Consider the following 57671-nt stretch of genomic DNA (forward strand, 5'->3'; position numbering starts at 1 on the left):
AAAGGGCGGCCGAGGCCGCCCTTTTTCGGCACCTGAGCGCGCGACTTACTTCTTCGCGAACAGGTGCTCGACGCCGGCGCGCTCTTCGCGCAGTTCCTTGTTGGTGGCGTCCATGCGGGCGCGCGAGAAATCATTGATTTCCAGGCCCTGCACAATGGCGTACTTGCCATCCTTCACCGTCACCGGGTAACCGTAGATCACGCCCGGCTCGATACCGTACGAACCATCGGACGGAATACCCATCGAGGCCCAGTCGCCTTCCGCGGTGCCCATCGCCCAGGTGCGCATGTGATCGACGGCAGCCGACGCAGCCGAAGCGGCCGAGGAAGCGCCACGCGCCTTGATGATGGCGGCGCCGCGCTGCTGCACGGTCGGGATGAAATCGCTCTCATACCAGGCCTGGTCGACCAGCGACAGCGCCGGCTTGCCGCCCACGGTGGCGTGGTGCAGGTCCGGGTACTGCGTGGAGCTGTGGTTGCCCCAGATGGTCATCTTCTTGATGTCGGTGCTGTGCTTGCCGGTCTTCTCGGCGAGCTGCGACAGCGCGCGGTTGTGGTCCAGGCGCACCATGGCGGTGAAGCACTTCGGATCGAGATCCGGTGCGTTCTGCTGCGCAATCAGCGCATTCGTGTTGGCCGGGTTGCCGACCACCAGCACGCGCACGTCGCGCTTCGCGTGATCGTTCAGCGCCTTGCCCTGCGGGCCGAAGATGGCGCCGTTGGCTTCCAGCAGATCCTTGCGCTCCATGCCCGGGCCGCGCGGACGCGCGCCGACGAGCAGCGCGTAATCGACGTCCTTGAAGGCGACGTTGAGGTCGTCGGTGGCAACCACGCCGGCCAGCGTCGGGAACGCGCAATCGTTGAGTTCCATCACCACGCCCTGCAGCGCGGGCAGTGCCGGGGTGATTTCCAGCAGGTGCAGGATCACCGGCTGGTCCGGACCCAGCATGTCGCCCGCGGCAATGCGGAACAGCAGGGCGTAACCGATCTGGCCGGCAGCGCCGGTAACGGCAACACGAACGGGTGCTTTCATCGGAGAAACTCCTTCAACTCAGGTGACGTACAAAAAGACAAAGGCCCACGCCAGTGGACGCGGGCCCAAGTTGATCAGGTCAATGCTGCAAAGAACGCCTGGATGCGTTCCAGCCCGGGCTGCAATTGTGCCGTTGGGCAGGTATAGGAAATGCGCATGGCGCGCGGTTCGCCGAAGGCCGAGCCCGGCACGCAGGCCACGCCCACGGCTTCGAGCAGCACGGCGCACAGCTCGACGTCGTCGTTGATCTTCACGCCCTGGTAGCTCTTGCCGAAGGCGACGGAGATATCGGGAAATGCGTAGAACGCGCCTTGCGGATACGGGCACACCACACCGGGAATCGCACGCAGCGCGTTGACCACGATGTCACGCTTGGCGGCGAATTCCTTGCACTTGGCCTCTGGAATGTCCTGCGGGCCGGAGAATGCCGCCACCGCTGCTGCCGTGATCACTTCCGGCAGGCTGGTAATGTGATTGGAGTTGAGCGTGGTGATGGCCTTGGCCACGTTCTCTGGCGCCGCAATGACGCCCACGCGCCAACCCGGCATGCCGTAGGTCTTGGACACCGAGTCGACGAAGATCAGGCGATCCTTCAGCTCCGGCTTCACGTGCACGAAGTTGTGGTAGCCGATGCCGTCGAACACCATCGAGTTGTAGATGTCGTCGGTGATGATCCACGTCTCGGGATACTTCACCAGCACCTCGGCCAGCGCAGCGATTTCATCGCGCGTATAGACCATGCCCGTGGGGTTGGACGGGTTGTTGAACAGGAACACCTTGGGCTTGCGCGCGAGCGCGCCATCCAACTGCGCCGGCGTGAGCTTGTAGTTCTGCTCGGGACCACAATGCAGGATGTTGGCCTTGGCGCCGAGGATGTCTGCGATGTCGCGGTACGTGGTCCAGAACGGTGCGGCGAAGCAGATTTCCTCGCCCTCGTTCAACAACGCCTCGCCCAGGTTGTACAGCAACTGCTTGGCGCCGATGCCAATGGAAAGATTGGCGCGGCCATAGCCCTTGAAGCCCAGCTTTTCGATGTGGACCAGGAATGCATCGAGCAGCACGTCCGCGCCGCGGTTGCTGCCGTACTGGCCCGAGTCGTGCTGGAGCGCCTCGCGTGCGGCGGCGTACACATGCTCGCCGGGAAGAAAATTGGGAACGCCGATGGAGAAGCTGATGATGTCGCGACCGGCAGCCTTGAGCTGCTTGGCCTTTTCGGCAATGACCATGATCGCGCTGGGCTTGGCGCGACCGACACGCTGGGCGAGCTGGGGCATGACTTCCTCGTAATAGGGGACGAAGACAGCAAACTTGGGAATTTTAGCATGTGGCGGCGGGCCATCCGTCGGCCCGGCATTAACGGATGGTCTAAAGCCGCCGGGCTCGCTCCGGTGACGTTCGTCACTTGCAAAACGTGCCGTCAACTGGCTGATCCGCCTATGGATTGGGCCGCAAGGCCGGCCTACATTCCACGCACGAATGACAACCAAGGAACGTCCATGCATTGGCTTTGGGTATTCATCGTGGGTCTTGTCGTTGGCGTGATTGCCAAGATGCTGATGCCGGGCAAGGACCCGGGCGGTTTCATCATCACGGCCATCCTCGGCATCCTCGGCTCGGTCATTTCCACCTGGCTTGGCGAAAAGCTGGGGCTGTGGGGCGAAACCGGCCTGGTGCATTTTCTCGGGTCGATCGGCGGCGCCATCGTGCTGCTGCTCATCTACCACTTGCTGTTCAAGCGCAAGACCACCGCCTGACGCAAGCAAGCGAAACCGGCGACGCCTTGCGCGTCGCCGGTACGTTTATATGCCGCGCGGCATCAGACCCTGTTGGCCCCGCCAAACAGCTTGCCCGCCAGCGAGGCGAGCGACCCCAGATCGAAACCACCCTGCCCTTGCGCCGGCACCTGGCCGTCGGGCGTGAGGTGATCGACCGCATGCGGTAACACCTGGGAGAGCTGGCCGAGCAGCTGATTCTGATCAACCCCGAGCTTGCCGGCAGCATCCTGCAGCACCGAGCCAAGGCCTCCGTTCTGCAACGCCTGGCCAAGCTGGTCGCCTGACACCTGCTGGTTGCCGCCGGTACCCACCCACGACTGCACCGCGTCGCCCAGGCCATGCTGCTGCAACATGGCGACCAGACCCTGTACGCCGCCAGCCTTGTCGATCAACTGGCCCGCGATCGCTACGAGGGACGAACCGCCGGCCGCGTTACCCTGACCACCGCCGAGCAGATCATTGAGAAAAGACATGGCTGCATCTCCTAGGGAATGGGAATGACACACATCGTCTGACACGTGGAGCCTTTCGATTCTAGGCTTCTCCCATGTGCATCGCCATGACAGCGAACCCTGAAAAAAAGCCGCCGTCATCGCTGACGGCGGCTTCTTCACGCGATCACCACAAACCGGCTCAGCCGCGCTCGTCAAGCACCGCGTTCCATTCCTTCACGCGGTCGGCCTGTGCGGCCAGCAGCGCGTCGACGTCGCCTTCCACGGTGACCTTCTCGATCACGTCGCCCTGGCGGATGGCGTCGACCACGGCCTGGTCTTCCGGGCCCGCGATTTCGCCGAACACGCTGTGCTTGCCGTCGAGCCACGGCGTGGCGCCATGCGTGATGAAGAACTGGCTGCCATTGGTGCGCGGACCGGCGTTGGCCATCGACAGCACGCCCGGCTTGTCATGACGCAGCGAGGCGTCGAACTCGTCTTCGAAACGGTAACCCGGACCGCCGCGGCCGCTGCCTTCCGGGCAGCCGCCCTGGATCATGAAATCGGCAATCACGCGGTGGAAAGCCAGGCCATCGTAGTAGCCGCGACGCGCGAGGTTGACGAAGCTGGCCACGGTCACCGGGGTCTTGTCCTCATGCAGACGCAGGTGGATGGGGCCGCGGTTGGTGCTCATGGTGACGTTGATGGTCATCGGAAATCCTTGGTTTTAAAGGCAGCGCGCAACCACAGGCGCCCTGCAAGCGCGCAAGGATACCGCAGCCGGCGTGACGGACGCTCCCTGCAACATCACCGCCTTTCAGCGTGGCGCCTGGGTCCAGGCGGGGGGCAGGTCCAGCGCCTCGCGAGCCAGCGCCGACGAACCGCGCGGACGAGGTGATGGCGTGGGCACCAGTGCCGGCCATGACGCCCCTTCATAAATGTGCGACCACAGACGATCCAGCGCCGCGTAGCCATACGGCAGCAAGGGTACGTGCTGGTCGCCGAAGCCGGGAATGGTCAGGAAGGCGTCGAAGTGCTGCGCGTACGGCACCTTCCAGTACAGCGGATGACCACCCTTGCTGCGCAACCAGGTGACATACGGCTCGGACGTGAACGACGTGGGCAACAGGCCGTCGGATGCACCATGCACCACCCACAGCGGCAGGCTGGGACGCGGCGGCTTCACCGCGGTGGCGGCGACGCTGTCGCGCAACGGCTGCGTGCTCGCTTCCGTGTCCTCCCATAGCGAGCGAAGACATAGCACCCCGGGCAGCGTGGGATCGGCGGAATGACGATCCGCGCCACCGAACAAACCTACGCCGCTCCCGGGCGGAATGCCCGATGCGTCGGCCCACCAGCTGGCGCGCGCCGCGCCGTCGACGGGGATCGATATGCCGGCGTCGCTCACCCCGCCGTAGCGAAAACCGCAGGGCATATCGTCAGGCCCGCGACGCATGTACGCAGAGGCATAAGCCACCGTGATCGCACGCCACAGATCCAGCGACGTGGTGGAGGCTGCCGTGGCCATCGCCTCATCCGTCCAACCACTGGCGCGCAGATGCTCGTGCGCCTCTGCAGCCTGCGCCGCGACGCGTGTGCCGCTGACCAGGTTGCGCTCCTGCAGTTGGTGGCATCGCTGCGCCCATCGCGGCGGCACGTCGCCTTGCGGCGTGCGCGCCATCGGCGTCGCATGAAAGCGCGCGTCGGCCAGCGCGCAAGGCAACCAGATCGACGCATCGGTGGCGTAATCGAACAAAGCGCGCCCCTGGTCCGGCACGCGCACATTGGGTTCCAGCGCCACCACGCCGGCCAGCAGGTGACCGTCGTCGAGCCCAGCCGCCTGCAACACCGCGCCACCGCCATTGGAAAGACCCGTGGCGATGATGCGTGTGTTCTGCGCCGTGAAAGGCGCCTGATCGGGGAAGGCACGATCGAGCATGGCCAGGCCGAACTGTGCGGCCTGCAGCACGTGACGGCCCCAGTCGGCTTCGGGGTTGTCGCCCGAGTGCGCATGCTTGACCGCGACGTTGGTGCCGCCCGTATCAGCGGCCGGCTCGAACTCCAGGGTGGTCGAGCCGCGCTTTGCGCGCGTGCCATCGAGCGCCACACCGCTGTCGTCGGACAGATCGAAATAACCGCTGCCGGCTCCCTTGTCCGTATAGGCCACCGCGCAGCCACGCGGCAGCCCCCAGGCACCGGCCAGCGCGATGGCGCCGTAAATGCCACGGGAGCCCGATGACGCCGTCACCACCAGGCAGCGGCGCGCGCGGTCGAAATTGTCCGGCACCTGCAACAACACGCGATGCGGTGCATGCGCCTCGGGAATCCAGGCAAACGCCTGATATTCGCGTCCCGGCACATCGGGCACGCCGCCATACACGCGCCCATAACCGCCCAGCGGACCCAGATCGGCGATGCCTTTCCAACTCGCCTGGATGGCGCGGCGGCGCAACTCCGCCGGCGTGGGGTGCAAGGCGTGAGCGATCGGTGAGGGCGCACCGGCCAGGCCATCGAGCCCCAGCCCCGCGCTCAGCAGATCGTCGCCCTGGCGGTGTTCGGTCTCGCGCACCTCGCCGCGCACGAAATCGGGGGCATGCATGCCGGTTTCCTTGGTCACAGTGGGTGCCGCGCACGACGCCAGCAGCGGTGCGACCAAGCATATCCAGCGAACAAGGCGATGGCCCATGCCCTCCATCCCTCTCGGGCGGCAGCCGCCCTGCCCACCAGTCCAGCACAGCGTTGGTCGCTCCCGGGTGATGAAACCCGCTGGAAAAGCCGCCCGGGAGCCCAAAAATCGCAGTGCCGCCCGTGCCTGAACGAATTTACTAAGACTTTTCAAGCAAGCTGTCACATAACCCCGTATAATTCTCGGGTTATCCCTCCAGAAACCTCACGCGACGGCCACGTGCCGCCCGAGCCGACCTCATGTCCATCGAAAATCTGCGCAATATCGCCATCGTCGCCCACGTCGACCATGGCAAGACCACGCTCGTCGACCAGCTGCTCAAGCAGTCCGGCACGCTCAATGAGCGCACCGTGCTGGCCGAGCGCGTGATGGACAGCAACGACCAGGAAAAGGAGCGTGGCATCACGATCCTGGCCAAGAACACGGCCATCACCTGGGAAAACAAGAAGACCGGCGCCAAGAACCGCATCAACATCGTCGACACCCCAGGCCATGCCGACTTCGGCGGCGAGGTGGAGCGCGTGCTGTCGATGGTGGACACGGTGCTGATCCTGGTTGACGCGATGGACGGCCCGATGCCGCAGACGCGCTTCGTGACCCAGAAGGCGTTCGCCATGGGCTTCAAGCCGATCGTCGTGGTCAACAAGGTTGACCGTCCGGGCGCCCGTCCGGAGTGGGTGGTCGAGCAGGTGTGGGATCTGTTCGAAAAGCTCGGCGCCACCGATGAGCAGATGGAATTCCCGATCGTCTACGCCTCGGCGCTGAACGGTTACGCCTCGCTGGACGAGAACGCCCGCGAAGGCGACATGACCCCGCTGTACGAAGCGATCATGCAGCACGCGCCCAAGCCGGACGTGGATCCGGAAGGCGCCTTCCAGATGCGCATCAGCCAGCTCGACTACAACAACTTCGTCGGCGTCATCGGCATCGGCCGCATCCAGCGCGGCACCCTGAAGAAGGGCATGCCGGTTGCCGTGATCGACCGTGAAGGCAAGAAGCGCCAGGGCAAGATCGGCCAGGTGCTGGGCTTCCTTGGCCTCGAGCGCATCGAGCAAGACTCGGCCGAAGCCGGCGACATCGTCGCCATCTCGGGTCTGCCCGACCTGACCATTTCCGATACGGTGACCTCGATCGACACGCCCGAAGCGCTGCCGGCGCTGAGCGTGGACGAGCCGATGATCAGCATGACCTTCCAGGTCAACAACTCGCCGTTCGTCGGCAACAAGGATCTCTCCGGCGGCAAGTTCCTTACCAGCCGCCAGCTGCGTGAGCGCCTGGACCGCGAAAAGGTGCACAACGTGGCACTGCGCGTGGAAGACGGTTCCGACGCCGACAAGTTCCTGGTCTCGGGCCGCGGCGAGCTGCACCTGTCGGTGCTGATCGAAAACATGCGTCGCGAAGGCTACGAGCTGGCCGTGTCGCGCCCGGAAGTGATCATCAAGGAAATCGACGGCCAGAAGATGGAGCCGATCGAGCAGCTGGTGGTCGACATCGAAGAACAGCACCAGGGCGGCGTGATGGAGCGCCTGGGCATCCGCAAGGGTGACCTGAAGAACATGGTGTCGGACGGCAAGGGCCGCGTGCGCCTTGAGTACCTGATCCCGGCCCGTGGCCTGATCGGCTTCCAGAACCAGTTCAAGACCCTCACCCAGGGTTCGGGCCTGCTGTTCCACGTGTTCGACCATTACGGTCCGTACACGCCGGTGGCCATCGCCAAGCGCCTCAACGGCGTGATGATCGCCAACGCCGGCGGCACCACTCCGGCCTACTCGCTTGGGCCGCTGCAGGAGCGCGGCAAGCTGTTCGCGGCCGAAGGCGACTCGGTGTACGAAGGCCAGCTGATCGGCATCCACGCCAAGGACAACGACCTCACCGTCAACGCCATCAAGCCCAAGCCGCTGACCAACATGCGCGCCTCCGGCAAGGACGATGCGATCCAGCTCACCCCGGCGACCAAGTTCTCGCTGGAACAGGCGCTGGACTTCATCGACGACGACGAGCTGGTCGAAGTCACGCCGAAGGAAATCCGCATGCGCAAGAAGCACCTGACGGAAAACGACCGCAAGAAGGCTTCGCGCGGCGTGGCCTGATCTGCCGGTTGATTGAAAGCACGAAAAAGGCCGCCGAAAGGCGGCCTTTTTTTGTGCTGGAAAGTCGTGGGAAGTCCCGATGCCCGCGCCAAGGCCAAAACCGCGCGCCACACGCAAACCTCAAACCAGCTGCGCACGCTCCAGCGCCGCCACCCGTCGCTCCAATCGCGGGCCGAGATAGCAATGCGAACCGCACGGCATCAGGCCGGCGTCGTTGAAGGCTTTCAGGTACCAGGACGGCGCGCGCGAGTGGAAGCCGTCCATGTCGCCATCCACGCCGTCCTTGCTGGTGAACACTTCAAGGAAGGCGACACCTTCGAGCATGTCGCTGATACCGCTGAGGCCGGCACGGATTTCCGCGGGCTTGAGGTAATGCAGCACGTCGGTGCAGACGATGACGTCGAAGCGCTGGTCGAACCGCAGGTATTCCAGTTGCCCGAAGCGCGCGAGGCCGATGTTCCGGGCGCGACCGTAGCGCGCCACCGCGTACTCGCTGGCATCAAGGCCCTGGTAAAGCAGGCCCGGCCGAAGCTTGAGCAACGGCGCGCGCCACACGCCTTCGCCGCAACCCACGTCGAGCACCGAGCGCACCTGGCGGCCGAGGTAGTACTCGGCCTGGGCCACGACCATTGCCACCTTGCGGCGCAACTCCGCCGGTGATGCCACCGTGTGATCCGGGTGGCGATACCACTTGTCGAAATAGGCGCGGTCGTAAATCTTGGGCACAGGCAGTCTCCGGCGTAGACACGAATAGTAGCGTAGCGATGGCGATCACCTGGTCTCAACATCGCTTGCAGCAGCATAGGTATGCAGGAACCTGGGAGCCGCCCCTTATGCCCACGATCCGCATTCGCATGACCGGCAGCCGCGAAGATGCCGATACGTTGCTTACGATCCTTCATGGCATCGATGGCATCGAACACGTCGAGGAAATCGACGACGAAACCGCTTACGCGCGTGACGACTCCAGCTCCAATGAACTGACCGATGACAACGGCAGCGAGCTTTTCATGATCGAAGTGCTCGCCGCCGATCGATTGCACGGCGACGCCGTGCGCGCGGTTACCGAAGTGGAAGCCTCCCTGCTCGGCGCCGTCGTCGAGTTCGTGGACGAGTTCTAGAAACTGCATTCGCCCCCCGCTCCGCCAAGGACTTGCGGGGCGAAATCCGCAGCCCATCACAGCAGCAAGGCTGGCCGTGCGCCGACCATGAGGTCGTCAAGCACCGTCAACGCAGGGCTTTCGCCAGAATGACGAAAATCCAAGGAGTAACCGCCATAGGTTCGCGCGGAGGTGCGCCGCATGAATCCGCGCCGAACAAAATCGCGTTGGCGGAGCCTTGTCCGGTAATCCGTCGAGCCTCGACCGCGTTCCCATGCCTGACCGTCGCTTACCTTCGTCACCAGGAATCCCGACGCATGCATGACACCTCGTACCGCCCGGCCTTCGGCATTCGTGCCTGGATCGCTGCATGGAGCATGTTGCTGGTGCTTGCCTCTGGAACGGCAGCGGCGCGCGACGCCAGCACACTCTCGCAAGACGACGTGGACTGGCTGCGCCGCGACAGCTTCGAACTCGACAGCGCCACCGTTGCCATGTATCGCGACCTGGGTCGCTCGCATCTGCTCGATCGGCAACTCGATGGGCGCATCGGCGATGACCTGCCCGCCCCCATCACCGCGCTTATCCATTCCTACGAGGCGGGCAGCACACCCACCGAGCAATTGCTGACCAACCTGCGCGACGAGCAGGAGAAGATCAAGAACATGCCCGATGGCGACGACAAGAACGCCGCCAAGAAAGCCCAGCAGCAACACGCCAACGACTTGCTGCAACAGGCGCAGCAGATCGAGATGCTGCACGCCATCTATGGGCCCAACCAGCTCAAGGAACAGATGGTGTGGTTCTGGCTCAACCACTTCAGCGTGTACGGCGCCAAGGGCCGCGTGCGCTGGGTCGCCGCCGACTACGTCCAGAACACCATTCGTCCGCATGCATTGGGCAAGTTCCGCGACCTGGTGATGGCCACGCTGGAAAGCCCGGCCATGATGGAGTTTCTGGACAATGCGCAGAACGCCAAGGGCCACGTCAACGAAAACTACGCCCGCGAACTGATGGAGCTGCACACGCTCGGCGTGGGTTCCGGCTACACGCAGCAGGATGTTCAACAGCTCGCGTTGATTCTTACCGGCGCGGGCGTGGCCCCGCTGCGCGAACCCGGCGCCATGCGTCCGCGCGTGGCCGAGATGGTCGTGCGCAACGGCATGTTCGAATTCAATCCGCGGCGCCACGACTTCAGCGACAAAGTGCTGCTGGGGCGCACCATCAAGGGCAGCGGCTTCGATGAAATCAGCGAGGCGGTAGCGCTGATCACCAGGCAGCCGGCATGCGCGCAGTTCGTGTCGAAGAAGATCGCCGAATACTTCGTCTCCGATAACCCGTCGCCCGAACTGGTGGCGAAGATGGCGCACACGTTCCAGCGCACCGACGGGGACATCGCCGAGGTGCTGCGCACGATGTTCGAGTCGAAGGAACTGGCCGCCAGCTACGGCAAGAAATTCAAGGACCCCATGCAATTCGTGGTGTCCTCGGTGCGCATGGCATACGACGGCAAGCCCATCGCCAACGCCAAGCCGCTGCTCAATTGGCTCAACCAGCTGGGTGAGCCCGTGTTTGGCCGGCTGACGCCGGACGGCTGGCCGCTGGACAGCGCTGGCTGGTCCAGCTCCGGACAGATGGCCAAACGGTTTGAGATCGCGGGTGCCATCGGCACAGGGAACAATCGCCTGCTGACACCCGAAGGCCAGCCCAAGATGGGCGGCGATTTCCCCATGCTCACCACGCGCCTCTACTACGACACGTTCGACGCGAAGCTCAGCGCGCCCACGCGCGATGCGCTTGCAAAGGCCACGACGCAGCAGGAGTGGAACACCTTCCTGCTCTCTTCGCCCGACTTCAACTACCGCTGAGGCACTGCCATGAATCGCCGCGAGTTCCTGCTTGCTGCCGCCACCGCTGCCGTTGCCGCACCAGCCCTCTCCTTCTCCGGCAAGCTGTTTGCCGCGCCAGCCAACAGCCCGCGCTTCCTGCTGGTGTTCCTGCGCGGAGGCTACGACTGCAACAACCTGCTGGTGCCGTACAGCAGCGATTTCTATTACGAGTCGCGTCCCACGCTGGCCATCGCCCGTCCCGATCCGTACAACACCAACGCCGCCATTGGCCTGGACAGCAACTGGGGACTCAACCCGGTGTTGCGCGATTCCATCTATCCGCTATGGCAAAAGCGACAGGTCGCCTTCATCCCGTTTGCCGGCACGGACGACATGTCGCGCAGCCATTTCGAAACGCAGGACAACATCGAGTCGGGCGAGCCCTCGGAAAAGCGCAGCAACTATCGTTCGGGTTTCATGGCGCGGCTGTCAGGCCAAATGAGTACGGTGCCATCCATCGCCTTCACCGATGCCTTGCCGCTTTCGTTCCAGGGCAGTGGCCGTGACGTTCCCAATATTTCGCTGCGCGGCAACCCCAAGCCGGTGTACGACGAACGGCAGGCAGTCATTCTCGCCGGCATGTATCGCGACACCTCGCTGGCCTCCGCCGCCGCGGATGGATTGGAGCTGCGCCAGACCGTGTCCAAGGAATTGCAGGACGAGATGATGAAGGCCAATCGCGGCGCGCCCAATGCCAAGAACTTTGCCGACGAAACACAACGCATCGCCACCATGATGCGCGATCAATACCGCCTTGGTTTCGTGGATGTCGGCGGCTGGGATACGCACGTCAACCAAGGCAGCACCACCGGCCAGCTCGCCAACAACCTCGCCAATCTCGGCAAGGGCATCGCGGCGTATGCCGATGCCCTGGGCGAGGAATGGAACAACACCGTCGTCGTCGTCGTGTCCGAATTCGGACGTACCTTCCGCGAGAACGGCAACAAGGGAACCGACCACGGCCACGGCACGGTGTATTGGGTGCTCGGCGGCAAGGTGAACGGCGGACGCATCGCCGGCCAGCAAGTGGCGGTGAATGCGCAGAGCCTGCTGCAGAACCGCGACTATCCCGTGCTCAACAACTACCGCGATGTGCTTGGCGGCCTGATGGGACGCATGTGGGGCTTATCCAACACCCAATTGCAGTCAGTATTTCCTGGCGCGCGCGCAAAGGACCTGCAACTCGTCTAATGGTTGCGCCACACGCAGGACGCCCAGTGTGCGCATCCAAGTGCTGATGTTCAATGCTTGCGGGCGTAGCGGCCCGTCATCACAAGCTCCCAGCTCACGCCGCCATCGAACGAACTCTCAAGGCGCAACGTCAACACGTCATCCCCATCGAACGCGTACACGTGACGCGTCTGCCCACGCGGCGAACTGCGTACGAAGGTGAGGCGTTCGCCATTCCACAAACCCGGCGCCGGCACACCCGGCACGAAGCCGTAGCTGTCGAACCAGTACAGGCTGTATTGGTCATGGTCGGGTTCCGCCACGAACACGGCGTGTACCTGCAAGGACAGCTTGCCATCGCGCTCCTGGCGATAGTCCTGCACGAGCACGCGACCATTGAGTTCCATGTGTGCGATGAACTCAGCGGTCGCGGGGCCACCCTGTCCCCATCGCGTAGTGGCGATGGTTTCCTCGCCACGCCACTGGCCGACCCATTGCGCCAATACGTTCGCCGACATGGCTCAGGCTCCCTCGCCCACGAGGCGCACCAAGAGCCCCTTGGCGATGGCGCCGTGCAGCTTGCCCAGGCCACGCACCATGTGCAGCGTGGCGAACAGCAGGAACACGCCGCCGATGCAGGTGAGCACGGCCAATGGCCAATAGTTGTTGTCGCACAACCAGTGCGGGATGCCGCATTGCAGATAGATCACGTCATACGCGCTCAACGCCTTCATGATCGGCGTGCCGATAAAGGCCAGCGAAATGCTCAGGAACGTGATGGTCAGCGTGAAGTAGATAATGCCCAGGGGCAACATCAACATCATGTAGAACACCGTGGTCCAGGTGCGCGCGTCGGTGAAGATCGCGCCCACGCGTTGCCAGAACGACATGCCTGCATTCGACGGATAAGGCGGCCGACGCGGCATGCGCACGCCAAGCATGGTCTCGACGATGCGCCCTTCGATCAACGACAGCGCACGCACGGTGCCAAGGAAAAGAATGGCGAATGGAACACCGATGATCAGCACCGACAGGCTCAGTGACAACGAAATGCCCGTCACGGCCCAGGTGAAATAGAAGATGCCGGTGGCAAGCGCCAGGATCATGTAGAACAGCGCGCCCCAGGTGTGGGAATCGGCGGCTACGCCAAAGAAGCGGCCCAAGGCCGAACGTCGCCGCGGCATCGGCGGCGGACGCAGTGCGCGCTGGATCTTGATCTCCTGGTCGCGGTAGATGTCCGCCACTTCCTCCGGCGCACCATACGTGCTGACCACGTGAGCCAGCATGTCCGCTTCGCTGCGCTGCGGGTTGTCCGCCAATTCCGCGCGAAGATGTTCTTCCGCGTCGTACAACGCATCCTGGATCAACGCCGGGTCCGCGCCCTTGAGCGCAGCACGCAGTTGATTCAGGTATTCGGCAATCGTGCGTGGTGCGTTCATTACACCCCTCCTTGCAAAACGCCATCGACGGAATCGCGTGTGGCCGTCCAGGCTTCCACCCAGTCGCGCAACACCTCGCGCCCTTGCTTCGTCATGCGGTAATAGCGACGCGGCGGCCCACTGACCGAGGGCTCCACCTCGCTCGCCAACAAGCCTGCCCCTTCGAGATTGCGCAATACGGGATACAGCGCACTCTGCTTGCCCGCGAGCACGCCCTCGCCCACCTCTTCCAGACGCTTGGCGATCTGATAGCCGTACATCGGCTGCCGCGACTGCCCCAGCACCGCCAGCAACACCAGCGATACGGTGCCCGCCGACAGCTCCTTCTGGAATTTCTTCAGATGGCTGCTGTTGTCTTCCACGCCCCACCCGCACTGCTACTCATCTTGGAGTCAACAATAGTGTGGAGTTAACACTAGCGCATGGGTATGAAGTCATGGACCGCGTGAGATGGCGCGTGGGCATGACACCAATGTATGTACCGGTTGTACAAACATTGGTGTCATAGAGGGTGTACAAACATTGGTGTCGGCGGCCTCAGCTGGCCGGGAGACACACGGGAACTTGGGCACTTGAGGGATCCATTGCGGTGCAGGAGCCCACGGCCAAGCTTGGCCTCGCCTTAGCGGTTCACGAAAGGTCTGCTATGGGTTGCGACTTCAGCCGGTCATTGCAACACATTGCTGGAATCGTTCGGCCGGCGTTTCGAAGTTCAACGTCTGCCAAGGCCCACTCGCGTCAACGGCACTCGACGATTGGCATGCCCATCTTTGCGATGGCGCGCAGCTAGAGCGGACCGCCGCAACAACATCGCGCTGCTTTGCGCGGGGCATAGTGGTGCCGAACTTGGTCCCTCCCGTCTGTTGCGGATTCCGGTCGAACTTAGCACCCGTTCCGGTTGGACGTGAACATGTCGCTGGTGGTGATCGGCACGCTGATGTTCTTCGATACAGGGCGCCAGGGCGGTGCGGCACATTCGAATCTTCGCCTCAACTTAAGATTCGTAACCTTCAGCCGAATAAAGCTCTCTACTTTATGAGGCGAGCATCTTGGGATCACCCACACCCATCGTCCCCGACTTGGATATGCCGAGCTGTCACTTTTTTATAGCGGCGCTCGGACGCGAGAACGTTAGACCGGCAAGAGGTATGACGCGCCAATCCTACGAAAACGACGGACGGCCAATCTTCATTCCCGTCAACCCCTTTCCGGGATACCGCGAGTTAAAGTGCTGGTACAACGCCCTGCAGCACGCCATTGAAAATGGCGGGAAGCCCATCTTTGGATGGGCGATATGGAAGTATGGTGACGAGCACTTCTTCGCCCAGCACCACGCAGTCTGGCGATCAAATCGGGGCGACTATGTGGATGTCACGCCAAATGGAGGCGTGGCGAACCGCATCCTTTTTGTTCCGGACGGCCGCGCACCCTTTGACTATCTTGGCTACAGGCGCCCGTACGATTTCCGGATGCAACGAGGGCTTACATGTTGGACGGCGATCGGTGCGCCCATCTCAGATGTGTTCGCGATTGGTCGTTTGAGTCCATCTGAGGAAGAAATGGCGTCTAATTGCCCCCTCTTCGAGGCAGCCGTGGAGGCTGGAATCTTGCCCGCAGGGCCATAGCCCGGCCACGATGAGCTAGTCGCGTGTCGGCTCCCAATCGCTTTGGCGTGCTCAAGGCACACCCACATTTCAGAGTTTTGCCGACGCCGGTCCGACGGTCATGTTTGGCATGCGCACGCCCACGCTGCTTCGCATCGCCAGCACGGCCTATCTTCACCATGCCGACCTCGGGTACGCGAGCAAGCCTAAGCGAGGCGGGCCTTCGCGGCCTGGTGAGCACTGCCCAATGCAAGACGAACGGCGTCGAGAATGTCGTTAGCTAAGGTGGCATCCGTCTTCAGAATCGCTCGAGAGACCGCAACGGCGCCGATCTCAGCCGCCACGGCTGCAATGGCCAGCCGGCGTCGCTCCGCAGCGGGGATATCCCGCTCCAACGAACGCTCTAGCCATCCCACCTGCTCCTCAAAGGAGCGCGCAAAACTGGTGCTCACGGCCTCACCTTGCCGGCCAATTTCGCTCGCAGATGCGGCCATCGGACAGCCGGTCTCGAGACTGTCCCGCATGCGCGTGGAAAGCAGTCCGTCGAGAAAGTCCTCGAACTTTGGATTATGGGCTTCAGCCCACTCTTGGGTGTCGACCATGTTGCCGGCGAATCCGTGTTCGAACGCGGCCGCGGCCAACTCATCTTTGGATTTGAAGTGGGCGTATAGCGCGCCGTGGGTCAGTCCGGCCGCTTTGGCGATTTCCGCCACGCCGACGCCGTCGATGCCGCGCGCGCGGAACAGTCGACTGGCGGCATCCAGGAGGGCATCCCGGTTTTCAGCCGCTTTCTCCTTGGAAACACGCATTTGTTCACTCCTGACCGCAAAAAACGCGGACGGCATATTTTTAGTTGCACTCGCCATCAAAGTCAATTATAACTTACTCGACGCTTTAATTGCGTCTGCAATTAATAAACTCAATGGAGATTCGAACATGCGTTACAAACTGTTTGGCGACAACACCGGTCTGCGTGTTTCCGAGCTCGCGCTTGGCGCGGGCAACTTCGGCACGGGCTGGGGTTACGGCGCCGATCACGACGACGCCCGCCGCATCATCGACGCTTACGCCGACGCGGGCGGCAATTTCATTGACACGGCAAACTCCTACCAGGGCGGTCAGTCTGAAGAAATCATCGGTGAGGCGCTTGCGGGTCGCCGCGACGACTTCGTCGTAGCCACCAAATACACCGCGCCCGGCGGCGCTAGGGGCGGCATTCTGGCCACGGGCAACAGCCGCAAGGCTATGGTGACCTCGGTGGAGGACAGCCTGAAGCGCCTGAAGTCCGACTACATCGACCTCCTGTGGGTACACATGTCCGACGGCGTCACGCCGGTCGAGGAAATTGTTCGCGGGTTCGACGACCTGGTGCGCGCGGGCAAGGTCATTTATGCAGGCTTGTCGGATTTCCCAGCATGGCGCGTGGCTCGCGCGGTGACCATCGCTGAACTGCGTGGCTCGGCCCCCATTGTCGGCCTCCAGTTCGAGCACAGCCTGGTGGAGCGCAGCAGCGAACAGGAACTCTTGCCGGCCGGCAAGGCGCTGGGCCTGGGCATGGTGGCGTGGTCTCCGCTGGGCGGCGGCATGTTGACGGGTAAATATCGCCAGCAAGGTGCCACCGGCCGTCGCGAAGGCTTTGGCGGCAACGTGTTCCAGCCGGAGAACTCGGCGCTGCGCACCGCCATTCTCGACACGCTCATCGAGGTCAGCCGTGAGCTCAACGTTACCAACAGCGAAGTAGCCATTGCCTGGGTCGCCGCCAAGGGCACTTTGCCGATCATTGGCCCGCGCACGCTGGAGCAGCTCAACAACAACCTGGCCGCGGCGAACCTGAAACTGTCGCCGGAACACATCGCACGCCTGGATGCCGTCAGTGCGTTGCCGCCGACGTTCCCGTACACGGTGCTCGAAGGCGCACGTCCGCTTTACACAGGTGGCAGGGTCGACCTGTTTGACGCGCCTACGACGACCGTCGCCTGACTCACTGAGCCAACGCCATCGCGAGATGGTGTTGGCTCTTTCACCGCGCGGAGTGATGTATCGGGATCCCGATGGACTCGGCTTCTCCCGCTACCCGGAGAATTTTCATGACGGTCCAATCCATCGACAGCATCACGAGCTATCACGCTCACATCTATTTTGACGGCCCGCTACAGGCCGCGATCGCCCAAACACTGCGACAAGATATCGAAGAACGCTTTTCCGTCGCCATGGGACGGTGGTGGGACAGACCTATCGGGCCGCACGCCCGACCGATGTATCAAGTGTCGTTCGCACCCAGCGAATTCAGCCGTTTCCTGCCTTGGCTCATGTTGAACCGGCGAGGGCTGGCCATTCTCGTGCACCCCAACACCGGACATCCTCGACGCGATCATCTCTTCGATGCCCTGTGGCTCGGAGAGGTTCTGCCCATCCAGGCTGATCCCTATCTGGTCGACCAAGAGCCGTCCGAACCGCCGCTCGCACCCACCACTCACCCCACGGTAACGGCATGAACACCCACTTCTATCGGAATGCACTGATCATTGGCGCTGGCCAGGGTATTAGTGCCTCGCTTACCCGGTCTCTCCGGGAGGCAGGTTTACCAGTGGTTATCGCATCTCGGGCTGCAGAAAACCTGCGTTCCCTTGCCGAGGAGACTGGGGCATTCGCACTTTCCGTCGATGCCGCTCACGCCTCTGAGATGGAGCGCCTCTTTGGCGAAACGGATGCCCTCATCGGTGCGCCCGAAGTCGTTATCTACAACGCTAGTGGCTACGTCCGTGGCTCTGTCACCACACTCGACCCGAAAAGCGTTGAGCAAGCAGTGGCTGTAACAGCCTTGGGTGCGTTCTATGCGGTGCAGCAGGCGGCCAAGCGCATGGTGCCTGCCGGCAAGGGGGCCATCCTTCTGACGGGCGCCACCGCAGGCGTTAAGGGATTCGCTCTCTCAGCGCCCTTTGCCATGGGCAAATTTGCGCTGCGTGGTCTGGCACAAAGCGCCGCTCGCGAGCTCATGCCCAAAGGCATTCATGTCGCCCATTTCGTCATTGACGGAAGCGTGCGTTCGGCAGGGCAGTCCGACCCGTCAGATGCTACGTTGGATCCCGATGCTGTCGCGCAGACCTATATCGATATGCTTTGCCAGCAGCGCAGTGCATGGTCTTCAGAGATCGAAATCAGGCCGTGGGTCGAGCGCTACTGACCTGGGCACAGACATCCTCAAGCGCCGCCGCGGGACGCTTCAGCAAGCGTGACGTCCGCCATGCCTCTCTCGGAAGCAGAAGTCGCAAACTTATTCGTAGTTCCTTCTACCCTGTGTGCTTATATGCCTTATGCAGCGTGCGTCGGCTCTCGTCAGTGATCCGACCTATCAACACACCACTTTTGAGAACCACGACCATTCAATTTAGCGGCCACCGTGAATAGGCGCGGCCAACCTTATGCGTCGCGTAGCAAACCAAATCGGATAAGGCTTTCGGCGGCAGCCACGATAGCTTCCTCACGCGGGCGCGGCGTCCAACCCAATAGCCGGGTGGCTTTTTCACTGGTGGCGTTGAGGCGCAGGCCCAGCAATGGTACGGAACCTTTCAATGCGGGATCTTTGAGTGCACCCAGACGCACCACCCAGTTGGGCAGCGTCCGTGTCGATACCTTCCTGGCGACCGGCCCCATGCGTTCTTTCAGGACTCTCGCCACATCTGCCAGCCACATGCTCTCGCCAGCAACGGCCAGGAAGCGTTCACCTTTCGCCGCTTCATTCGTCATGACGCGTACATGCAGATCAGCGACGTCGCGCACATCCACAAAACCACAATTGATCCTGGGATTCCCGAGCTGGCCATCCAGGAGGCTTTTGATCAGTCGGATGGAATGAGAGTAGTCTGCGCCAAGCACCGGTCCTAACACCGCGACCGGGTTGATCGCGGATAGCTGCAGCCCTGCGCCCTCGCGACGAACGAAGTCCCAGGCTGCGCGCTCCGATAGCGTCTTGGACTTCTGGTACGGCCAGACATTCGTCTTGGTCAGGTCGCTCCAATCGGTTTCATTGAACGGGCGCGTCATGGGCCCATGTCCAGCGCAGATCGCTCCGAACGCCGAGGTCAGCACCACGCGCCGAACCCCGGCGTCACGCGCTGCACGAAGCACCCGCAGATTGCCGTCCACGGCAGGCCTGATCCAATCGTCTTCGCTGGTCTGGTGTCCCGTTGGCGTTGGCGACGCGCCGTGCATGACGTAGACGCAACCGGCGATGGCTTCCGCCCAACCATCGTCTGCGCTCAAGTCGGCAGTGACGAAAGAGAGGCGATCTCCCGGTTCGGCACCACCCCCCTTGAGGTGCTCGCGCACTTCGGCTTCTCGTGCCAGCGAACGCACCGTGGTTCGCACGCGGTAGCCGCGAGACAGCAGTGCCAAAATACAGTGCTGCGCGATGAATCCGGTTCCACCGGTGACGAGCACCCGTGCGTCGTTGTCGTTCATGCGGTTCCTCTAAGAGCGTCGGTTGAACAGGTGTCGCTGCCTTGTCGAGAATGGCGCGGCGAAGAAGGCGAAGGTTAGAGCTGCTCTCTCGGATTCGTAATGCTTCATCGTGCGACTTATTTGCGCGATAGTACGAGCATGAGTGCCGATCCCTTCTCCGACATCCTCCAATTGACCAACGCCGAGTCCCTGATGACCGGCGGCTTCACAGCCGGCGGCACGTGGGCGATCCGTTTTCCCGCGCCGGATAAGATCAAATTCTTCGCCGTCGTGAAGGGCTCTTGCTGGGTATGCATCGATGGTGAAGCGGAGCCGGTCCGCTTTGAAACCGGAGACGTAGGTTTACTGACTGCAAAACGCTCATTCGTTCTGGCGAGCGATCCTGACGTTCCGCCTATCGAGGCGATGAGCGTGTTTTCCCGTGCGAAAACGTCGTCGGCGGCTCTGGGCGACGGAAATGATTTCGGTCACGTCGGTGGCCATGTCTTGCTCGATCCGGCGAGCGGCCGGCTCCTGTTGGACGTCCTTCCGCCATGGATCCACGTGCCGGCTGCATCGCCGCAGGCGACGACGTTTCGATGGCTGCTCGATCGATTGGTCGAAGAAAAGACGTCCGACCTGCCCGGAGCCTCGCTCGTCGCAGCGCAACTGGCGCAACTGCTTTTCATCCAGATTCTGCGCGCCCATCTGAAAACCTCGGAGCCCATGGCGGGATGGCTGCGTGCATTGGGAGACCCGCGCATTGCACCAGCGCTCCGATTGATGCACGACGATCCCGCGCGGCCGTGGCAACTTGATGAGCTTGCCAAGGCTTGCGCCATGTCTCGCACGACCTTCGCTTTCCACTTCAAGAAGGGTGCGGGCGTCGCGCCACTGACTTATCTAGCCCAATGGCGAATGCGTCTGGCGGAACGCACGCTTCGAGAAAGAAACACACCCGTCGCGCTTATCGCTCAATCGCTCGGTTACACATCCGAGAGCGCATTCAGTAACGCCTTCAAGCGCATGACCGGCCAGTCGCCCAAGGCATATCGCTATGCCTCGCGGGCTGTAGATCGGCTCTCTTGAACGTGTACGCAATCCGGGCTAAGGCTATCGCCCTGCTCGATCGCTTAGCCGGATACGCGCGCTAATCGTTCCAGTCATCTAGAACTTGTGGTCGATGGTGCGCGGTAGACGGTCATACGCTTGTAGGCGCCACCGCGTACAGATTGTTGGTGAGACTTCACCGTTTCGGCCTCTGCCGGTCGTCAGTCCCAAGCATGTCGCGAGGTCGCGCTCAATTTATGAGCGCTCCATCAGCCCATTGTTATGGAGGATTGCCGCGTCGAGTCTTAGATTTAGACGCCTGGGCCGGCGCGCTATCTTTCGCGGTGATTTGGTGCTTCTGGCGACGATGCGTGCCATGAGCTAGGCGCCACCTGGACAGCGCGTCCGCGCCGGGTCCTTCCGTGATGGCGAGGTCTCTCGGATGCAGCGGCTTGCCTGTGCGCTTATCAATAAAGCCCCACATCGCCTCCTCGCCAGTCTCTCGATTGACGAATTTGATCGGAGGCGCCGAGGCTCCGGACATTCCCAATTGATCCCCAATCTGGGCCAGAACGGGTATCACGGCCGCAATTTGCCGTCCTTTCTCGGTCAGGAAATATTCGAACCGCTCTGGATTGGTCTGATAGCGCTGCCGTTCGACGAGGCCGTTCGCCTCGAGATGTTTCAGTCGATCGCTAAGCGTCGCATTGGTCACGCCCGAGGACTGGCGAAAGTCGTCGTACCGACTGATGCCAAGAATAAGGTCGCGCAGGATCAGCAATCCCCATCGATCGCCAATGGCGCCCATGACGCCAGCGATCGAACAGACCATTCCCTCAAAACCCTTGGAACGCATGACCCTTTCATCCAGTGACGGGAAACTCCCGCTGCCACTCTCATCATAGGAGTTCGTCTTTGCGGCGACAAATTCCTGCACGCTGGAACGAAAGTGCGCCATGTACTACCCGCTTTCATCTGCGGCCCGAATGCCTTCAGGTAACGGGCCCTTGCCCTCGGGTTGAGCCTGAGATACAGTAACTCCAGTTATAAGAGTTAGTCATCTCGAGCCGAGACAATTCGAGCGAGCTGACAGGCGAACGGACCCATCCAGGCACAGCTATGGCCGGGAATGGTGTGGCCATGCTGTCGAGCGGTCCGACCAAGGCGAGCTCTCATCCCACCGTGGAAACGATCATGTCTTCCCAGGAAATCTCCAAGATCTTCGTCATCGGTGCGACAGGCGCCCAGGGTTTACCCGTGGTGGGCGCCCTCGTTGCCGATAGGAAATATTCCGTGCGCGCGCTTAGCCGCGACGCAACGTCCCGACGCGCAAAGGCGCTGCTTGCACTTGGCAATGTGTCGATCCTGGAGGGAAGCTTCGCTGACGAAGCGGTGCTGCGAGAGGGCTTTCGTGGCTGCGACGGAGCCTTCATCAATATCGATGGATTCAATACAGGCGAGAAGACTGAAATTTACTGGGCCATTCGATGCTACGAGATAGCAATAGAGGAAGGCATCCGGTTCTTCGTCTATGGAAATCTTGACTACGCACTGAAGAAGGCCGGATACGATTCGCGCTTTCGTGCCGGTCACTACGACGGCAAGGGTCGGATAGGCGAATGGATCTTGTCGCAAAACCTGGCGAACAGGGACAGGATGGGAGCGGCGGTGTTCACCACGGGGCCATACATGGAGATGGCCATCTCGGCCATGACGCCGATGACTCCTTCCGTGGAAGATGGAATTCTGACCTGGCGCGTGCCGCTGGGTGACGGTGCAGTACCCCATGTCGCACTCGAAGACTGTGGGTATTACGCCCGCTGGGTGCCATGCAACACTCCTTCCGCTTGCGCGTCTATAGTGTGTTGCGTTGACCGTCTGAAGTCGCAGTCGAAAGCTGACCTTACCGATAACACATGCAGTATTGCAGCGGTGAGGCGCTTCTAACGCCGACCTCCGCATTGCCATTGATTGATAGCCCCGATGACTAACCCGTCTAGGTGGCGCATTGATTCATGGGACATGCTTTCCGACCGGAACGAATACTCGAGCGAGTAATCGCTAGCAAGTACTGCACGCCTGCACTCCAAGCCGGCTGGCCAAGAGTTGTCGCCTGCCAACGGTTCACTATTGGCATGGCAACTGGCTAGCAGGACATCGTCGTCGGCGAGTTGTGGAGATTCTCGCTGTATGTCCGGCGTCACCACGTGACTCCAAACATCCCAGTTCCTTCCACGGTGAACTGTGAGTGTGCCATCGCGTTCGGAGGTCTTTATCACCGTAGTAGAAGAGAGGATCTCAGACTTCAGTGTCGACTCGGCACCGAAATCGGCCCACCTCTGCGAACGAAATGCCGACCGCTGTTCGACGACTCCACCACTGATCGAACTGGGAAACGGGCACTGCGCAGCGTCGGGGCCCCTTACGCCATCGCAGCCAGCAAAAGCGAACCCATGAGGCGCTCCCGGAGGATCAGCTGGAACCCACCAAACATCAGCCACCGTCTGACCTTCAGGCACACAGAAATCGCCGGCAGCGTCATCAAGGTGGTGACGGCTTGACGAAGAACACCCGCCAGCAACCATCGCAGCGAGAACAACAACCGCCATTGGCGTCCGCTTCTTCACTCGGTCCCCCGTCCCATAAACCGTTGCTCCGTTGAAGGTCCGCTCCGGGTCCGAAGCGGACGTTAGCACCAGTTCGGCCGCGCTGCGGGATCCCATGACCGCTTTCGGCCCCAGAGCGGACATGGAGCCAGGATGGCCCCGTGGAATTGGCACCACAGCCCGTTCGGCCAACGTGCACTGTTCACCTAGTCATTCGAGGCAGGCGCGAGTCGCGCTGGCTTGAAACGCGCACTGGAGTCGGCCCCAGCTCGCAGGCCTTCCTGATACGTTTTTTTGTAACGCAGCATCACCCTTCGAGTGCGGCGCGATGGGCTATGGCGCATCCGCTCCCTGGACATCCAAAGACAGGCGCAAATTACACGCGGCATCCACCGGCCCGGGTGTCTCCTATGACGTCCAAGAAGAAGTTACGAGATGTCCATGGTGGAGGCACCGTCCTTCGGACGTCAGCTCAGATACCTCATCCCTGCCCCGGGCGCCTTGGTTCGAACTGATCGTTGCTCACGAAGCAATACGAGTTGCTCAAGAGACGAGATGTGGCCGGTCATATCCTCCGCTAGAGTCTGGTGAAACGTTGCGTGGGCCGACACGCACCTGCACCGCACAGGTCTGTTGCCAAGCTGTTACGGAGCACATTGACAGTACTTCGGCCCATTGGATCTTTCATTGCGCAGGCCGGGGCGGCATCTGGAGCCCCGGCGTCGGACGTAGCCTCCTTGAAGACTAGACCAATTGGACTCATGCAACTCACTGGCCTCAAGTATTTCGTCGCCGTCGCTGAACACGGCAGCTTTTCAGCTGCTGGGGAATGGCTGGGCGTTTCGGTTTCGACGTTGACCCGAAGCGTGACAACACTGGAAGAAGATCTGGGCCTGAGCCTGTTCGAGAGAAGCAAGCAAGGCGTTGCGCTTACTCCTGCGGCCGGACCGGTACTTACTGAAACCAGGCGAATGCTCGCCAGTCTGCAAACGGTGACGGATGTCGCCGCGGGAGTGGCGCGAGGCACTGCAGGAGAGCTTCGCCTGGGCGTTCGATCGCCTCCATTGGGCGAGCCCCTGCGCGACATGCTCGCGCACTGGCGCGAGGGTCATTCCGCCGTGCGCCTGGTCGTCCATGAACTGCCGGATCTCGAATTGTTCTCTGAGCTCGTGGCGCGACGTATCGACGTCGCGCTGATACCAAGCTACGCGCCATGGCCGCGCATCGTCATGGAACCACTCTATAGCGAGCGAATGGTGGCGGCGGTGCCCCAAGACCATCCGCTCGCTCAACGCACATCGCTGCGCTGGAGCGATTTGCTAGGTGAAAACATCTACGTCCAAGACTGGGCTCAAAGCCACGCCATGCGGGAGTTCTATGCCAGGATGATGGGACCAGGCATGCCGCTTAATCCCGTTCCTGCTGGAAAGCAAACCATCTTCAGCCTGGTGGCCGCGGGATTCGGCGTGACGCTCGCGCAACAAAGCCAGGCAGAAGTGAGCTTTCCGGGCGTGGCCTTCCGTGCCATCGACGAGCCAAGCGCCCAGGTGGAGTTCTCGCTGGCGTGGTCGCCACATTCGGAGTGCTCAATCATCGGTCGATTCTTGTACTCGATGCGTTCGAGCGCCAGGAGCAAGGGCGTCGCGCCGAGGGATATCTAGAGATTCATCGCAGCATTGTCGGAGTGCATTCCGCTCGCATGTTTTCAGATCCGCATTGTGAAACAAGACTTCGAAAGAAGCCGCTGGCAGCACGCTCGATGCCTCGCGGAGCACCAACGCTTCCATCCATCTCTCATTGGAGGTACCAGCAATGCCTACGATCACCACTCCGGACGGCGTAAAGATCTTCTACAAGGACTGGGGCTCAGGCCAGCCGATCGTCTTCAGCCATGGCTGGCCCCTCTCGGCCGACGACTGGGATGCCCAGATGACGTTTTTCCTCCAGCACGGCTATCGGGTGATCGCCCATGACCGACGCGGGCACGGTCGATCCGACCAGGTCGGCACCGGCAACGACATGGATCACTGGGTCGCCGATCTCGCTGCACTGACCGAACACCTCGGCCTCCGCGACGCGATCCACATCGGGCACTCCACCGGCGGCGGCGAGGTGGCCCGCTACGTTGCTCGCCATCAGGAGCGTGTCGCCAAGGCAGTGCTGGTGGCCTCGTTGACGCCGAACATGGTGAAAACCGACGCGAACCCTGCCGGTCAGCCGCAGGAGTTTTTCGACGGGGTCAGGGCAGGCATGCTTGGCAACAGGTCGGAGTTTTACCGGGCAGTCCCGGAGGGCCCGTTCTACGGATTCAACCGTCCGGGCGCCAAACCGTCTGAGCCGGTGATCGCGAACTGGTGGCGCCAGGGCATGGCTGGCAGCGCCCAGGCCCATTACGAGACCGTGTCCTCCTGGCTGGAGGACTACACCGAGGACCTGAAGAAAATCACCGTGCCGGTCCTGGTCATGCATGGCGAAGACGACCAGATCGTCCCGTTCGCCAGTGCGGTGCCGCGCGCGGTCAACCTGCTCACGAACGGTAAGCTGAAGACATACCCTGGCTTCCCGCACGGCATGCTGACCACCCACGCGGACGTTCTCAACCCCGACCTTCTCGCGTTCATCAAATCCTGACGAGACATCGGCCCAAACCAGAACCAGGCAATTCGAGTGGCGCGCTCCATTGGTGCGCCACTCGGCTTTCGCGCCACACAGCGCTCAAACTGGGCAATGCTCTGACTTCACGGGTGATTCGTTGATGGCAGCCGGTTTGGAGCAGTGTTCTTTTGCTTGGGAAGGATTGTTCCCGTTACGAATCCTTCGTCGGTGCTCTCAGCATGCATGGCGGTGGTGTCGAGGTTATACGTCAACCTATCGCCATGCACATTGCCTTGGCCTTCAATGGTCACGACGGCCCCCGTCGTCAGTGCCGCGATGTGATTGACGTTGTCGTAATCCAGGGAATCCGCATCGCCGCTAACCAAGCGGTCTTGCTCGTCCAACTCTTGGAAGTGAGCGGGATGTCCTTTCACGACAATATGCGATATCTGCTGGTCAGCGTCGAAATAGAGCCTCGCGACGTCCCCTGTAACGACCATAGTGCCCTGTGTCACCTTCACCGCTCCGATTAGTGTGGTCACCGAATTGGGAAGGTTGTAAGCGCTTGTCGATTTTGCCGTGGTATTGATCGGCTGCAGGCGATCGGCCTTCTTAGCGGCCGCTGGCCATGAAACGACTAACGAGACGGATAGCCAGAGAACTGCACTCCATAGCCGCGACGCCATCGACTTCTCCTTAGAGTTGCAGCCTAGCTACTGCTTGAAGCAGCCAAGTGCCATGGCTACGTTGCGTGGGTCGGAAACGAACATCCTGGTGATCGAATCGCTCATCTCACAGAAGCGATGAAAGCATAACGACGAGCAGGCCAAGGACCACGCCTGCAAGAAGAACGAAGCAGAGTGCAGGGGCAGACAGAAAACCGAAGAACCGAACATTCTTCGCTGCGAAAACGCACCCGCAACTGGGGCACCGTACTTTTGAGGACGCAGCGGGCAGCGCGAATCCGTGGGACGTGGCAATCCCGCCCCACAGCAGAGCCCCTCGCCCCTCAAAGTGAGCGGTGCATTTGGGGCAAGTCTCCCACTGCCGATTCATCGATCTCTCCCCGTGGCTTCCCTGCGATGTCCGCCATGGGTCGAAAGCAGACATGGTGGCGATCCCTCATCCAAAAGTGGGAGGCAAGAATTTCTCTCGCGACTGCCAACAAATGAATGATGACTGAGCACTTCGAGCCTATCGGATAACCAATCGACCCCAGGATCGAACTAACGCTCTTTATGGCGTGAGCAACAAGGACTGCACCTTCTTGGGGTGCGCTGGATTCTACGCCATAAGGCCAAGCCGCAAAGTCGGCTGCGCCTCTCCGTGGAGGCTGAAGGACTAGCTGATACGTCGGTGTTGTCACCATCAGCAGGGTAAGTGCTCGTGAAACTAAAACGTATGTTTTCGCCGTATTTAATTGCATCGGCATCAGCCTGTGCGATGAGTGAAGTCACGCAAGCTGCCGCTGCCAGCTATCAGCTTGAGATCGAGCCATGGAAGCAACAAGGGATTGAGAAGCCAGAGACCCCTCGACGCTGGCTCAAGTCGCATTGTCGACCGTGTTCGCCATGGGTTTCCTCCTGATCGATGCGTGCGCTGCAGATTGGCACTTCGAACGGATGTGCCGCTGCCGGTTACCCGCTGCACCCTCTAATCACTTGACACCGTAGGAACCCATGATGATTTCGACTACCGCAGTGCCAGTCGGCTTTGCGCCGGAGGCGGCGTCCGCGACCCATGAGCATAGCGATCCATCGCCGGTGGCGGCAGCGCCGGTGAAGCGCGCCGAACGGATATCCAGCATCGATGTGCTCCGCGGATTCGCGCTGCTCGGCATCTTGGTGCTGAATATCGACTCATTCGGCGATGTGCATGCGATGTACCACGACATCCCTAGCGGCACCTCGTTGGATGCCTTCTCCGGCCCGCATGCGCATTGGAGCTTGGCGCTGTTTTACATCAAGTGGTTGTTCTTCGAAGGCAAGATGCGCGGCATCTTCTCCATGCTGTTCGGCGCTGGCGTTGTCTTGTTGACGAGTCGCGCCGAGAAGCGCGGTGCGGGCGGTGCCATTGCGGATATTTATCTGCGCCGCAATATGCTGCTGGTGCTGTTTGGGTTGATCCACGCCTGCTTGATTTGGGGTGGCGATATTCTTTTCGATTACGGCCTGGTGGCGCTGCTCTTTCTCTATCCGTTCCGCAAAGCCAACCCCAAGAAGCTGTTGCTGGCCGGAACCGTGATGTCGTTGTTGAGCACGTTCGCCATCAATGTCGTCCTACACAGCGAGCATGATTTCAGCCTGTCGCGCGAAGCCGCGGTGATTGCGACCAAAGTGCAGCAGCACCAGCCGCTCAGCGCGTCCGAGCGCGCCGAGCAGGTGGCCTGGCAGGCGCGTGTCGATACCTTTGCCAAGCGAGCAGCCCCCGCGCAGGTGCAACAGAGGGTCGCAGAAGCTCGCCAGCAGGGTTATTGGGATGGCGTCCTGGATAGGATGCAGGGCTATTTTGGGCCGGGTGTATCCAACCACGTCGTTCTGATGGGGGATGAATTGGCTCCCATGCTGATGGGAATGGGCTTGTTTCAGCTGGGTTTCTTGACCGCTGAAGTATCGTTGGCAACCTACCTGTGGACCGCGCTGATCGGCTTTGGCATTTCGTTGCCGTTGCTGGCGATGGGCGTGGCGCGCACGTATGGAAACGGCCACTTCTTCTTTCTTACTGCGGAGGAATGGTTGTTTCTCCCTTACTACCTGACGCGCGAGGCGGGCATGTTCGCCATCGTCTCGGTGGTAATGATTTTGATCAAGCTGGGAGCCTTCAAGCGGATGCAGCGGTTACTTGCTGCGGTAGGCAAGACTGCGCTGAGCAATTACCTGCTGACCAGCCTGCTGTGTCAGTTCATTTTCATATGGGGGCCGTGGAAGCTGTTCGGCACCTTGCAGTACTACCAGTTGATGTACGTGGTGTTCGGAGTTTGGGCGCTCAACCTGGCCGTGAGTCCGCTGTGGCTACGCTATTTCCAGTTTGGCCCGGTGGAATGGGTATGGCGTTCGCTGACTTATGGAAAGCGCCAGCCGATGCTGGTTCGCGGTGAGGTGCGCTAACCCAGAGATGACCGGAGCAAACGGGACGGTGGAAGTTAGTTCGAACAATGACAGTAGGACTTAACTACGTCCGTCCCGTTTGTCGTGCGCTATCTTGGCAGGATGATCGCAACGGCCGCCTGCTTAGTTACCGATCGCCGCGACGCACGCTGCATTGAAGACTCATGACTGGCATTCCTTAAGAAATCTCGTCTTGGTCTGATGGTCGATTCCGGCCAACGACATCACACCGCTGCGAGGCTTGCGCATGCGCACCACAAGACAAGCAAATTCTCGCGCTCCGTTGACCTTGGCGCGGGCTAGCCTCAGGCGTCGCTTGGTTACCCCGTAGCTGTGTGAGGCAGGAAGTTCCGGCCTCGTCACAAACAGGAAGTGTTGGGAGCAGCTCATATTTCAGCCGGCAAGAAAAATACGTAACCGAGTGCGTGCCGCCAACGAAGTAGAAAAGGGCCATCTCCCCAATGGCCTTCCCCGGAGACAAATCTTGAACAAGTACTTACGACCGATGGTTGGTCGGGTGTCTGTTGCCGTCATGGTGACTGCGGCGCACGCGCAAGCAAACATTGGGGACTTGCGACCGAAGCCATTGGCGCCCGTCAACGCCAAATAAAAATGTCCGGGACGCCGGCTCGTACTGGCTTACTGAATCAGCGATGTTTTCATCGGCGGTGCATACGGCCGCTTAGGAGAGTTTGTGGGTCAATATCAAACCAAGATCGCCACCGCGCTACTAACGGTATGCGTCACTGGCGCCGGAATGGCGTGGACGGAGCTGGCACGAGCCGAACAGGCCGCACCGGCGCAGAGCCTCTTCCAGATCGAATTGGATGGCGCTTCCCAGCAGCCGGCCAGCGGTCGCCTGCTGCTGTTCGCGCGCGACGCAAAGGCGGCTCAGGCGGAGGCCAAGGATGGCAAGGTCGACGCGGTCGACGCCAGTCCGTTTTTCCCCGCGCAGACGTCGGTGGCGGCGCGCGAGGTGACCCATCTGCTGCCAGGCCAGCCAGTGACGCTCGATGCCGATCAACTGGCCTTTCCGGCGGCTTTTTCCAAGCTTCCGCCGGGCGACTACTTGATGCAGGCGGTGCTCGATGTGGATCACGGCTATGACGTGGTAGACGGTCGTCGCGCCGGCGATCTGGTCAGCGACGTGGTGCCGGTGCATCTGCCGGCCACCTCCGCTCCGTTGTTGAAGCTCACGCGCGCGTTGCCGGCGAGCGATCCGTGGACGCTGTCGGCCCAGACTCCGGCCACGGTGCGCCAACTGCTGACGCAGGCGCGCGCGCATACGCAGGCGATCGATTTCACCAGCCCTGCGTTGAGTGCTTTCTGGGGCCATCCGATCACCATGCGTGGCCGCGTACTGTTGCCACCGGGCTACGACGCCCATGCCGCCACGCGCTACCCGACGGTGTATTACACGCATGGTTTCAGTGGCAACAACGACCGCATGATTCCCGTGCTGGCCAGTGTCTATGCGGCGATGAGCAAGGGCGAGATGCCGCCGATGATCTGGGTGTTCCTGGATGAGTCCGGCTACACCGGCACCGTGGAGTTCGCCGACTCGGTCAACAATGGCCCCTGGGGGCAGGCGCTGACCGCCGAACTGATTCCGGCACTGGAAGCGAAGTACCACATGGACGCCACGCCGAACGGGCGTTTCCTCAACGGCCATTCGTCCGGCGGCTGGGCCACGCTATGGCTGCAGACGAACTACCCGTCGATCTTCGGCGGCACCTGGTCGACCTCGCCGGACCCAAGCGATTTCCACGATTTCATTGGCGTGGATCTGTACGCGCCAAACGCCAACCTCTATCGCGATGCGCAGGGCAAGCCGCGGCCGTTTCTTCGCGATCAGGGCAAGGTGCTCGCCACGCTTGAAGAATTTTCCAAGCAGGAGCGCGTATTCGGCGAATACGGCGGCCAGATGGCCTCGTTCGAGTGGGTGTTCTCGCCGCGCGGCAAGGACGGTCGACCGATGCCGATGTTCGATCGCGACACCGGCGCGGTCGATCCCAAGGTGATGAGCTACTGGCATGACCACTACGACATCGCCTATCGCTTGCAGCAGCAATGGCCACAACACAAGGGCGAACTGGACGGCAAGATCCACCTCTATGTGGGCAGCGTCGACAGCGCCTATTTGGAGGGTCCCGCGCATAAATTGAAAGCAGTGCTGGATGGCCTGGGCGCCAAGTCGGACTTCCGCTTCTTGCCCGACAAGGGCCACTTCGATCTTTACACGCTGGGCGACGACCACTACGCACTGCTGAAGGACATCAGCTGGCAGATGTACGCCATCGCGCGACCTGGCAGCAAGGCGCCGCCGGCGTTGATTCTGCACTGAGCGGGCCAGCTGCCGCATTTGCTATGGCGGCCAGCCTTCTCTATTTGGCAGCACTGCCCCAAAGGCGTCCACGGGCATGACCCATGGAACATGAAGAAGGCCCCATCAGGGGCCTTTTCCTTCGTCAGGAAACGCTGGATGCGACCAAGCGCAGGAACGCCTCGGCCCGCCACGTCCATACCTCCGCCGCTGGTGATGAAGACCTACGGTCTCAAGCCGCTATCCACGCGGCAATGGCAAACCCCGCATTGGCAAACGTCAGCGCAAGCGCCACTCGAATTCCATACGACGGTTGCCCTTTCACGAATGCCACGGCGCATTTCCAGAAGCCGTTGACGACGACCGCAATGGTCACGCAAAAGACCGCCTGCCGCATGACGATCTGATCGGTGGATACCGCCTGGGCTACCGCCGCGGCAGCGGCGTGTACATCCGCCAGGCCCGAGAACACCATCATCCACGGAAGGCTCGCCGCGCCAAGGTTGGCCCTGATCAGCGCAATGACGAACATGACGGCCGCCAACAAAGCCACAAGACGTAGAACGGATACCGGCTGGAAAGGATGCGTCTCCATGAGCGGGCTGTCGCCGCCCGGCGTCATGAAGGACTTCCAACTGACAACGAGGCTCGACAGCATGGTAATGACACCGGCCGCCATCAATGGCGCAGCCATCTCGCGCAGCAACGGAAGCGAGAAGGAACCCACGACGACCGCGAGCTGGATCATCGTCCCGACGTTGGACATGATGGCCGCGCTAGCCACAGAGGGTGTGCCCGCGGGGTTCAATTTGGCCCGCTCCGCCATGGTCAGGACGGTTGCCGTGCTGGAAACAAAGCCGCCCGCGAGGCCAGCGATGGCGAGGCCAAATCGGGTGCCGAACACTTTCAGCGCCAGGTAGCCAAGTGTGGCAATGGCCATGATGGCGACGGCGAGCACCCAAAGACGGCGGGGATTGATCGCCTCCCATGGATCGATGGCATGGTCGGGAAGCAGCGGAAGCACGACGAACGCGGCTGCAAGCAGCGTCAACAAATCCTGGAGCTCAGCCTCACTGAGCCATTGACGGCAAATGGCATGCAAGGTGTGCTTGCTGGCAAGGAGTATGGCAACCACAACGCCGATCGAGGCGGCCTTGGCAGGAGACGACAACGCCAGCCCTCCCAGCAGGAAGGTCAGCAGCATCGCTATTTCCGTGGTGAGGCCGGGATCATCCCGGCGGGTGCGCACATAGCTGACGACCATCGCCAGCGACAGGAAGATGCCCGAGATATATAGCGCGGCATTTCCAATCATCGCAGCAACGGCGCCGGTCAGGCCGAGAATGGCAAAGGTGCGTACACCGGCAGACGCTCGCGCAGGTCCTTTGCCTTTGCTGCGCTCCCGTTCGATCCCGATCAAAAGTCCGATGGCCAAACCAACGCTTGGGCCAAGCGTTTGCGCCATGACATCCCGGACAGCGGATTCGAGCATCTGCAACATGTCGATGAGCAGTGATGGAGAACGTACTCGCGCGATCGAAGCGTGGCCAAGCGCATTTTGAACCCACGCATGGTCAAGGCATGGTCACGGAAAAGAACGCAGCAGACGCCTCGATCTGTGCATCGTCCATTCGCGATGCGACTTCGGTCATCGATCCCGGCTTCGGCGGCGCGGCTTTGGCCCTCGCCTGGAATTCGCGCATCCGTGCGATCGAAAATGTCATTGGCTGGCCCGCAATGGCCGGGAAGCGAGCGCCATTGCCTTGCCCGGAAGAGCCGTGGCAGCTGAAACAGGCGGGAACATCATGCACGCCGCCGCTTTCGGCAAGCCGCTTTCCTGCTGAAATCAGGTCCGCCGAAGGAACATGCTGTGCCTGAGCAAGCGGTGCATGCTGCGCTGAAAAGTACGTTGCAAGCGCGTGCATATCATCGGGGGAAAGGCGTTGTGCCACCGGTTGCATGATGACGCTGGCGCGAGTCCCGTCCTTGAACATCGACAAAGCGTGCGCCAGGTACTCCGGATTCATGCCGGCGAGTCGAGGCGTACCCAGCACGTCGGAGCCTGCCCCGTGTTCGCCGTGGCAGCTCGCACAGAGGGCCGTGGAAGGTGCTGCGGCCGTCGATATCGTGGTGGTGGCTGGCGCGGGTGATTGTCCCGCCATGGCAAGTGCTGGAAACCATGTGAACATGACGCAAAGCGCGGCGGCCAGAGCCAGTCGGCCAAAGGCCGATATGTCCGTGTCATGCCGCGTGCAAGAGAACGCGAGATATCGCGAATCATGGGTAGTAGGCATTGCTCTGCACTACATATGAAAACGGAGCGCCAACCATACACCGGTCGCTTGTACCGATGCCGCGTATGCGCATCGTTATCGTTTGTAGCGCCGCCCGTTGAAATCCCAAAGGCGTTTGCATCGTTTCCTTTTGCTTGCGGCACCCATGCGAAGCGTCCCATGGGCTGTGTCCGTCGCCGAAAGCGGGGCTTGCGCAAAATCACCTCAGTGCTGCATCAGTACAGGGATGTCCGCGTGCTGCAACACGTGGCGGGTCGCGCCTCCCAGTACGCGCTCCCTCGTGCGGGCGTGTCCATAGGCACCCATGACCAGGCAATCGGCAGACAGCCTTCTCGCTGTTCGCATCAACTCCGGACCCGAGTTGAGCGGACTGGCGTATAGCGGAATCTCGCTGACGCTCACGCCATGCGAGCGCAAGTAGATCGTCGGATCGAATGACGGTTGACGGTCCTCCTTTTCCAGGGCCAGCGCGCCGTCCTTGAGGACAATCACCTGATCCGCTGCGACAGCCAGCGGAAGTGCGGCGTGCACAGCGCGAATCGATTCGATGCCACCGTTCCAGCCCACCACCATCCGGCTGAAATTCAATGGTTTGTCCCAATGAGGTGGGAGCAGCAGACAGGGAACCCGACATGCCAGCAAGGCCTCGCCGAGCACTTCAAGCATGCTCGATTCGTCTGCAAGATCGCGCTCGAGAACGATGAGGTCGTGCCACGCGCCCAGTGCCCGCATGGTCTTTGCAGGTGCAACGTCCGTGCTCTGCCAGGACACATGCCTGACGCCACGCGCGTGGGCGAAGGCCGCAAAGGAATCGTAGTCATCGCGCTCGATACGGCGGGCATCCATCAGCAACGCCATGACGGTGGGTTCGTCATCGATACCGCGCAACGATCGAAGCGAAGGATCGATGTAGCAGCCCGTCAGATGGGCATTGAACTTCGCCGCGATATCTACGCCGGCAAAGGCCGCCGGGCTCCACGGTCCGGCGGACGTCACCAGCGCCAAAACGTCTGCATAGCCTCTTCCCGCGGCCGCCATCGGGCTTGACGCATGGCGCTGGTCGTCGCTCACAGGCATGTTCATCGTTCGTCTCCGTGGATTCACACCAGACTGATCGAATGGATGACCAGCGTGCTGTCGTTCGGATCCGGGTGACGTGAGAATCCCAGGTACGACGCAAGATCACGCATCGCATCGTTATTGGATGCGTCCACGGAAAACATGTGCTTGAACCCCTTCCTGCGGGCGATATCGATCAGATGGCGCATCAGCAGGACACCCAGGCCCCTTCCCTGCCAATCGTCGGCGACGGTGACGGCACACTCGCAATGCCTGGCATCGCCGGTTGCGCTGTAGCGGCTCACGCCGATCTCACGCAACTGGCCGTCTTCATGGACGAGCGCCACAAAGGCCATCCGATCCTGGTAGTCGATGTCCATCAGGCGATCAATGGTTGCTTTATCCACCTGCTGGAAGTCCCCCAGGAAGCGCATCCTTCGCGCCTTGTGCGAGAGGCGATGGATGAAGGCGATCTCGCGATCCCTGTCTTCCTGGCCGAGCGGCCGGATGAGCACGGGTGTTCCGTCTCGCAATGGCTCGATCCAGTGGTCACCTTCGAGCGCTTCGAGAAATGGCAGGAATGGCTTTGCGATATCCGCCATCGAATGAGTCTGGGCAGGCATGACGATCACCCCGGTGATGGAGATCGTCCAGCCCGTCCCGTTGACCTTCACGATCGTTGCGTCTTTGGCGTCCAGCGCAACATCGTTTTACGCGCTCGCGACGAGGCGCAAATTGACTGACGTCAATTGGCTGCCGGATGGCGTGCCTTCTTCGAACCGGAATCGCTCTCGGCAGGACGGCACATCTGGGCGAGCAGGTCTGGCCGGAGAATCGTTACGGCCTTCCGACGCACTTCCAGGATGCCCGCGTCTTCAAACCGCGTGAACCAACGGCTGACCGTCTCGACGACCAAACCCAGGTAACTGGCAATGTCATGCCGGGACATGGGAAGCACCAGATGGTTCCCATCGCGATGCAGCGTGTTGTACCGGTCTGCCAGGCTTTTCAGGAAGATCGCGAGGCGCACCTGCGCCTGCTGCTGGCCCATGGTCACCAAATGCTCGTGCTCTTGAACCACCTCGCGACTGATCACGCGAAGCAACTGCCGCTGCAGGGCCGGAATCTCGCTGGTGACGTGCTCCAACTGCGCGAAAGGCAGCTCGCAGATGCTTGTTCTCTCCAGGGCCTCGGCCTGGCTCGCGTGGCGACCGGAGGCCAGCGCATCGATGCCGACGATTTCGCCCGGCAGATGAAAGCCGATGACCTGCTGCGTGGCATTCTCGTCCGTCACGAAGGTCTTGAGCGCGCCGGAACGCACCACAAACAGCGAGTGAAAGGCATCGCCTGCCCTGTACAGCGCGCGCCCGCGTTCAAGAACGCGCTTGTCTCGTACGGCGGCATCCAGGCGGGCGAGATCATCGCCGCTGATGCCTGCAGGTAGACAGAGTTCCTGCAGTCCGCAGCTGGCGCAACTTCGGCGGAGCTGTCTGATATCGATCAGATCGGCGACAGGCGGCATATGACCCGTCCCCCAAGGCTAGGGCATGTGAGTCGATGCTAGCACGGGCCATGGACGCGGGCGGCCAGCGCGCTTTTATGACGATCTGAAGGCAGTTTGGGGCATCCGCACCACGACGTTGCCGCAATTGACCGCCGTCAAAAACCCGGTGGGCACCAGGGGACACAGTGTGCGCGTGACCTGCGCGCACCAGATGCCGCCACTGGCTTGCCGTGGGAACAAGCGCTTCCTGATTACCGCCTTGGAGCATCCATCATGTTCAAACGTATCCTGCTACCCATCGACGGTTCCGATCTTTCCCTGCGCGCCGTCGATATCGGCATCGATCTGGCAAAGCAGCTTGGCGCCAGTGTCTTCGTATTTCACGCCATGGAACCTTTCGGTTCAGTGCCCTATTTCTCGGAGATGATGACTTTTCCACAGGACGCCTACGAGAACGAAGTCAACGAGAAGGCAGGCTACTTCCTCGAACAGACAAGGCAACGAGCGGATGCCGCGAAGGTGCCCTGGGAAGGATCGTTCGAGTACTCGCATCGTCCGCATGAGGCCATCGAGCGCATCGCACGCGAGCAAAAGTGCGACCTCATCGTGATGGGTTCCCATGGCCGCTCGGGTATCGATCGCCTCTTGCTGGGCAGCGAAACCCACAAGCTGCTGCTGAGTACGGAAGTGCCTGTTCTCGTGTGTCATTGAGATGATGAGGGCGCGGTGCGGCTACGCCCTGCACGATGCCCATCCGCACATCGCCCGAACCCCCGGACGGCAAGCCGCGCACGGACTTTGGCGTCATGCCCGGCTGCGGACATGACACCCCTGCATCCATCGGTTGAGACCAAGTGCGGCACAGCGCACAAACGATCGTGCCGCTGTCTTGCCCAAACAGCATCCGGCATGGCTGAATGGCTGGGTCTACAGGGGTTTCGCCATGTTTTTGCGCAGCATCGCTTCGCGGCTGTCTCTATGGGTGCTGGCCGGTTCCGTGCTGGTCCTTGCCGTTGCCGGCGGCGTGCTGTTCTACCGGGTGAGCGGGCAAATTCTGGAGAAAGCGCACGGCGAGGCGACGGCGCTCGCGAATGAGGCGGGCAACCGGATCGAACAGCGCCTCGCTCGCGTGGCCGACACGGCCCAGACCCTGGCCGTGGTGGTGGGCGCGCGCCCCGATGGCGTCGAGGGCACGCTGCGCGGCGCGCTCGCGCGGAATGCAGACCTTTCCGGATTGGCCGTGGCCTTCGTGCCCGCGGCGGGCAACCCGCCGGTGTCGCCCTTCATCAGTCGCCAGGACGATGGTTCGCTCGCTTGGCGCGACCTGCGCAAGGACGACAACCCGTACTGGGACAAGACCTGGTTTCTGGCGGGCCTGAGTTGCTCGCAGGGTTGCTGGCAACGCCATTTCTATTCGCAGTCGCGCCAGCGCGAAATGATCAACTACTCGGTCGCCTTCAGTACGGATGGCCATCCGACTGGTCTGATCAATGCCGACGTCTCCCTGGACTGGCTGAGCCGCATGTTGAAGGAACTCGGCAAGCCGGCAGGCGCCTATGCCTTCGTGCTGGACGAAAGCGGCGCGTATCTTGCCCACGACAACCCTGCCCTGGTCGGCAAGCGCGGCCAGGACACGTTGCTGCAGGCGCTGGCCAGTCACCAGGCCAGCCGCGTACGGTTGGCCATCTCGCAGAATCCGCAGGCTCACGGCAAGCCGGTGTGGATCTATTTCGTTCCCGTCGAAGGCACGCACTGGCGCTTCGGCCTCGCCATTCCGGAGGCCAGGATTTACGCCGGCGTGCGGCAAGCGTTCGTCCAAGCGCTGCTGTTGGGGTTGCTCGCCCTGCTGGCACTGGCAGTGATCACGCTGGCGGTGACGCGCCGCATCCTGACGCCACTGGGCATGCTCGCCTCGCGTGCCGAGCAGGTGGCACGCGGCGCGCTGGCTTTCGAATTGCCCCCGCCCCGCTTCCCCGACGAAGTCGGCCGCCTCACCCAGGCCTTCGACCGCATGCGCACCGAGCTGGCGCTGCACATCGCCGAGTTGACGCGCAATGCGAAGGAACAGCAGCGCCTGGCCAGCGAACTGGATATTGCGCACCAGATCCAGACGGCACTGTTGCCCGGCGAGCATTACCTGGACGCGCATTGCGAGAACTTCGAACTGCACGCACTGCTTCGACCGGCGCGTGCAGTCGGCGGCGATCTCTACAGTTACTTCATGCTCAACGAGCGGCGCTTCTGCGTGATGGTGGGCGACGTGTCCGACAAGGGCATTCCCGCGGCGCTGTTCATGGCGCGCACCATCACGCTGGCCAAGGCGCTGGCGCCAAGGGCGCGATCGCCGCAGCATCTGCTCTCGATGCTCAACCTCGAACTCTGCCGCAACAACGACAGCTGCATGTTCGTGAGCCTGCTGTGCGGCATGCTCGATACGGCGACCGGCGAACTGGTGATGGCGAGCGCGGGCCACGAGCCGCCCGTGCTCTGCGACGCAGATGGCGTGCGCCTGATCGAACTGGACACCGGCGCCGCGCTCGGGCTGGACGACGAGGCCCGCTATCCACCGCGCACGCTGCGGCTTCGCCCCGGCCAGACGCTGCTGCTTTACACGGATGGCATCACCGAGGCCACCGACACCGACCAGCAGCTTTTCGGCACCGAGCGCATGCTCGCGTGCCTGGAGCGTTCCTCGTCGGGCTCCGTCTCCGATCTTGCCGCTGGCCTGCTGGCCGAGGTCGATCGCTTCGCTGAAGGCGCGGGACAAGCCGACGACATCACCGTGCTCGCCCTGAACTGGCATCATGCCCTTGCCGACGGGAATGCGCTCATGCTCGACCTGACCATCCACGCATCCATGGACGATGTCTTCGATACCCTTGATCGCTGCGACGCATCGCTGCGCGAACAAGACGTGTCGCCGGTGGTGCGGGACGACGTCCGGCTGGTGCTGGAGGAACTCATGGTCAACATGGTGCAGCACGGCCACGCAGGCGGCGCGGACCGCAAGATCGAACTGCATATGCGCCTGGGCGACGACGCCGTGTTGATCGAGCTCCATCATGATGGGCATCCCTTCGATCCACTGCAGGCGCCCGTGCCGACACTCACCGGCGACCTGGCAGACGCTGACGAGGTCGGCGGCCTGGGCATCCACCTGGTGCGTGCCATGGCCAGCGAACTGAGCTACAGCCATGACGAGCATGGCAATCACCTGCAGCTACGCTTCCTCCACCCCGCACGACCGGAGCCAGACCATGACGTTCAGCCTGAACATTGAAAACGAGTCACCCAACCGAACGGTCTTCCATCTGCATGGCCGGCTCGACGCACAGACCTTCAACGACTTCGATCTCGCCATGCTGGACGTACTCCCGCGCATACCCGAGGACGGCACGGTGGTGCTGGATCTTTCCCACCTCGAGTACATCAGCAGCGCCGGCCTGCGCAGCATCGCCAAGATCCGCCGGCATATGCGCGCACGCAACGGACACACGCTGCTGCTCAATCCCCAGCCGCAGGTACGCAAGGTGTTCGACATCGTCAAAGCGGTGCCGGTGAACGAGGTGTTCGCCAACGCGCGGGAACTCGACGAGTATCTCGACAGCATGCAGCGCAAGATCATCGGCGAGGGACCGGCCAGCAGCCTCTGAGCCCTGGATGCATGCAGGGCCGAGTGACTGGAGCGAAGGGGAATCCCTTGGTACTTCGTTGAAAATACTGAGCGCAAGTCGGTATTTTCAGCGATGGAGTGGGCCCGATGATCAACTTCGATGAGGGAACACGCGGGCCGCATGGGTAGGAAGAACGCAAGACGTCAATGCGACGTACCGCCGTCGCCATTGAATCGTTGAACGCTGCGGCATGGGCGGGACGATCGCCATCCGTCGCCCGGTGACGATCTACGCAGAAATGTTGCGTAGCCCGTCTCGAAACTTCATCCGCTGCACACATTCACGGCCTCGTATACGCCGTTTTACCCAGTGCGATTTCCGCATAAGAGCCCTAGTCAGGCCGCCTTCGGTGGGAGCAAGCTGATCGCGGCGCGGTCGCTACGGGAGCAGCTCATGACAACCACAAGGCGCTACCGATTCTGGCGATCCTGGCTGCTCTGCGCAGCCCTCTGCCCCATCTTCATGCTTGGTGCGGTCCACGCACAGAGCGCGCCCCCAGCACAGGGCAGCCAGAAGATTTACGACAACCAGCAGCTCGACCAGATGCTGGCGCCGGTGGCGCTCTATCCCGATGCGTTGCTGTCGCAGATATTCATGGCCTCGACCTATCCCAGCGATGTCGCCGATGCCGCGAACTGGTCCGCCGCCAACCCGAAGGCGCAGGGCGATGCAGCGGTCAAGCAAGTGGCAAACCAGCCGTGGGATCCGAGCGTGCAATCGCTGGTGGCGTTCCCGCAGCTCATGGCGCAGTTGAAGCAACATCCCGACTGGGTGCAGAACCTGGGCGACGCGTTTCTTGCGCAGCCCGAAGACGTCATGGCCTCGGTGCAGCGCTTGCGCGCGCAGGCGCAGAAGGCGGGCAACCTCAAGTCCACCGAACAGCAGAAGGTGGTCGTGCAACAGGCGCCGGCTGGGTCGGCCGCGCCCAGCACCACGTACATCGAGATACAGCCCACCAATCCCGAAGTGGTCTACGTGCCGTCGTACAACCCGTCGGTGGTTTACGGCACCTGGGCGTACCCGGCCTACCCGCCGACGTATTGGCCACCACCGTATGGCTATTATCCCGTGGCTTCTGGCCTCGCTGCCGGCCTGGCGTTCGGCATCGGCGTGGCGGCGATCAATTCGATGTGGGGCGGCTGCAACTGGGGAGGCGGCAACGTCGACATCAACGTCAACCGCTACAACAACATCAACACCAACAACCGCATCAGCGGCAACGGCAACACCAGGTGGAACCACAACGCATCCAATCGCCGAGGCACGCCGTATCGCGATAGCGCAAGCCGCGAAAAATTCGGACAAGGCGTCGGCGGTTCCCAGCAACGGCAGCAATTCCGCGGCCGCGATGCCGCCGGCGATGCCAGCCGCCAGCGCTCCCTGGAAAGTTTCGACCGCGCCACCAACAACGGTTCATCAGCCGCAGCGCGACGTTCGGCGGGTCAGTCAGGCGCAGCGGCGAATCGCCCCGGTGGTGGCGGCGCGACGGGCAATCGTGGGGACCGTGGTGGACAAGGCATGGCAGGCGGCAACCGGGAGGCTGGCGCGGGTGGTGGCGCCAATCGCGGCAACATCGGTGGCCAAGGCGGCTCGCGCCAGGCGCCTTCTGCGCGTAACAACGCCTTCAGCGGCGGGCAATCGCCCGGCAACGCGAGAACCCAATCGAACCGTGGTCAATCGAGTCAGAGAACCATGAATAGCAATCATGGTCGCGGCGCGGGAAGCTCCGGCCGCCAGATGTCTCGCCCTGCGCCCAGCCGAGGCGGCGGTGGTGGGCGCCGTCGGGTCGGAGATTGACCATGAAGAGCAGCCCCAAGGCACGCACCATTGGCCTCAACCTGGTGCTATGGATGGGATGGCTCCTTTCCACTGCCGTGTTCGCGCAGCAAGCCAACTATCCCAGCGCCGATGATGCAGCCAGCGCCCTGGTGAAGGCTGTGCGCGATGGCGACCAGGCCGCCATGGCAAAAGTGCTCGGCGCCAACTGGAAGGATTTCATACCGGTCGAAGGCATCCAGCGCGAAGACGTCGACCTCTTCCTCAAGCGCTACGACGAGAGCCATCGCATCGACGACGAAAAAGGCAAGGCGCATCTCGAAGTCGGCAAGGACAACTGGATACTGCCCATGCCCATCGTGAAAAACGCTGCGGGCTGGCATTTCGACATGGCAGGCGCCAAGGAAGAAGTTCGCACGCGCCACATCGGCGCCAATGAACTGGCCGCCGAACAAGCCATGCTCGCCTACTACGATGCGCAGCGCGATTACGCCACCGAGGATCGCGACGGTGACAAGGTGCTGCAATACGCGCAGCGATTGATCAGCAGCCCAGGCAAGCATGACGGGCTCTACTGGCCAACGACCGGAAACGAACCCGAGAGCCCTCTCGGACCGAACTTTGCCAGTTCAGCGCCAGGCGATGGGTATCACGGCTACCACTTTCGCATTCTCACCGCCCAGGGCCCCTCGGCACCGGGCGGCGCGTACAACTACATGGCCGGCAACCGGATGACCAACGGATTCGCCCTGGTGGCCTGGCCCGTGCGCTACGGTGACACCGGCGTGATGACTTTCATGATCAGCCACGATGGCGAGATCTTCGAGCGCGATCTCGGTGAGCATGGCGCAGCCCAGGCACAGGCGATGAAGCGATTCGATCCGGACAGCAGCTGGCAGGAAGTGCAGCCAACGGAGTGACGCGTGGCGCAGGGGCTTCCTCGCGAGTTCGAAGCCTGAGGCAGGGAACGCTTGTCATCGCGATCCGGTGTCCCGTGTTTCCACAAGGTCGACCATCGCCGGCAAGGCCCTCTCCCAAGCAACTGCCATTGCCGCCGGCGGAAATCGACTCGCACGTTCTCCATGGGAGTGGTAACGATGAGCATCCCGTTCATTCACTATTTCCGCATTCTTGTTGCCGGCGAACAGAGCGAGCAAGCCAGCAGCATCATCGAGCACGACCTGCATTTTCCTACCGTCGTGGTGCCGCCATCGGGCCTTGCCGAAGCCATCCACTCCGGCGCCGACCTGGGCGCCATCGTGGTGTCGCGCGAGCTCGCGCAAGCGGCGATCACCGCGCGGGACCAGCGCGGCCTGCGCATGCCGATCTTCATGATCAGCGGCCGCGATGACGAAACCTTCGACGATCCGTTCCTCAAATCGCTCGATGGCATTGTCATTGCCGATCTGGAGAGCCGCGACTTCTATGAGAAACGCCTGGTGGCATCGGTGGAGCAGTATGTATCGAGCCTGCTGACGCCGTTCTTCGGTACGCTGATGCAATACGACTTCGACGCCAACCGCACATGGGCCTGTCCGGGACACCAGGGCGGCCAGATGTTCATGCGCCATCCGGTGGGCCGACTTTTCTATGAGCACATGGGCGAGAACGTTTTTCGCGACGACATCTGCAACGCGATGGTTTCGCTGGGCGACCTGCTGATCCACGAGGGACCCGCGCTAGCGGCCTAGCAGGCAGCGGCCCGCGTGTTCCAGGCCGACAGGACGTACTTCGTGCTCAATGGCACGTCGTCGTCCAACAAGGTGGTCAATACCGCGCTGCTCACCAGCATGGACATCGTGCTGTTCGATCGCAACAATCACAAATCGAACCACCATGGCGCGCTGGTCTTTGCCGGTGCCATACCGATCTATCTGGAAGCGGATCGCAACGGCTTTGGCATGGTGGGACCGATCGACTGGTCGGCCTTCGACGAGGACGCGATACGCAACAAGATCAAGCACCACCCACGCCTGAAGGACACCGATGCGTGGAAACGCGAGCGCCCCATCCGTGTCGCCATCATCGAGCAGTGCACCTACGACGGCACGGTGTACAACGCGAAAAAGGTTTTGGAGAAGATCGGCCACCTTTGCCAATACATTCATTTCGACGAGGCATGGGCAGGCTTCGGCGCGTTCCATCCGTTGATGAAGGATCACTTCGGCATGAGCCTGTCCTTGACCGGGAAGGATCCCGGCATCATCGCCACGCAGTCGACGCACAAGCAGCTGGCGGGTTTCTCGCAAGCATCGCAGATCCACGTCCGAGACACCCACATCCGCGACAAGCCCTTCCGCGTGAACCACAAACGGTTCAACGAGATGTTCATGCTGCAGGCATCGACATCACCGTTCTACCCGCTGTTCTCTAGCCTCGACGTCAACGCGCAGATGCACGCCGACAAGGCCGGCCGCGTCCTTTGGGATGACATGGTGAAGCTTGGCATCGAAGCGCGCAAAGCGATTCGCCGCCGATTTGCCGGCTTTCTCAATCCGTTCGTGCCCGACGCCGTGATGTACCAGGGCGAACGCACCAAGTGGGAGGACGTGCCCACCGACGTGCTCGCCACCGAGCAGGCGTATTGGCAACTCGATCCGAATGAGACATGGCATGGCTACAGCCACCTTGGACCCGACGCGGCGATGGTGGATCCCACCAAGCTCATGCTGACCACCCCAGGCATCGATCCGATAACCGGTGGGTATGCGGGCACCGGCATACCCGCGACGATACTTGCCAATTACCTGCGTGAAAATCACGTCATTCCGGAGAAGAACGATCTCAACAGCATCCTGTTCCTCATGACGCCAGCGGTGGGCGAAGGCAAGATGGCGATGCTGCTGGCCGCACTGGAGCGTTTCAGGGACCACTACGATGCGGACAACCCGCTCACCGAGGTCCTGCCCGGTGTGTCGCGGAAATATCCGGAGCGCTATCGCGGCTACACGGTGCGCCAGATCGCGCAGGAGATGCACGACTTCTATGCATCAAGGAACGTCAAGGAATTGCAGCGGCTGAGTTTCCGGCATGAGTCGTTTCCGGAGCAGGCCATGTCCGCGCGCGAGGCCAACGAGGCGCTGGTTGGCGGACACGTCGACTTCGTCCCCATGAACCAGGTGTCAGGACGGATCGCTGCCACGCTGGCCCTGATCTATCCACCAGGCATCGGCATCGTGGTTCCGGGCGAGCGCTACGACGAGCGCGCCAAACCCATGATCGACTACTTCCTTGCGTTCGAGGAAAGCTGCAATCGCTTCCCCGGCTTTTCGTATGAAGTGCAAGGCGTCTACCAGGTTCCCGAGGACGGCAAGGTCCGCTTCTACACCTATGTCGTCAAGGAAACCTGAGATGGTTGGATGGGCCGTCCCACCATCGACCACGTCGACATGCCATGAATCGGAACCGTCGAACCTTCCATTTGCACGGATGGGAACGAGGGCGTGAGCCTGGCGGGCGAACCAGCCATCAACGCCCACTGTCTCATGCGTGAAACAGCGTCAGGCCCGCCCCGCCCCATGACGACGGCTGCTTCATCTGGATCGCGGCACAGTAGCGTTCCTGAGGTGAGCGCACCGGCGACGCTCGCACGCGTTGCCGTGAACCATCTCAAGAACCACGTTGCGGCCCAAGCAGCCGGAGGTTCACATGAGCAGCACTGCCGCCGAGACCCCGCACGCGCGGGGCGTCGACATGAAGTTCGAAATCGTCGTCATCCCCGTGTCGGACGTCGACCGCGCCAAAGCCTTTTACGCCAGCCTGGGCTGGAGGCTGGACGCGGACTTTCCTTCGGACGATGGCTATTTTCGCGTCATCCAGTTCACGCCGCCCGGTTCCGGGTGCTCCGTCATTTTCGGCAAGAACGTGACCGCGGCCGCGCCGGGTTCCGCGCAGGGGCTGTACTTGATCGTCTCCGACATCGAGGCAGCCCGTAGCGAACTGATCAACCGCGGCGTGAAGATCAGCGAGGTGTTCCACAGTGCCGGTGTCTACGCCGGTCCCGACGAGCCCTACCTGTTCGGGCGAACCCGCGTCAGCGGCCCGGATCCCGAGCACGGCAGCTACCGCTCGTTCGCCTCATTCAGCGATCCGGACGGCAATGGCTGGCTCTTCCAGGAAATCACCCAACGACTTCCCGGACGCGTGGACCCAAGCGTCACGACATTCAGCTCATCGAGCGACCTCGCCGCCGCGATGCGGCGGGCGGCGGCCGCGCACGGCGAACACGAGAAGCGCATGGGCGGCAAGCACGACGAGAACTGGCCGGACTGGTACGCCGAGTACATCACTCGCGACCAGGCGGGCCAGGAGCTGCCCTTGTGACAGCCGCAGTCGCAGTAGCCGCGGCGATGCTCGCGAACGAGCCTCGCGTCATTCGTCTTGCAAGGATTGGTGCAGATTGTTGCGGAGCGTGACGATCTCCTTCGGCAATCGGGAGAAATCCCTCGTGGATAGCCCGCATGCATTGCCAGTGCGTGATTGCTCAGCAGGCGCCACTTGCACAGCAGCTGCGCGTCTCTGCCTGCGTGGCTGCCGCCTGAGGCATGGATGCAGACGCAACCTCCACGACCTGCGCCGCTTCGGCCAGCGCGCGTGCTTCGGCGGCGCCCTTGCGCTCACTGTAGCGATCGACCAAATAGTCGCTCCGGTCACGCACCATCAAGGTGAACTTGAATAGTTCTTCCATCACGTCAACGACGCGGTCGTAGAACGGCGAGGGCCTCATCCGGCCGTTGTCGTCGAACTCCTGCCAGGCCTTGGCAACCGAGGATTGGTTCGGGATGGTCACCATGCGCATCCAACGACCGAGCACGCGAAGTGCATTGACCACGTTGAACGACTGCGAGCCACCGCAGACCTGCATGACCGCCAGCGTACGGCCCTGGGTGGGTCGCACGCTGCCTTCTTCCAGCGGCAGCCAGTCGATCTGATTCTTGAAGACGCCGGTCACGGCGCCATGGCGTTCCGGACTGACCCACACCTGCCCTTCCGACCACAGCGATAGCTGTCGAAGTTCCTGCACCTTGGGATGGCTGGCCGGCACGCTGTCCAGCAAGGGCAGATCGTGGGGATCGAACACGCGGGTTTCTGCGCCAAGTTGCTGAAGAATTCGTTCGGCTTCCAGCGCCAGCTTGCGGCTGAAGGACTGTGGCCGCAACGAGCCGTAAAGGATCAGGATGCGCGGCGGATGGCTTGAATGCGCTGGCAATGCCAGCTTCTCCAGGCTGGGCTTGTCGAACACATCGGCTGTGATATGGGGCAAGTTGTGCAGCGTCATGGCGGGTGTCCAACCGGTTGCTTCGAAGTAACAATTCTATCATTATGGAAATATAGAATTATAGTCAACCCAGCCCCTACGGACCCAAACCGCCATGCACCCTTGTCGCGTTCTCTTTATCTGCACGGGCAATTCGGCTCGCAGCATCCTGTCGGAAGCGACGCTCAATCACCTTGGCAAAGGGCGGTTCGAGGCCTATAGCGCTGGCAGCAAGCCAACCGGCCAGGTCAACCCTTATGCGCTGGAAGCGCTGGCAACGGCGGGCATCCCCATCGTCGGACTGAGCAGCAAGTCGTGGGATCGATTCGTCGATGAAGGCGCACCATCGCTGGATATCGTGATCACCGTCTGCGACAGCGCGGCCAACGAACCGTGTCCCGTGTTGTTCGGTGATTTCGTGCGCACGCATTGGGGCCTGCCGGATCCTGCCGCGGTCACCGGTAGCTCCGCTGTCATCAACCAAGCCTTCCGAAAAGCGCACATGCTGATCACCTATCGCCTGACGGCACTGCTGAACCTGCCGGTCGAGACGATGGGTGCGGACGAACTCAAGCGGGCACTCGACGGCATTGGCGTGCTCACCGAAGAAGACGACAACGAGGATGTCGCATGAGCGAGGCGACCACCGCCATCGATGCCACGCCTCCGCCCGCGACGGCCCGCATCGGATTCTTCGAACGCTACCTCACCTTGTGGGTGGCGCTCTGTATCGTAGCCGGCACCCTGCTCGGCCACGCGTTGCCCGGCAGGTTCGAGGCGATGGGCCAGATGGAGATCGCCAAGGTCAACCTGCCTGTCGCAGGACTGATCTGGCTGATGATCATCCCCATGCTGCTGAAGATCGACTTCGGTGCGATGGCAGGCGTACGGCGCCAGTGGAAGGGCATCGGCGTCACGCTCGTCATCAACTGGGCCGTCAAGCCGTTCTCGATGGCTTTGCTGGGATGGATGTTCATTCGCCATGTGTTTGCGGCATGGCTGCCTGCTGATCAACTCGACTCCTACGTGGCCGGATTGATCCTGCTTGCCGCCGCGCCATGCACCGCCATGGTGTTCGTGTGGAGCAACCTGTGCGGCGGCGAACCCAACTTCACGTTGAGCCAGGTCGCGGTGAACGACGCCATCATGGTGGTGGCTTTCGCACCTATCGTGGGATTGCTCCTGGGTATCTCGGCCATCACGGTTCCGTGGAACACGCTGGTCCTCTCCGTCGTGCTCTATATCGTGGTGCCGGTGCTGATCAGCGTCATCGTGCGCCGGCTCGTTCTTAGCCATGGTGGCCAGATTGCACTCGGGCGCCTGCTGGCCCGACTAGGTCCGATCTCGCTCGGCGCCCTGCTCCTGACGCTGGTGCTGCTGTTCGGCTTCCAGGGGCAACAGATCCTTGCTCAGCCGCTGATCATCGCGATGCTGGCCGTGCCGATCCTGATCCAGGTGTATTTCAACTCCGGCCTTGCCTACCTGCTCAATCGCCAACTCGGCGTGCCTCACTGCGTTGCTGCACCTTCGGCGCTGATCGGTGCGAGCAATTTCTTCGAGCTTGCCGTAGCTACGGCCGTGGGCCTGTTCGGCGTTCACTCGGGGGCCGCCTTGGCCACTGTGGTGGGCGTGCTCATCGAGGTGCCTGTGATGCTCTCCGTGGTTCGCATCGTCACCGTGAGCAAGCATTGGTACGAAACACGCACGGCCTGAGTGGGGATCGCCCTGATCCGCCGCGATACTTGGCATACTTGCTGGACCCGCTCGTTCACCGACCCACGCTGTCGACTCCGCTTATGCAGACCAAACAAGCCATTGCCGTCCTCTCCGCGCTCGCCCAGGAGTCGCGGCTGGCCGTGTATCGCCTGCTGGTGGAGCACGCACCCGATGGCTTGGCGGCAAGCGCGATTGCTGAAGCGTTGGGGTTGGCCAATGCCACGCTCTCCTTCCATCTGAAGGAACTCGTCCACGCGGGGTTGATCACGAGCCGGCAGGATGGGCGATTCATCTACTACTCGCCGGTTCTTGACGTGATGGACGAATTGGTCGGCTATCTCACCGAGAATTGCTGTTCTGCGACCGGCAAGTCCTGCGCTCCTTCTTCGGCGAAAAAGGCCACGGCCAGCGCCGTGCGCTCGCGCAAGCGCACGGCCTAAGAGCCAACCCGAGCCGGCGTGCTGATTTGAGCGAGGCCAAAGCCTTGCCCAAAACAGACCTCACGCGAAGCGTGACGGTGAGCTCGACAGCAGCAGGATCATTCCTGCTGCTGTCGAATGGGCACGGAGACTTGTGGCATCGCTTCGCTCATCCTGCGCAACCGGTGCGCGACAAGTAGACGAAATGCGGCCGGGATGACCAGCATCGACAGCAGCGGCGCGGTGAGCATGCCGCCGACCATCGGCGCGGCGATGCGCTGCATGACCTCGGCGCCGACGCCATGGCCGAGCATGATGGGAAAGAGACCGGCGAGGATCACGGCGACAGTCATCGCCTTCGGGCGCACGCGCTGCACGGCACCTTCGCGAATCGCATCGTCCAATTCAATCATTCCAGCATGCGGATTGAGCGCGAGCCGATGTTCCCAGGCGTGGCGCACATACAGCAGCATCACCACACCAAACTCGGCCGCGACACCCGCCAAGGCGATGAAGCCGATCATCGTCGCCACCGATACCGCATGCCCCAGCAACCAGATCAGCCATAGCCCACCAACCAGGGCGAGTGGCACGCTGGCCATGATCATCGTCGCTTCGCTGGCACGGCGAAACACCGCGTAGATCAGCCCGAAGATGATCACCAACGCAATCGGCACCACGATCTTGATACGAGCCATGGCGCTGGCGAGATATTCGAACTGTCCCGACCACGCCAGGGTGATACCAGGCGGCAACGTCACTTGCCGGGCGACCGCTTGCTGCAGATCCGCAACGACGGCGCCGAGATCCCGGCCACTCGTGTCCACGTAGACGTAGGTGGCCAGTTGGCCGTTCTCGCTCTTGAGCATCGGCGGGCCCATGGTCAGCGAAATGTCCGCCACCTGGCCGAGGACCAGTTGCGTGCCATGGGGGGGAGACGATGGGCAATTGCCGCAGGGCCGCCACCGAGTCGCGATCCATGCGCGGGTAGCGCAACACGATCGGATAACGTTCCCGGCCCTGCACCGTCTGCCCAATGGGATCGCCTCCCACCACCGTCGCCATCAGCACCTGGATTTGCTGCTGGGTCAGGCCATAGCGGGCCGCATCGTCGAGGCGAATACGCACATCGACGTAACGTCCGCCCTGCGCGCGCTCGGCAATCGCCGAGCCGACGCCGGGCACGCTCCTGGCGACGGCTTCGATGCGATCGGCCACCGTTTGCAAGGTGGCGGGATCGGTGCCAAGCACCTTGATGCCGATCGGACTCTTGATGCCCGTCGCGAGCATGTCGATGCGATTGCGGATCGGCGGAACGAACAGGTTCGTCAATCCCGGTACATGCACGGCCTTGTCCAGCTCAAGCTTGAGCTTGTCCATGGTCAAGCCTTGCCGCCACTGGTCCTTCGGCTTGAAGGTGATGGTGGTCTCGAACATTTCCAGCGGCGCGGGATCGGTCGCGGTCTCGGCGCGTCCGGCTTTGCCGAATACGTGATCCACCTCCGGCACGGTCTTGATCATGCGATCGGTGAGCTGCAGCAGTTGCGATGCCTTGCCCGCGGAGAGGCTCGGCAACGCGGTCGGCATGTACAGCAGCGTACCTTCGTCCATCGACGGCATGAATTCGCTGCCCAATCGAGCGAAGGGAATGGTTGCGCTGATCAGCAATACGCCGGCCAGCACCAGGGTCGCCCTGGGATGGCGCAACACGGCTTCCAGAATGGGCCGGTACAACGCGATCAAGCCGCGATTGAGCGGGTTGTCGGCTTCAGCGCGAATGCGCCCGCGCACGAGATAACCCATCAATACCGGCACCAGCGTGACGGCAAGGCCCGCAGCTGCCGCCATGGCATAGGTCTTGGTGAAGGCGAGCGGCTTGAACAGCTTCCCTTCCTGGCCTTCGAGTGCGAACACCGGCACAAACGATAGCGCGATGATCAACAGGCTCACGAACAATGCCGGCCCCACTTCGGCAGCCGACTCGGCGATCAGCGACCAACGCGCCGTACCTTGAGGCTCGGCGCCTTCGTGCGCATCGCGCCAATGTTCCAGATGCTTGTGGGTGTTTTCGATCATCACCACGGCCGCGTCGACCATGGCGCCGATGGCAATGGCGATGCCGCCCAGTGACATCAGATTGGCCGACACCCCTTGCAGGTGCATCACGATGAAGGCAGCCAACACGCCGAGCGGCAGCGTGATGACGGCAACGAGCGCCGATCGCAGGTGACCGAGGAACAGCGCGCAGACCAACGCTACGACAATGAACTCCTCCAGCAGTTTGCCCCAGAGATTCTCCACGGCGGCGTCGATCAGGCGGGATCGATCATAGGTCGGCACAATCTCCACACCTGGCGGCAGGCTGTGCTTCAGGTCCGCGAGTTTCGTCTTCACTGCCGCAATCGCCGCCTTGGCGTTCTTGCCCGTGCGCAACACGATCACGCCGCCCGCGACTTCGCCCTGCCCATCAAGCTCGGTGATGCCGCGCCGGAATCCCGGGCCGCGCTGTACCTTGGCGACGTCGCGCAGCAGCACGGGTACGCCGCCGCCTTCGGTCACGATGGGTACGCGCTCGAAATCCTCGCGGTTCCGCAAGTAGCCTTCGCTGCGCACCATGAATTCGGCTTCGTCCTGTTCGATGACGGAGCCGCCGTTGGCACCGTTGGCAGCGCGAATGGCCTCCACCAACTGTGTCACCGTGATGTTGCGGGCGGCCAATGCCTGCGGATCGGGAACCACTTGCCATGCCTGCTCCATGCCACCGAGGCTGGCCACTTCCGCAACGTCCGGCACGGTCTTCAGCTGGTAGCGCAGAAACCAGTCCTGCAATGCGCGCAGCTGGCCAAGATCGTGTTGGCCCGTGCGATCGATGAGCGCGTATTCGTAGATCCATCCAAGACCGGTGGCGTCAGGGCCCAGCGACGGGCTCACCTCCGACGGCAGGCGGTCGCGCACCTGGCTCAGGTATTCCAGCACGCGGGAACGCGCCCAGTAAGGGTCGGTGTTGTCGTCGAACAACACGTAGACGTAGGAGTCGCCAAAGAACGAATAGCCTCGCACCGTCCTGGCGCCAGGAACCGACAGCATGGTGGTGGCCAGCGGATAGGTGACCTGATCCTCGACGACCTGCGGCGACTGGCCGGCCCAGTTGGTGCGGATGATCACCTGGGTATCCGACAGGTCCGGCAGCGCGTCGACCGGGGTGTGCATCGCAGCGAGCACGCCAGCCACAGCCAACGCCAACGCGGCAAGCAGCACCAACACGCGATGCGCGATCGCGGCACGTATGACGGCGGCGATCATGGGCGTTCTCCCGGCATCGTCATGGGCGCACTGGTGGCAGGTGCTGGTCTTGCCGCTGGATCATTCAAGCGATCCAGCGCGCCCGACAGACTCGCTTCCGAATCGATCAGGAACTGGCCGGACACCACGACTTTCTCGCCACCGCCCACGCCATCGAGAATCTCCGTGTAGCCACTGGCTGCACGCCCTGTGCGCACGGCCACGACCCGGAAGCGTCCCGCGTCTTCGGCAACGATCAGCCGCGTGTGATCGCCCGCGGCAATCAAGGCCTCGTCGGGAACGACGGGCACCGCGGCGCCTGGCGCCGGATCGAGTTGCACCGTGGCAAACATGCCCGGGCTCAACCTGCCTTCCGGGTTGGCAAGCACGATGCGTGCGCGTTGCGTCCGGGTAGCCATGTCGATATCGGGCAGCAGTGTTTCCACGTGACCATGGAACCGCTGTCCAGGCAACGCATCGACTCGAACCGTGACTGGCGTGTTCGCCTGCACCGTGCCCGCGACGACCTGTGGCAGCGCCGCTTCGACCCACACGGTGGAGAGTCCATTGATTGTCATCAAGGTCTGTCCGGCATTGACGCGCTGCCCCTCGCGCACGTCCAGCGTGCTGATCACGCCAGCCTGTGGTGCATGCAAGGTGAGCTGGCCACCACTTCCGATCGAGCGACCATCCGCGGGCGACAGACCGAGCACTTGCAGGCGTTGTTGCGCCGCGCCGCGCAAGGCCTTGGCTTCTGCCGATTGCACATGCTGCAGCGCCTGCGTTTCGGCAACGGCGCTGCTCCACTGCGGCGCGAGTAGATCGGCGAGCGGTGCGCCCTCGGCGACGTTGGTATAGGGAGCGCGCGCATACAACTTGCTGATGACGGCGTCCACGCGCGCACTGACGACAATCGCCTGGCGCAAGTCCCAACTGATCGTTGCGGGCACTTCCACTGTTGCCGGCAACACGCGGCGTTCCACCGTTGCCGTGCGGACGCCCAGGTTCTGCACGGTCGCCGCGTCGATGTGGATGGTGCTTGCGTCGGCGCCTGTATCGGCATACTTGGGCACCATTTGCATACCCATCGACGACAGTCCCGGCTTGGCCGAATGCTGCTCGGGCGTCATCGGGTCGTACCAGTACAAGACCTTGGCGCTGGCGGCCGGTGCCGCCGTTCCCGTCATGGCGGCATGGACATCGGAAGATGCCGTGGAACCCTCGACGTGACGACCCGCCCAGTAGGCGGCCATCGCGGTAACGAGAAGCCCCGCGAGCATGAAAGCAATCCATCGTGCGCGTTTCATCGGACATTCCCCTCGGGAAGCAGATAGGCCAGGGTTGCCCAGGCGCGACCGTAGTCGGTGAGCATGCGGGCGAAGTCGGTGTGGTGAGAGATTTCATCGCGGCGTGCGTCCAGCAGTGGCTGGATGTCGCCGCCGCCGCGGTACGTCGCCAAGGCCAATGCTGCGCGGTCGTTGGCTTGCGGCAGCAATTGATCGAGATGCCGGCGCACCTGGCGCCCCAGCGCATCCCATTGCACCCAGGCCGCCTGCACCGCTTCAACCTGCTGCCGGCGTGCATCGTCGTGCTCGGCACGAACCGCGTCGAGATCGGCGGCGCGCGCACTGATGCCTCGGTCCTGCCGATTGCGCGTGAACAATGGCAGGCTCACGCCAACTTGCAGCGACACCATGTCGGACAGACCGCGAACACGGGAGCCATAGCTCATGCCCACGCTCCACTCGGGATGCTTGTCCGCCTTGGCGACCGCCAGCGCCGCTTCGGCGGCATGTTCACGAGCGGGCCAGTCGAGCAGATTCCCTTGCTGGTCCACGCTCGACAGCAGCGAGGATTCGTCGTGCGGAAGCACGGCGAAATCCGGCGCGTCGGCCAGCGGCTGGTTGACCGATGCACCGAGCCACCGGCCCAACGCCGCGCGAGCCTGCGCTTCGCGCGAGGTCGCCTCGTCGATGCGGTTTTCCAGGTCGAGCGCTTCCATCCGCATGGCCAGCACGTCAGCCGCCGTGCCAGTGCCGCCGCGCAATCGCGCTTCGGCGACGGTGACGTCGACTGCCCATTCGCGCCGCATCGCCTGCAGCATCTGGACTTCATGGTGCGCGCCCCACGCGCCGACCCAGGCAGCCGCCACTTGTTGCTTGATCGCGAGGCGAGTCATCTCCGTTGTCGATGCGGCTTGCTCGACGTTTGCCCCTGCCGCGTCGCGCTGCGCCTGTCGCTTGGCCCGCGACGGTAGCACTTGGGTAAGGCCAAGGGTGCGCATGGTCATGGTGTCACCGCCGGCGGTGAATGCGCCTGGCCCCTGTATGGCCAGGTTATCGATGCCAACGGTGAGTTGAGGGTCTGGCAAGGCGCCCGCGCGGCCCGCTTCTTCGCGCGCGGCGTCCTGCTGGGCAAGGCGTGCCGCGAGCAGAGGTGTTTGGTCTGCGATTTGCCGCGTGGCGGCTTCCAGTGAAAGGGGCGCAGGCGGTTCGTCCGCCCACGCGGGAGACACAGCAAGACATAGGGCCGTCCAAAGGCACAGCCGACGGCGCGCCTGCAAGGCACGCCACCAGATTCGATGCGAAAACATGAGTAGCTCCGATCACAAAACCGTACAGGCCGCGCACGCAGGCGCAGCCACCGAGTGGTCAGCGATCAGGGGCTAGATCAACAGAGAGCAGAACCGCAACGTGGGCGGTGGCTCCGGGCGATGCAACGCGACATCAGGCAACGGGGCCTGATCGGGCGCATGCATGATCGTCCCCATCAAGGTGGGAGACGCGGGTGGCAACAGCAGCGCAGGAACCGAAGGCAGGCGAACGTCATGCGCCGATGCAGCGTCTCCGGCACAGTGCTCGGCGCAACGCGCATCCGGATTCTGGTGCTGAAACGATGCCTTCGCCGCAGCAGTCATGCCCATCGACGCGCAATCGCCCGTCATGACGGTATCGGCAGGCCTCGTTGGCAAGGTGCAGACATAAGCGGCCATGGCCAACTGCTGGAACAGCAGGCAAAACAGCACCACGCCTGTCCACAGGACCCGGCGACGGCGGCTGATGTGAAGGCGCATGCGCATGACTTGCCAAGCATAACGCAGCTGGACCCGGGTCCAGTCAAGCGGCACCAAGTACGCGGCTCGCGGCGAACCGCGCATGCCCTTCGCCGCGCGGTTCGAACGCCTAGCTGTCGAAGGTTCCCACGATCAGGCTCGATGCCTTGATGATCGCGACGACGGGCATGCCTTCGCTCAGTGCGAGGGCATCGAGGCTTGCGGTGGTGATGATGGAGACGATGGCGCTGCCGCCGTCCAGTTGAATACCGACCTCGGCATTCACCGCGCCGCGCTTGACGTAGGACACCTGCCCTTTCAGCTGATTGCGTGCGGACAGGCGCGACAATCCATCGGGCAAGCCGATGATCACGGACGATGCCTTGATCAGCACGAAGGCGCTGCGGCCAGGTGCAAGACCAAGGCTCTGCGCGCTCTCGTGCGTCACCGTGGCGACCAATTGCTGTCCGCCCTGGATATCGATCTGGACGACGTCGTTGACGGTACCGGACTGCACTGTGGAAACGGTGCCCGCGATTTGATTCCGTGCACTTGTCTTCATCGTGAAGCGCCTCACCAGGTCGATGTCGGAAAGCGGATTGTCTGCCACGGCGGACAGATGTTTGAGGAAGCGTTGATGGATGGCTTCCATGCGTTGGAAGACGTCGATAAGGCGCTGCGCGCGTACGGTCAAGGTCGCGCTGCCGCCGCTGCGCCCACCCACCGCGCGATGCACCAGTGGTTCGCCCGCCAGGGTGTTCATGGCGTCGACGGCTTCCCAGGCGCCCTTGTAGCTCATGCCCACGTCGCGCGCGGCGGCGGAGATGGAACCCAGCTCGCCGATCTTCAGCAGCAAGGCGATGCGCTCGCGCCCGCCGAAGTTGCGGCCATCGGCTTCCAGTCCGAGCGTGCCCTTGATGGCCAGCGTGGGGCGTAACTTCTTCGTCATGCCTGGCTCGTGCCCTTGCGTTGGCGGCTCAGCGGCCACTTTCCCTAGCCTACATCTGGCACGGGCGAATGGCTTGCACTCGCCCGTGCGGACGGCCCGCCGGCTTCGTTGCCGACGACACTCCACAGGCCGAAAGACTGTCGTGACAGTCAATTTCCGGCGCCAAGCCATCGCAAAAAGCCGTCGCAAAAAGATGCTCACGGCCGATTCTTCGCTATATAGTTAAGTTCATAGCGAAGGCAGCGCCGCCGCCCCGCTTTGCGCAAATCCACTGCAGTGTCGACCGAAGGATTCAACACCCATGCGTCGTGCACCTCTGTTTGCCGCCATGTTGGCGGGTTCGGCCTTTCTCGTCGTCACCGCACAAGCTTCCGATTCACCCGCGCCAACGCCACCACCTGCCGATCAAAGCAACGCCACCACGCTCGACAAGATCACCGTGACCGCGCGCCAGCGCGAAGAGGAACTGCAGAAGGTTCCGGTGGCCGTGTCGGTGGTGAGCGGCGAATGGCTCGACCGCTCCTACACGGTCAACACGCAGCAGCTCAGCCTGCTGGTTCCCTCGCTCTACTACAACTCCGCCAATCCGCGGAACACCGCCTATACCATCCGCGGATTGGGCTCCAACACCTTGTCGGTCAGCGCGGCGAATGACGGCATCGAGCCGGGCGTGGGTTTCTATGTCGATGGCGTCTACCACGGTCGACCGGCGACGGCCGCGTTCGACTTCACCGACATCGAGCGCATCGAAGTATTGCGCGGCCCGCAGGGCACGCTGTACGGCAAGAACACCACGGCGGGCGCGATCAACATCACCAGCCGCGAACCCACCTTCGTGCCGGAAGGCAGCGGTGAGCTTTCGCTGGGCGAGAACGGATTCGTGCAGGCCAAGGCGAACGTTTCCGGCCCGCTCAGCGACACCGTGGCCGGCCGCTTCGCCGCGCAGTTCACCGAACGCGATGGCGTGCTGCACAACGTCACCACCGGCAAGGACGAGAACGGACTGGACAACTACGCCCTGCGCGGCCAGTTGCTGTTCAAGCCGAATGACGATCTCAACGTGCGCCTGATCGCCGACGTGTCCAATCTCGATTCGGACTGCTGCACGCAGAACTATCTGCGCGTCGGCACCAGCCTGAAGAGCGCGGCGCGCCAGTTCGAAGGACTCTCCGCCAACCTTCCCGCCCACGGCTTTCCGGTCTATGTGCCGCCGAGCCGCAACGTCTACGACCGCCTCACCGACATCGACGCACCGCTGCACATCGACACACAGGACGGCGGCGTATCGCTCAATGCGGACTGGAACCTGGGCGCTGTCACGCTGACGTCCATCACAGCCTGGCGTTACTGGA

At 62.2% G+C, this 57671-nt stretch carries 49 protein-coding genes and 2 pseudogenes (1 of these 51 only partly in view); 27 read left to right on the top strand and 24 right to left on the bottom strand.

Annotation, left to right across the window (positions count from 1 at the left end):
- Positions 1-45: 45 nt before the first annotated feature.
- Entirely contained in the window at positions 46-1032 is a 987-nt protein-coding gene (locus ABIC75_RS04440) for a malate dehydrogenase (protein ID WP_046972585.1), read from the bottom strand.
- A 74-nt stretch (positions 1033-1106) separates the two neighbouring features.
- Positions 1107-2306, bottom strand: a complete 1200-nt coding sequence (locus ABIC75_RS04445) for a pyridoxal phosphate-dependent aminotransferase (RefSeq protein ID WP_354012639.1) — start codon at positions 2304-2306, stop codon at positions 1107-1109.
- A 222-nt stretch (positions 2307-2528) separates the two neighbouring features.
- On the opposite strand from ABIC75_RS04445, the gene ABIC75_RS04450 reads away from it, so the two are divergent.
- Complete coding sequence (locus ABIC75_RS04450) at positions 2529-2786, top strand: GlsB/YeaQ/YmgE family stress response membrane protein (RefSeq protein ID WP_354012640.1); 258 nt, start codon at positions 2529-2531, stop codon at positions 2784-2786.
- 62 nt (positions 2787-2848) lie between these two features.
- Here ABIC75_RS04450 and ABIC75_RS04455 read toward each other — a convergent pair whose 3' ends face one another.
- The 3 genes from ABIC75_RS04455 to ABIC75_RS04465 all read right to left on the bottom strand — a co-directional run bounded on the left by ABIC75_RS04455 (position 2849) and on the right by ABIC75_RS04465 (position 5837).
- On the bottom strand, positions 2849-3280 hold the full coding sequence (locus tag ABIC75_RS04455; protein ID WP_354012641.1) for a YidB family protein: 432 nt from the start codon (positions 3278-3280) through the stop codon (positions 2849-2851).
- A gap of 160 nt (positions 3281-3440) precedes the next feature.
- On the bottom strand, positions 3441-3950 hold the full coding sequence (locus ABIC75_RS04460) for a peptidylprolyl isomerase (RefSeq protein WP_354012642.1): 510 nt from the start codon (positions 3948-3950) through the stop codon (positions 3441-3443).
- Positions 3951-4055: 105 nt separating this feature from the next.
- A complete protein-coding gene (locus ABIC75_RS04465; protein WP_436407871.1) occupies positions 4056-5837 on the bottom strand; it encodes a 3-hydroxybutyrate oligomer hydrolase family protein in 1782 nt (593 codons plus the stop codon).
- 326 nt (positions 5838-6163) lie between these two features.
- Here ABIC75_RS04465 and typA point away from each other — a divergent pair, with 326 nt between their 5' ends.
- On the top strand, positions 6164-8014 hold the full coding sequence (gene typA / locus ABIC75_RS04470) for a translational GTPase TypA (RefSeq protein ID WP_354012644.1): 1851 nt from the start codon (positions 6164-6166) through the stop codon (positions 8012-8014).
- A 120-nt stretch (positions 8015-8134) separates the two neighbouring features.
- Here the strand turns inward: typA and ABIC75_RS04475 are convergent, their stop codons facing one another.
- Positions 8135-8740 carry a class I SAM-dependent DNA methyltransferase gene (locus ABIC75_RS04475; protein ID WP_354012645.1) on the bottom strand — a complete coding sequence of 202 codons (606 nt, stop codon included), beginning with the start codon at positions 8738-8740 and terminating at the stop codon, positions 8135-8137.
- 107 nt (positions 8741-8847) lie between these two features.
- Between ABIC75_RS04475 and ABIC75_RS04480 the strand changes: the two genes are divergently transcribed.
- The 3 genes from ABIC75_RS04480 to ABIC75_RS04490 all read left to right on the top strand — a co-directional run bounded on the left by ABIC75_RS04480 (position 8848) and on the right by ABIC75_RS04490 (position 12194).
- Positions 8848-9135, top strand: coding sequence for a hypothetical protein (locus tag ABIC75_RS04480; RefSeq protein ID WP_354012646.1), 288 nt, complete (start codon positions 8848-8850; stop codon positions 9133-9135).
- Between the two features lie 296 nt (positions 9136-9431).
- A complete protein-coding gene (locus ABIC75_RS04485) occupies positions 9432-10982 on the top strand; it encodes a DUF1800 domain-containing protein (RefSeq protein WP_354012647.1) in 1551 nt (516 codons plus the stop codon).
- Positions 10983-10991: 9 nt separating this feature from the next.
- A complete protein-coding gene (locus tag ABIC75_RS04490) occupies positions 10992-12194 on the top strand; it encodes a DUF1501 domain-containing protein (RefSeq protein ID WP_354012648.1) in 1203 nt (400 codons plus the stop codon).
- A gap of 50 nt (positions 12195-12244) precedes the next feature.
- On the opposite strand, the gene ABIC75_RS04495 is transcribed toward ABIC75_RS04490, so the two are convergent.
- Genes ABIC75_RS04495 through ABIC75_RS04505 form a run of 3 tightly spaced genes read right to left on the bottom strand, consistent with a single transcriptional unit; the run spans position 12245 to position 13974 of the window.
- Positions 12245-12691: a DUF1579 family protein gene (locus ABIC75_RS04495; RefSeq protein WP_354012649.1), complete on the bottom strand. Its 447-nt coding sequence runs from the start codon at positions 12689-12691 to the stop codon at positions 12245-12247.
- Positions 12692-12694: 3 nt separating this feature from the next.
- Positions 12695-13612 carry a sensor domain-containing protein gene (locus ABIC75_RS04500; RefSeq protein ID WP_354012650.1) on the bottom strand — a complete coding sequence of 306 codons (918 nt, stop codon included), beginning with the start codon at positions 13610-13612 and terminating at the stop codon, positions 12695-12697.
- On the bottom strand, positions 13612-13974 hold the full coding sequence (locus ABIC75_RS04505) for a PadR family transcriptional regulator (protein ID WP_354012651.1): 363 nt from the start codon (positions 13972-13974) through the stop codon (positions 13612-13614). Before ABIC75_RS04505 ends, ABIC75_RS04500 begins: the two co-directional genes overlap by 1 nt.
- A gap of 548 nt (positions 13975-14522) precedes the next feature.
- Between ABIC75_RS04505 and ABIC75_RS04510 the strand changes: the two genes are divergently transcribed.
- Together ABIC75_RS04510 and ABIC75_RS04515 are read left to right on the top strand one after the other, a co-directional pair.
- Complete coding sequence (locus ABIC75_RS04510) at positions 14523-14651, top strand: hypothetical protein (RefSeq protein ID WP_354012652.1); 129 nt, start codon at positions 14523-14525, stop codon at positions 14649-14651.
- Between the two features lie 109 nt (positions 14652-14760).
- The gene (locus ABIC75_RS04515) at positions 14761-15237 is read left to right on the top strand and encodes a hypothetical protein (RefSeq protein WP_354012653.1); all 477 of its coding nucleotides are present in this window, start codon (positions 14761-14763) and stop codon (positions 15235-15237) included.
- Positions 15238-15422: 185 nt separating this feature from the next.
- Here ABIC75_RS04515 and ABIC75_RS04520 read toward each other — a convergent pair whose 3' ends face one another.
- Positions 15423-16025 (bottom strand): TetR/AcrR family transcriptional regulator, encoded by a 603-nt coding sequence (locus ABIC75_RS04520; RefSeq protein ID WP_354012654.1) that lies wholly within the window; start codon positions 16023-16025, stop codon positions 15423-15425.
- Between the two features lie 127 nt (positions 16026-16152).
- Here ABIC75_RS04520 and ABIC75_RS04525 point away from each other — a divergent pair, with 127 nt between their 5' ends.
- The 3 genes from ABIC75_RS04525 (at position 16153) to ABIC75_RS04535 (ending at position 18400) form a co-directional block, all read left to right on the top strand.
- On the top strand, positions 16153-17196 hold the full coding sequence (locus ABIC75_RS04525; protein WP_354012655.1) for an aldo/keto reductase: 1044 nt from the start codon (positions 16153-16155) through the stop codon (positions 17194-17196).
- Between the two features lie 107 nt (positions 17197-17303).
- The gene (locus tag ABIC75_RS04530; protein ID WP_354012656.1) at positions 17304-17711 is read left to right on the top strand and encodes a DOPA 4,5-dioxygenase family protein; all 408 of its coding nucleotides are present in this window, start codon (positions 17304-17306) and stop codon (positions 17709-17711) included.
- On the top strand, positions 17708-18400 hold the full coding sequence (locus tag ABIC75_RS04535) for an SDR family NAD(P)-dependent oxidoreductase (protein WP_354012657.1): 693 nt from the start codon (positions 17708-17710) through the stop codon (positions 18398-18400). Before ABIC75_RS04530 ends, ABIC75_RS04535 begins: the two co-directional genes overlap by 4 nt.
- A gap of 236 nt (positions 18401-18636) precedes the next feature.
- Here ABIC75_RS04535 and ABIC75_RS04540 read toward each other — a convergent pair whose 3' ends face one another.
- A complete protein-coding gene (locus tag ABIC75_RS04540) occupies positions 18637-19677 on the bottom strand; it encodes an SDR family oxidoreductase (RefSeq protein WP_354012658.1) in 1041 nt (346 codons plus the stop codon).
- Positions 19678-19815: 138 nt separating this feature from the next.
- Here ABIC75_RS04540 and ABIC75_RS04545 point away from each other — a divergent pair, with 138 nt between their 5' ends.
- On the top strand, positions 19816-20745 hold the full coding sequence (locus tag ABIC75_RS04545; RefSeq protein WP_354012659.1) for an AraC family transcriptional regulator: 930 nt from the start codon (positions 19816-19818) through the stop codon (positions 20743-20745).
- A 241-nt stretch (positions 20746-20986) separates the two neighbouring features.
- Here the strand turns inward: ABIC75_RS04545 and ABIC75_RS04550 are convergent, their stop codons facing one another.
- Positions 20987-21664 carry a winged helix-turn-helix transcriptional regulator gene (locus tag ABIC75_RS04550; RefSeq protein WP_354012660.1) on the bottom strand — a complete coding sequence of 226 codons (678 nt, stop codon included), beginning with the start codon at positions 21662-21664 and terminating at the stop codon, positions 20987-20989.
- Positions 21665-21900: 236 nt separating this feature from the next.
- Here ABIC75_RS04550 and ABIC75_RS04555 point away from each other — a divergent pair, with 236 nt between their 5' ends.
- The 3 genes from ABIC75_RS04555 to ABIC75_RS04565 all read left to right on the top strand — a co-directional run bounded on the left by ABIC75_RS04555 (position 21901) and on the right by ABIC75_RS04565 (position 25943).
- Positions 21901-22653 carry an NmrA family NAD(P)-binding protein gene (locus tag ABIC75_RS04555; RefSeq protein ID WP_354012661.1) on the top strand — a complete coding sequence of 251 codons (753 nt, stop codon included), beginning with the start codon at positions 21901-21903 and terminating at the stop codon, positions 22651-22653.
- 1420 nt (positions 22654-24073) lie between these two features.
- Positions 24074-24973: a LysR family transcriptional regulator gene (locus ABIC75_RS04560; protein ID WP_354012662.1), complete on the top strand. Its 900-nt coding sequence runs from the start codon at positions 24074-24076 to the stop codon at positions 24971-24973.
- Between the two features lie 151 nt (positions 24974-25124).
- A complete protein-coding gene (locus ABIC75_RS04565; protein ID WP_354012663.1) occupies positions 25125-25943 on the top strand; it encodes an alpha/beta fold hydrolase in 819 nt (272 codons plus the stop codon).
- A gap of 107 nt (positions 25944-26050) precedes the next feature.
- Here the strand turns inward: ABIC75_RS04565 and lptA are convergent, their stop codons facing one another.
- The gene (gene lptA, locus ABIC75_RS04570; RefSeq protein WP_354012664.1) at positions 26051-26593 is read right to left on the bottom strand and encodes a lipopolysaccharide transport periplasmic protein LptA; all 543 of its coding nucleotides are present in this window, start codon (positions 26591-26593) and stop codon (positions 26051-26053) included.
- Positions 26594-27589: 996 nt separating this feature from the next.
- Here lptA and ABIC75_RS04575 point away from each other — a divergent pair.
- Both ABIC75_RS04575 and ABIC75_RS04580 read left to right on the top strand, forming a co-directional pair.
- A complete protein-coding gene (locus ABIC75_RS04575; RefSeq protein WP_354012665.1) occupies positions 27590-29014 on the top strand; it encodes a DUF418 domain-containing protein in 1425 nt (474 codons plus the stop codon).
- Positions 29015-29771: 757 nt separating this feature from the next.
- Positions 29772-31358: an alpha/beta hydrolase gene (locus ABIC75_RS04580; RefSeq protein ID WP_354013066.1), complete on the top strand. Its 1587-nt coding sequence runs from the start codon at positions 29772-29774 to the stop codon at positions 31356-31358.
- A 211-nt stretch (positions 31359-31569) separates the two neighbouring features.
- On the opposite strand, the gene ABIC75_RS04585 is transcribed toward ABIC75_RS04580, so the two are convergent.
- From ABIC75_RS04585 to ABIC75_RS04605, 5 genes are all read right to left on the bottom strand, one after another.
- Positions 31570-32838, bottom strand: coding sequence for an MgtC/SapB family protein (locus ABIC75_RS04585; protein ID WP_354012666.1), 1269 nt, complete (start codon positions 32836-32838; stop codon positions 31570-31572).
- Between the two features lie 73 nt (positions 32839-32911).
- Positions 32912-33631, bottom strand: a complete 720-nt coding sequence (locus tag ABIC75_RS04590) for a c-type cytochrome (protein ID WP_354012667.1) — start codon at positions 33629-33631, stop codon at positions 32912-32914.
- A 204-nt stretch (positions 33632-33835) separates the two neighbouring features.
- On the bottom strand, positions 33836-34708 hold the full coding sequence (locus ABIC75_RS04595; RefSeq protein WP_354012668.1) for a universal stress protein: 873 nt from the start codon (positions 34706-34708) through the stop codon (positions 33836-33838).
- Positions 34709-34731: 23 nt separating this feature from the next.
- A complete protein-coding gene (locus tag ABIC75_RS04600) occupies positions 34732-35364 on the bottom strand; it encodes a GNAT family N-acetyltransferase (RefSeq protein WP_354012669.1) in 633 nt (210 codons plus the stop codon).
- A 71-nt stretch (positions 35365-35435) separates the two neighbouring features.
- Positions 35436-36212: a helix-turn-helix domain-containing protein gene (locus ABIC75_RS04605; RefSeq protein ID WP_354012670.1), complete on the bottom strand. Its 777-nt coding sequence runs from the start codon at positions 36210-36212 to the stop codon at positions 35436-35438.
- A gap of 96 nt (positions 36213-36308) precedes the next feature.
- Here ABIC75_RS04605 and ABIC75_RS04610 point away from each other — a divergent pair, with 96 nt between their 5' ends.
- From ABIC75_RS04610 to ABIC75_RS04640, 7 genes and pseudogenes are all read left to right on the top strand, one after another.
- Positions 36309-36905 (top strand): universal stress protein, encoded by a 597-nt coding sequence (locus ABIC75_RS04610; RefSeq protein ID WP_354012671.1) that lies wholly within the window; start codon positions 36309-36311, stop codon positions 36903-36905.
- A 232-nt stretch (positions 36906-37137) separates the two neighbouring features.
- Positions 37138-39474, top strand: coding sequence for a SpoIIE family protein phosphatase (locus ABIC75_RS04615; RefSeq protein ID WP_354012672.1), 2337 nt, complete (start codon positions 37138-37140; stop codon positions 39472-39474).
- The gene (locus ABIC75_RS04620; RefSeq protein WP_354012673.1) at positions 39452-39847 is read left to right on the top strand and encodes an STAS domain-containing protein; all 396 of its coding nucleotides are present in this window, start codon (positions 39452-39454) and stop codon (positions 39845-39847) included. Before ABIC75_RS04615 ends, ABIC75_RS04620 begins: the two co-directional genes overlap by 23 nt.
- 414 nt (positions 39848-40261) lie before the next feature.
- Positions 40262-41665 (top strand): DUF3300 domain-containing protein, encoded by a 1404-nt coding sequence (locus ABIC75_RS04625; RefSeq protein ID WP_354012674.1) that lies wholly within the window; start codon positions 40262-40264, stop codon positions 41663-41665.
- Positions 41666-41667: 2 nt separating this feature from the next.
- Positions 41668-42564: a DUF2950 domain-containing protein gene (locus ABIC75_RS04630; RefSeq protein ID WP_354012675.1), complete on the top strand. Its 897-nt coding sequence runs from the start codon at positions 41668-41670 to the stop codon at positions 42562-42564.
- A 177-nt stretch (positions 42565-42741) separates the two neighbouring features.
- Positions 42742-44994: pseudogene (gene speC / locus ABIC75_RS04635) on the top strand (ornithine decarboxylase).
- A 298-nt stretch (positions 44995-45292) separates the two neighbouring features.
- Positions 45293-45967, top strand: coding sequence for a VOC family protein (locus tag ABIC75_RS04640; RefSeq protein ID WP_354012676.1), 675 nt, complete (start codon positions 45293-45295; stop codon positions 45965-45967).
- A 160-nt stretch (positions 45968-46127) separates the two neighbouring features.
- Here ABIC75_RS04640 and arsH read toward each other — a convergent pair whose 3' ends face one another.
- Complete coding sequence (gene arsH, locus ABIC75_RS04645) at positions 46128-46922, bottom strand: arsenical resistance protein ArsH (protein WP_354012677.1); 795 nt, start codon at positions 46920-46922, stop codon at positions 46128-46130.
- 94 nt (positions 46923-47016) lie between these two features.
- Here arsH and ABIC75_RS04650 point away from each other — a divergent pair, with 94 nt between their 5' ends.
- From ABIC75_RS04650 to ABIC75_RS04660, 3 genes are all read left to right on the top strand, one after another.
- Entirely contained in the window at positions 47017-47535 is a 519-nt protein-coding gene (locus ABIC75_RS04650; RefSeq protein ID WP_354012678.1) for an arsenate reductase ArsC, read from the top strand.
- Complete coding sequence (arsB, locus tag ABIC75_RS04655; protein ID WP_354012679.1) at positions 47532-48614, top strand: ACR3 family arsenite efflux transporter; 1083 nt, start codon at positions 47532-47534, stop codon at positions 48612-48614. Before ABIC75_RS04650 ends, arsB begins: the two co-directional genes overlap by 4 nt.
- 83 nt (positions 48615-48697) lie before the next feature.
- Complete coding sequence (locus ABIC75_RS04660) at positions 48698-49057, top strand: ArsR/SmtB family transcription factor (RefSeq protein ID WP_354013067.1); 360 nt, start codon at positions 48698-48700, stop codon at positions 49055-49057.
- A 98-nt stretch (positions 49058-49155) separates the two neighbouring features.
- On the opposite strand, the pseudogene ABIC75_RS04665 reads toward ABIC75_RS04660, so the two are convergent.
- From ABIC75_RS04665 to ABIC75_RS04685, 5 genes and pseudogenes are all read right to left on the bottom strand, one after another.
- A pseudogene (locus ABIC75_RS04665) lies at positions 49156-52339 on the bottom strand (efflux RND transporter permease subunit).
- On the bottom strand, positions 52336-53505 hold the full coding sequence (locus ABIC75_RS04670; RefSeq protein WP_354013068.1) for an efflux RND transporter periplasmic adaptor subunit: 1170 nt from the start codon (positions 53503-53505) through the stop codon (positions 52336-52338). The pseudogene ABIC75_RS04665 and the gene ABIC75_RS04670 overlap by 4 nt, the downstream one beginning before the upstream one ends.
- 116 nt (positions 53506-53621) lie before the next feature.
- The gene (locus tag ABIC75_RS04675) at positions 53622-54911 is read right to left on the bottom strand and encodes a TolC family protein (RefSeq protein WP_354012680.1); all 1290 of its coding nucleotides are present in this window, start codon (positions 54909-54911) and stop codon (positions 53622-53624) included.
- A gap of 72 nt (positions 54912-54983) precedes the next feature.
- Positions 54984-55475, bottom strand: a complete 492-nt coding sequence (locus ABIC75_RS04680) for a hypothetical protein (protein WP_354012681.1) — start codon at positions 55473-55475, stop codon at positions 54984-54986.
- 25 nt (positions 55476-55500) lie between these two features.
- Positions 55501-56319, bottom strand: a complete 819-nt coding sequence (locus tag ABIC75_RS04685; protein WP_354012682.1) for a TOBE domain-containing protein — start codon at positions 56317-56319, stop codon at positions 55501-55503.
- 301 nt (positions 56320-56620) lie between these two features.
- Between ABIC75_RS04685 and ABIC75_RS04690 the strand changes: the two genes are divergently transcribed.
- Positions 56621-57671 carry the 5' end (the start) of a TonB-dependent receptor gene (locus ABIC75_RS04690; RefSeq protein ID WP_354012683.1) on the top strand. Its footprint extends 1418 nt past the window's final position, so the window shows 1051 of its 2469 coding nt (coding positions 1-1051); it begins with the start codon at positions 56621-56623; its stop codon lies beyond the right edge, outside the window.

This window comes from Dyella japonica, from assembly GCF_040545895.1.
GTDB classification, from domain to species: domain Bacteria; phylum Pseudomonadota; class Gammaproteobacteria; order Xanthomonadales; family Rhodanobacteraceae; genus Dyella; species Dyella japonica_D.

Excerpts from the sequence above, each read along its gene's own strand:
- ABIC75_RS04440 (WP_046972585.1), bottom strand. The coding sequence starts at position 1,032 with ATGAAAGCACCCGTTCGTGTTGCCGTTACCGGCGCTGCCGGCCAGATC.
- ABIC75_RS04445 (WP_354012639.1), bottom strand. The coding sequence starts at position 2,306 with ATGCCCCAGCTCGCCCAGCGTGTCGGTCGCGCCAAGCCCAGCGCGATC.
- ABIC75_RS04450 (WP_354012640.1), top strand. The coding sequence starts at position 2,529 with ATGCATTGGCTTTGGGTATTCATCGTGGGTCTTGTCGTTGGCGTGATT.
- ABIC75_RS04455 (WP_354012641.1), bottom strand. The coding sequence starts at position 3,280 with ATGTCTTTTCTCAATGATCTGCTCGGCGGTGGTCAGGGTAACGCGGCC.
- ABIC75_RS04460 (WP_354012642.1), bottom strand. The coding sequence starts at position 3,950 with ATGACCATCAACGTCACCATGAGCACCAACCGCGGCCCCATCCACCTG.
- ABIC75_RS04465 (WP_436407871.1), bottom strand. The coding sequence starts at position 5,837 with ATGCATGCCCCCGATTTCGTGCGCGGCGAGGTGCGCGAGACCGAACAC.
- typA (WP_354012644.1), top strand. The coding sequence starts at position 6,164 with ATGTCCATCGAAAATCTGCGCAATATCGCCATCGTCGCCCACGTCGAC.
- ABIC75_RS04480 (WP_354012646.1), top strand. The coding sequence starts at position 8,848 with ATGCCCACGATCCGCATTCGCATGACCGGCAGCCGCGAAGATGCCGAT.
- ABIC75_RS04485 (WP_354012647.1), top strand. The coding sequence starts at position 9,432 with ATGCATGACACCTCGTACCGCCCGGCCTTCGGCATTCGTGCCTGGATC.
- ABIC75_RS04490 (WP_354012648.1), top strand. The coding sequence starts at position 10,992 with ATGAATCGCCGCGAGTTCCTGCTTGCTGCCGCCACCGCTGCCGTTGCC.
- ABIC75_RS04495 (WP_354012649.1), bottom strand. The coding sequence starts at position 12,691 with ATGTCGGCGAACGTATTGGCGCAATGGGTCGGCCAGTGGCGTGGCGAG.
- ABIC75_RS04500 (WP_354012650.1), bottom strand. The coding sequence starts at position 13,612 with ATGAACGCACCACGCACGATTGCCGAATACCTGAATCAACTGCGTGCT.
- ABIC75_RS04510 (WP_354012652.1), top strand. The coding sequence starts at position 14,523 with ATGTCGCTGGTGGTGATCGGCACGCTGATGTTCTTCGATACAGGGCGC.
- ABIC75_RS04515 (WP_354012653.1), top strand. The coding sequence starts at position 14,761 with ATGACGCGCCAATCCTACGAAAACGACGGACGGCCAATCTTCATTCCC.
- ABIC75_RS04520 (WP_354012654.1), bottom strand. The coding sequence starts at position 16,025 with ATGCGTGTTTCCAAGGAGAAAGCGGCTGAAAACCGGGATGCCCTCCTG.
- ABIC75_RS04525 (WP_354012655.1), top strand. The coding sequence starts at position 16,153 with ATGCGTTACAAACTGTTTGGCGACAACACCGGTCTGCGTGTTTCCGAG.
- ABIC75_RS04530 (WP_354012656.1), top strand. The coding sequence starts at position 17,304 with ATGACGGTCCAATCCATCGACAGCATCACGAGCTATCACGCTCACATC.
- ABIC75_RS04535 (WP_354012657.1), top strand. The coding sequence starts at position 17,708 with ATGAACACCCACTTCTATCGGAATGCACTGATCATTGGCGCTGGCCAG.
- ABIC75_RS04540 (WP_354012658.1), bottom strand. The coding sequence starts at position 19,677 with ATGAACGACAACGACGCACGGGTGCTCGTCACCGGTGGAACCGGATTC.
- ABIC75_RS04545 (WP_354012659.1), top strand. The coding sequence starts at position 19,816 with ATGAGTGCCGATCCCTTCTCCGACATCCTCCAATTGACCAACGCCGAG.
- ABIC75_RS04550 (WP_354012660.1), bottom strand. The coding sequence starts at position 21,664 with ATGGCGCACTTTCGTTCCAGCGTGCAGGAATTTGTCGCCGCAAAGACG.
- ABIC75_RS04555 (WP_354012661.1), top strand. The coding sequence starts at position 21,901 with ATGTCTTCCCAGGAAATCTCCAAGATCTTCGTCATCGGTGCGACAGGC.
- ABIC75_RS04560 (WP_354012662.1), top strand. The coding sequence starts at position 24,074 with ATGCAACTCACTGGCCTCAAGTATTTCGTCGCCGTCGCTGAACACGGC.
- ABIC75_RS04565 (WP_354012663.1), top strand. The coding sequence starts at position 25,125 with ATGCCTACGATCACCACTCCGGACGGCGTAAAGATCTTCTACAAGGAC.
- lptA (WP_354012664.1), bottom strand. The coding sequence starts at position 26,593 with ATGGCGTCGCGGCTATGGAGTGCAGTTCTCTGGCTATCCGTCTCGTTA.
- ABIC75_RS04575 (WP_354012665.1), top strand. The coding sequence starts at position 27,590 with ATGATTTCGACTACCGCAGTGCCAGTCGGCTTTGCGCCGGAGGCGGCG.
- ABIC75_RS04580 (WP_354013066.1), top strand. The coding sequence starts at position 29,772 with ATGGCGTGGACGGAGCTGGCACGAGCCGAACAGGCCGCACCGGCGCAG.
- ABIC75_RS04585 (WP_354012666.1), bottom strand. The coding sequence starts at position 32,838 with ATGTTGCAGATGCTCGAATCCGCTGTCCGGGATGTCATGGCGCAAACG.
- ABIC75_RS04590 (WP_354012667.1), bottom strand. The coding sequence starts at position 33,631 with ATGCCTACTACCCATGATTCGCGATATCTCGCGTTCTCTTGCACGCGG.
- ABIC75_RS04595 (WP_354012668.1), bottom strand. The coding sequence starts at position 34,708 with ATGCCTGTGAGCGACGACCAGCGCCATGCGTCAAGCCCGATGGCGGCC.
- ABIC75_RS04605 (WP_354012670.1), bottom strand. The coding sequence starts at position 36,212 with ATGCCGCCTGTCGCCGATCTGATCGATATCAGACAGCTCCGCCGAAGT.
- ABIC75_RS04615 (WP_354012672.1), top strand. The coding sequence starts at position 37,138 with ATGTTTTTGCGCAGCATCGCTTCGCGGCTGTCTCTATGGGTGCTGGCC.
- ABIC75_RS04620 (WP_354012673.1), top strand. The coding sequence starts at position 39,452 with ATGACGTTCAGCCTGAACATTGAAAACGAGTCACCCAACCGAACGGTC.
- ABIC75_RS04625 (WP_354012674.1), top strand. The coding sequence starts at position 40,262 with ATGACAACCACAAGGCGCTACCGATTCTGGCGATCCTGGCTGCTCTGC.
- ABIC75_RS04630 (WP_354012675.1), top strand. The coding sequence starts at position 41,668 with ATGAAGAGCAGCCCCAAGGCACGCACCATTGGCCTCAACCTGGTGCTA.
- ABIC75_RS04640 (WP_354012676.1), top strand. The coding sequence starts at position 45,293 with ATGAGCAGCACTGCCGCCGAGACCCCGCACGCGCGGGGCGTCGACATG.
- arsH (WP_354012677.1), bottom strand. The coding sequence starts at position 46,922 with ATGACGCTGCACAACTTGCCCCATATCACAGCCGATGTGTTCGACAAG.
- ABIC75_RS04650 (WP_354012678.1), top strand. The coding sequence starts at position 47,017 with ATGCACCCTTGTCGCGTTCTCTTTATCTGCACGGGCAATTCGGCTCGC.
- arsB (WP_354012679.1), top strand. The coding sequence starts at position 47,532 with ATGAGCGAGGCGACCACCGCCATCGATGCCACGCCTCCGCCCGCGACG.
- ABIC75_RS04660 (WP_354013067.1), top strand. The coding sequence starts at position 48,698 with ATGCAGACCAAACAAGCCATTGCCGTCCTCTCCGCGCTCGCCCAGGAG.
- ABIC75_RS04670 (WP_354013068.1), bottom strand. The coding sequence starts at position 53,505 with ATGACGGGAACGGCGGCACCGGCCGCCAGCGCCAAGGTCTTGTACTGG.
- ABIC75_RS04675 (WP_354012680.1), bottom strand. The coding sequence starts at position 54,911 with ATGTTTTCGCATCGAATCTGGTGGCGTGCCTTGCAGGCGCGCCGTCGG.
- ABIC75_RS04680 (WP_354012681.1), bottom strand. The coding sequence starts at position 55,475 with ATGCGCGGTTCGCCGCGAGCCGCGTACTTGGTGCCGCTTGACTGGACC.
- ABIC75_RS04685 (WP_354012682.1), bottom strand. The coding sequence starts at position 56,319 with ATGACGAAGAAGTTACGCCCCACGCTGGCCATCAAGGGCACGCTCGGA.